This is a genomic window from Enterobacter sp. Bisph1 (assembly GCF_000814905.1).
In the GTDB taxonomy this organism is placed as follows: Bacteria; Pseudomonadota; Gammaproteobacteria; order Enterobacterales; family Enterobacteriaceae; genus Kosakonia.
Genome location: NZ_JXAG01000028.1, coordinates 1 through 57,671 on the forward strand (window position 1 = coordinate 1; position 57,671 = coordinate 57,671).

Here is a 57,671-nt window from a genome sequence, read left to right on the forward strand (position 1 = left end):
AGCGCGGTGGTCCCACCTGACCCCATGCCGAACTCAGAAGTGAAACGCCGTAGCGCCGATGGTAGTGTGGGGTCTCCCCATGCGAGAGTAGGGAACTGCCAGGCATCAAATTAGCAAGAAAAACCGGGGCATTAAACCGGTGGCTGTAAAAGAAATTCGGTGGAGCGGTAGTTCAGTCGGTTAGAATACCTGCCTGTCACGCAGGGGGTCGCGGGTTCGAGTCCCGTCCGTTCCGCCACTTATTTTAAGAACCGCATCTCTTACGAGATGCGGTTTTTTTTCGTCCTCATTTTATAAAGAGGGAGCAAACCCCCTTTATCGCCTGTCACTGCCAACGTTTTAGCAGCAGGCTGGCATTTACGCCGCCAAAGCCAAAACCGTTTGATAGCGCATAACGCATCTCCAGAGATTGCGCTGTCAGAGCCACCAGGTTTAGCCCATCCGCTTCTTCGTCAGGGTTATGAAGATTCAGCGTTGGCGGTACTTTCTGTTCACGCAAAGCCTGAACGGTAAAAATAGCTTCAATTCCCCCGGCAGCACCTAACAGATGGCCCGTCGCCGACTTCGTTGAGGTGATAGCCACCGGTACGTTGCCAAAAAGCGCCTTTATCGCTGCCAGCTCGCCTTTATCACCCACCTGGGTTGACGTAGCGTGGGCGTTAATATGCTGAATATGCGCAGGCGTAATGCCAGCCTGACGAATGGCGGCTTCCATTGCGCGTCGGGCGCCGTTACCATCTTCCGGTCCTGCCGTCAGATGATAGGCATCGGCGCTTGTGCCGTATCCGACCAGTTCCGCCAGCGGTGTAGCGCCGCGTGCCAGCGCATGTTCCAGCGATTCAATAACCAGTAGTCCAGCACCTTCCCCCATCACAAATCCATCACGATCGCTGTCAAACGGGCGGGAAGCCGCAGAAGGATGATCATTAAAACCGCTGGAAAGCGCCCTTGCGGCAGCAAAACCCGCCAGGCTTACCCGATGGATGGCTGCCTCGCTGCCACCACACAGGGCAATGTCGGCTTCCCCGCAGCGGATCATCCGCGCGGCATCGCCGATAGCCTGCGCACCGGCGGCACAGGCAGTCACCGGCGCGCCAATCGGCCCGCGAAAACCATGCGCGATAGAAACATGCCCCGCTGCCAGATTGGCAAGAAAAGAAGGAATAGTGAAAGGGGAGAGTCGCCGTGGCCCACGATCATCCGTGGTGCGTACGGCATTGGCGATTTCGTTAAAGCCACCAATACCGGTAGCAATCACCGTTGCGGTGCGATCTTTCTGCCCTTGATCCTGAGGAAACCAATTCGCCTGTGTCAGCGCTTCATGTGCCGCAACCAATGCAAATTCGATAAAACGGTCCATCTTTTTGCGCTCTTTGGCCGCAATGGCCACCGCAGGATCAAACCCGTGCTGCGGATCCTCTTCGATCGAGGGAACCTGGCCTGCAACCTTGCAGGGAATATCTTCAACAATATCCTCTGCGAGCCGGGTAATACCGGATTTTCCTTGCAGCAAAGATTGCCAGACATGCGATACGCCGCAGCCCAGCGGGCTAACAATGCCCATTCCGGTTACCACGATGCGTTTTGCTAATTCGCTCATACTTATTTCTCCTGAAGAATCACGCTGCCGGTCTCTTTTCATAATGAGAACGTGCAGCGCAGCAAGTTAAAAGCTGACATGACGCGTTAAAACGCCTCTGTGCAGACGCGCTCAGCATTTATGGGTGAGGGTTTTGCTCGCGGCTTAAAAAGAGCAGCGGTGTGAATTTCTGTGTAGTATCACCAGCGTGCTTGCGTTGCAAATAGTCGTGGCGGTAATGAATTACCGGCGCGGCCGCCGGGCCTGGTACCATTGCATATTTCTCGGGGGTAATGGATTCACCGGTTGCTTTGTCGACAAGGACCGTTTCTACCGGGCGTTGGGTGTTGCGTTCCACCAGTTGCATCTGCGCGCCTTCAGGGGAGAAATGGCGATTTCCCCATTCCGCCAGTGCCAGTATCACCGGCCGGAAATCGCGTCCAAGGGCGGTCAAATGATATTCATAGCGCGGCGGTGTGGCACTGTAACTCACTTTCTCGAGTAATCCGTCATCAACTAACTCCTTTAGACGGCGGGAAAGAATATTTGACGCAACGTTGGCGCTTTTCTGGAACTCATCAAAACGTGTAAAACCGGCGAAGGCATCGCGAAGAATTAACATACTCCAGCTGTCACCAATGCGCCCAAGGCTGCGGGCAATGGGGCAGGGGGCGTTATAAAGCGGTTCATTTTTCATCTTCTGGCTCAGGTAGCATCGGACGTTCCGCGCTCACGTTGACATAGTCACTTTCAAAATGCAAGTAACTAGCGGTAGTCATAAACCCGCCAACGAGACATGCCGGGTTGCCAGGGACGAAAAGGGAGAGCTATTGCGCCAGATGTTCGCTAATAAAATCGATAAAAGCGCGAATACGCGTGCTCACCGCGCGGTCGCTGTAATACACCGCGCTAAACGGCATCTCTACCGGCAGACGTTTATCCGCCAGCAAATCGATCAGCTCGCCGCTTGCCAGCTCTTTATCAATCATATAATCAGACAAGCTTGCGATGCCGTTTCCGTTCAGGCAAAGGTGCTTTAATGTCTCTCCGCTATTGGAGGAGATATCCGGAGTGGCTTCAAAGAGTTGGCCATCGGGAGAGGCTATCGGCCAGATATTAAGCGATGTCGGTTCGGTAAAGCCAAGGCACACATGGTTTCGCAAATCCTCTACCGTTTCAGGTGTGCCATATCGGGAGAGGTACGCCGGCGAGGCGATAATCTTACGATAGCTCTTAAAGAGCGGGCGAGCACGCAGGCTCGAGTCGGTGAGTTTACCGACGCGGATGGCGACATCCACCTTACGTTCGATCAAATTAATAAACGTCTCGCTGGATACCAAAGAGAGTTTGATTTCAGGATAACGCTCCCGGAAGGGCTTAATCAATGGCATAAGAAAGTGCAGTACCACCGGCGTTGCCGCATCGATACAGAGCGTACCGCGCGGGGTGGCTTTGGTTTCTATTACCTCCGTTTCCGCCGCCGCCATTTCCTGCAGCACGCTTTGCACACGCCGAAAATAGCGCTCACCCTCTTCGGTTAAACTAAGCTGGCGAGTCGTACGATTAAGCAAATTAACGCCGAGCTTGTTTTCCAGCTTTTTAACCGCACGACTAATCGCGGAATTTGCCTGCCCCAGCCGCTCAGCCGCCCGGCTGAAGCTCCCGCTTTCGACCACAGCCACAAAAATCGCCAGTTCTTCAGAGGTGGTTTTCATTATTGCTCCATTAGCAATATTGCTATGTCATTATTCTTACAGGAGCTATTTAATCACGTTGGAGCCATCGAGGCCATGGCGGCGCTGCGAAGGAGGCATAAAGAAGTGCGCACTTACAAAAAGGGGCAGGTTTTCTACTGATTGTTCGTTGAAACTGTGCGCTAAAGTCCCTATAACTGAATGAGCGCCCGGGATCCGGGGGCGGAAATCAACGAGGTTTTAAGCGGAAAGTGGCAAAAAATACCTATTCCATGCGATATGTTGCCGGTCAGCCAGCGGAGCGAATCTTGCCACCGGTCTCTTTCGCGGGCATCGGTCAGGCGTTGCCCGCAGGGGTACCCCTTAGCAGCGAAGAAAGGATCCGTGTGCTGGTATGGAATATTTTTAAACAGCAGCGCGCAGAGTGGCTATCGGTGCTGCAGAATTTTGGTAAAGACGCCCACCTGGTCTTGCTACAGGAAGCACAAACCACGCCGGAACTGGTGAAATTTGCGACCACCAACTATCTTGCTGCCGATCAGGTTCCCGCCTTTGTTCTACCGCAGCATCCTTCAGGCGTTATGACCCTTTCTTCTGCCCATCCGGTCTACTGTTGCCCTTTGCGCGAGCGTGAGCCCATTTTACGGCTGGCGAAATCGGCGCTGGTAACGGTATATCCACTGCCGGATTTGCGTAATCTGATGGTAGTGAATGTACATGCGGTGAATTTTAGTCTCGGCGTGGACGTCTACAGTAAGCAGTTATTGCCGATTGGCGATCAAATTACGCACCATGTTGGCCCTGTCATCATGGCCGGTGATTTTAATGCCTGGAGTCGTCCGCGCATGAATGCGCTGTTTCGCTTTACCCGCGATATGTCGCTGCGACAGGTGCGCTTTACCGATGACAACCGTCGCCGCGCGTTTGGTCGTCCGCTGGATTTTGTCTTTTATCGCGACTTGAATGTGCAAGAAGCCTCGGTGCTGGTGACGCAGGCATCGGATCATAACCCCTTGCTGGTTGAATTTACTCCCGGTAAAGCGATCAATCGAAAAGGTTAAAAAAGCAAAAAAAAAGCACCGTGGGGAAACGGTGCTTTTTTTATATGGTCGGATCAGGAATCCGGGGTGACATTATTTTTAACAAATAGCGTCAGCTGATCGCCTGGCTGCAGATTTGCGGTATCGTTGTTCCAGCGCATCACATCTTTGATGTTAACGCCGTGACGTTTCGCGATACTCGCTAACGAATCACCTTTGCGAACACGATAGGTAATACTATCGCTGTTGCTGGCGAGACGCTGTGCGCTGCTACCTGCGCCTACCGTCAGGCTCTGTCCGACTTTCAGGTTTGAACCGCGAAGGTTATTCCATTGCTGGATATCCTTACTGCTGACTCCGAGACGCGCCGCGATGGCGGAAAGCGTATCGCCTGAACGAACTTTATAACTCCGGCTCGCCAGCGGCGTGTTATCCGCAAGCAGCGTCGGCTGTACGGCAGCAATTTCGCCAGAGGCCAGGGATTCACGCAGCTGATCTGCATGCTTCTTCGGCACCATAACGTATCGCGGACCCGTTGAACCTAACGTCGAACCTTTTACACCTGCGTTAAAGGTTTTCAGATTGTTCACGGAAATACCGGCCATTTCAGCCAACTGTTCAACCTCAACCGGGCTGTTCAGCCTGACTCGCGCCAGCGCACGGCTTTCGTCTGGTGTTGGCAGACTCACGCCATAACGCTTACTGTTCTTGAGAATATCGCTCAAAGCCAGCATTTTAGGCACGTAAATCTTGGTTTCCTGCGGCAGAGAAAGCGACCAGAAATCGGTGGGTTTACCCTGCGATTTATTGGCTTTTATCGCCTTCAGCACGCGGCCTTCTCCGCTGTTATAGGCGGCAACGGTTAGTAACCAGTCACCGTCAAACATGCGGTTAAGACGCTGCATCATGTCAAGGGCGGCCGTGGTAGAGGCCACTATGTCACGACGCGCATCGTAGCTGCGAGTCTGCTTTAAACCATAATTTCGCCCGGTGCTCGGTATGATCTGCCAAATGCCTGCGGCATTGGCGCCAGACGTCGCGTGTGGGTTAAAAGCGCTCTCCACTATGGGTAGTAGTACCAGTTCCATGGGCATGTTACGTTTTTTAACTTGCCCTGCTATCCAGTACATATACGGCTCTGCCCGTAAAGTTACATCGTGGAGATAGCTCTTGTTGCTTAAATACTTTAATTTTTGTTCGCGAATCCGGGTATTTTCCGGAATTCCCATCTTTAGCTCGTCGCTAATGGAGGTCCACAAGTCACTGTTATCCTGGTCGGCGAATGTTCCATCGTCCATCCACCGTGCCTGACTAGTAAACTTCCCTGCTTCCCCTTGACCAGCTGCAGAAAGGCTCTGTGCGTGCTGTTGGACCGTGCCATCGTGATTAGACGCCTGGCACCCCACTAGCAGGACAGAGGCGAATAAGATCGCTTTTGCCTTCATGTGTGTGTCAATAGTAGTTGCTTAAAAGACGAGCGATAATAACGGCGTCAACTTCAAAAGGCAACCCGCAATGTCAGAAGTTATCTTTCTTTAACCGTAACCATGCGAATCGCTCCTCAGGTTGTTGCAAATTTGTTTCTTTGTTAATTACATCAATTAAATCAGTATCTTCCGTGCGTAAAAATAAATTAATTTTGCGCTCATTTTTCAGCGTGACGGGCAGCGTTTTGTGTTGTTTTGCGCGTAACTCATTAACTTTACGATAATATTCGTTAAGGTCAGGATCCTCGGGCAGGATGGTGAGTGCAAACTTCATATTCCCTAAAGTGTATTCATGTGCGCAACAGATAATCGTATCTTCTGGAAGCGCATTAATTTTACAAAAGGATTGATACATCTGGCTTGCCGTCCCTTCGAACAATCTTCCGCAGCCGCCGGAAAAGAGCGTGTCGCCGCAAAATAGATAAGGGGAGCTGAAGAAACAGATATGTCCTAAAGTGTGACCTGGGGTGGCAAAAACGGAGAAACGACGTCCCAAAACCGAGAAAACGTCGCCTTCCTTAACAACCTGCGTGGTTCCCTTATCCTGGGTTTCCGCCGGTCCGTATACCACCATATTTGGAAACGTCTCCAGCAGTTTCTGTACGCCGCCAACATGATCGTTGTGATGATGAGTGAGTAAAATAGCTTCCGGTCGCCACTCATTTTCTTCTATCGCCTGCAACACCGGTGCGGCGTCACCCGGATCGACAATCAGGCAGCGCCCATCAGCATCGTTAAGCACCCAGATGTAATTGTCCTGGAAAGCCGGAATACTGTTAAGATTCATAAAATACCTCTTAAAGCGTAGCGGAAGGTTGTAATGAAACCGGCAAGGACTCCTCGAACACTCTTAGCACCGGCAAGCTGGAGCGATTTACCAAAAGGCATATATCACCGCGAGGCGCTGGAGGGAGAGTTAAAGCCATGGTTTGCAAAAATGTATGGATTTCATCTGCTTAAAATCGGCAATCTCAGCGCAGAAATCAATGCCGAAAGCTGCGCTATTTCCCATCAGGTCAATGTTTCCCTCAGCGGCGAGCCGGCGCAGGTGAGAGCGGATCCGCTGCACCTGCCTTTTGCCGAGAAATCCGTCGATGCCTGTTTGCTGGCGCACACGCTGCCGTGGTGTACCGATCCCCATCGTTTACTACAAGAAGTCGACCGGGTATTGATCGACGACGGCTGGCTGGTGATGAGCGGTTTCAATCCCATCAGCCTGCTTGGCCTGTGCAAAGCCGTTCCTTTTGCCCGCCGCTCGCCAGCGGTCAAAAACCGGATGTTTACGCTGATGCGCCAGTTTGACTGGCTGGCGTTGCTCAATTTCGAAGTACTCCATTATAGCCGCTTTCGTGTGCTGCCCTGGACGAAACAGGGCGGCAGGCTGCTGAGTACACATTTACCGGCGCTGGGCTGTATGCAGCTTATCGTCGCACGCAAACGTACCGTTCCGCTGACCCTGAACCCGATGAAACAGAGCCGCAGTAAGGCGCACGTTCGCCAGCCCGTGGGCGCAACTCGCCAGTCTTAACTTTCCGGCTGATAACCCACGTCTTCCTGGGTTGGATTCATTGCGGCGTTACGCGCTAATTCATCGCAGCGTTCGTTTTCCGGATGACCGGCGTGGCCTTTAACCCACTCCCAACGGATTTGATGCTGGCTGAGCGCCGCATCCAGCCGCTTCCACAGATCGACATTTTTTACCGGTTTTTTTTCCGCCGTTTTCCAGCCGCGCTTTTTCCAGTTATGGATCCATTGGGTTATCCCCTGGCGCACATATTGGCTGTCGGTACTCAGCACCACTTCGCAATGCTCTTTTAATCCTTCAAGCGCAACAATGGCCGCCATCAGTTCCATGCGGTTATTGGTGGTGAGACGATACCCTTCGCTAAAGGTTCTTTCATGTTGGCGATAGCGTAAAATCGCCCCATAACCGCCCGGACCTGGATTACCAAGACAAGATCCGTCGGTGAAAATTTCTACCTGCTTAAGCATCTCTGGTAGACTTCCTGTGTTTAAAACGACAAGTCTGACATAAATGGCCGCTATGAGCACAGCAATTACACGACAGATCGTCCTCGATACCGAAACCACCGGTATGAACCAGATCGGCGCCCACTATGAAGGGCATAAGATTATTGAAATCGGTGCGGTGGAAGTGATCAACCGCCGCCTGACGGGTAACAACTACCACGTTTACCTCAAGCCTGATCGGCTGGTGGATCCGGAAGCCTTTGGTGTTCACGGTATTGCCGACGAATTCCTGCTAGATAAACCGACCTTTGGCGATATCGCCGATGAGTTTATTGAGTATATTCGCGGTGCGGAGCTGGTCATTCATAACGCGTCGTTTGATATCGGCTTTATGGACTATGAGTTCAGCAAGCTGAACCGGGGCATTCCGAAGACCGACACCTTTTGTAAAGTGACCGATAGCCTGGCGCTGGCGCGTAAAATGTTCCCCGGTAAGCGCAACAGCCTTGATGCGCTCTGCTCGCGTTACGAAATAGACAACAGCAAACGTACTCTGCACGGCGCGTTACTTGACTCCCAAATTCTTGCTGATGTCTATCTAATGATGACCGGCGGCCAGACATCGATGAAATTTTCGATGGAGGGCGAAGGGCAGACGCAAACCGACGGTACAGGGATTCAGCGTGTTGTTCGTCAGGCAAGCCGCCTGCGCGTGGTTTTAGCCAGCGATGAAGAGCTAATGGCCCATGAGTCACGGCTCGATTTAGTGCAGAAAAAGGGCGGAAGCTGCCTGTGGCGTGGGTAATTACCTTCTGTTAACCACAGAAAATAGCGCTATGGGCGATTTTTGCAGCAAACGATTAAAAACGATAGAAAAAGCGTTGACGGCATCAGGCGCAGTCCGTAATATGCGCCTCGTTCCCTAACAGGAACACAACGCGGAGCGGTAGTTCAGTCGGTTAGAATACCTGCCTGTCACGCAGGGGGTCGCGGGTTCGAGTCCCGTCCGTTCCGCCACTATTCAGAAGGCCTGAATCAGCAATGATTCAGGCCTTCGTCGTTTCTATTCTTATGCGTTTAAGTTCAGCAGCGTGGCAAGCAGCCCGCGCCCGCACGGACGATTATTAGCGCGCTAGCCGAAGCTGTTGCAGATTGCCGTCCAGCTGTAACTCCGTCTGCAGACGCGCCACATCGCGGCAGGTAAACGCCATCGCTTTATGGTTTTCCAGTTTCTGTCGCCACTTTTCAGGTACTGCCGGAAGGTTGTCATACAGCGCTTCCAGCGTCGGGAAGAGGTTCAGTAACTGGGTGGCGCTTTTCGCACCAATACCGGCAACGCCCGGTACTTTTGAACTGCCGATCCCCGCCAGCCCCCAGTAATCGGGTAACTGCTCCGGCGTAACGCCATACTCCTGAGCGATAAACGGGGCATCCAGCCAGCGTTTTTGGAAATAGTCGCGGATACGAATATTCGGTGAAAGCAGCTGGCAATAGCCTTTATCCGTGGAAACGATAGTGGCCTGCTGTTCGGCCTGCGCCATTTTCACCGCCAGCGTGGCGGCGAGATCGTCCGCTTCGTTACCGGGCGTGGCCCAGCAGCGTATGCCGCGCTGTTCAAATGCCGCACGTAAGGCCGGCATCTCGGCGTGAAGGGTCTCCGGCATCGGCGGCCGCCCGGCTTTATAATCGGGTAATAACTGATGTCGCCAGCCCTGGCTACGAGCCTCATCGTCAAATACCGCCACGGCGTGCGTCGGCTGGCTATGTACCACCAGCTGATCGAGCGCATGCAGACAGGTGTCCACGCAGGGCGAACCTTGCACCGCGTGAATACGGCGAATCAGATTGAGAGCATCGACAATTAACAGATGAGCCACAGATAACCTCCTTGAAATCATGCGACAAGGGTAACACCGCGTGCGGCGTCAGGCTATAAAGCGGGGGATAATCAGGAAGGTGCCTCGCAAAAACGAGGCATCCTGAAGCGGTTTTAATCGCAGGTGACAATCTTCATCGCCAGCCCGCCGCGAGAGGTTTCGCGGTATTTGGCATTCATGTCTTTGCCGGTTTCGTACATCGTTTCAATCACTTTATCCAGGCACACGCGCGGCTCGCTGGTCCGGCGCAGCGCCATACGTGCAGCGTTCACCGCTTTCACCGAAGCAATCGCGTTACGCTCGATACACGGCACCTGAACCTGCCCGGCAACGGGATCGCAGGTTAAACCGAGGTTGTGCTCCATACCAATTTCCGCCGCGATACAGACCTGCGCCGGACTGGCACCAAGCAGTTCCGCAAGGCCCGCAGCGGCCATCGAACAGGCTACACCGACTTCGCCCTGGCAGCCCACTTCCGCACCGGAGATTGATGCGTTCATTTTATAGAGCGAGCCGATAGCGCTGGCGACCAACAGGTAACGCGCCAGAGAGTTGGCGTTAACCTGGCGGATAAACTTGTCGTAATAAGCCAGCACCGCCGGCACAATTCCGCACGCGCCATTTGTCGGTGCCGTTACCACGCGGCCACCGGCGGCGTTCTCTTCGTTAACCGCCAGCGCGAACATATTGATCCAGTCGACAACCTGCATCGGATCTTTACTGGTGTTATCGCTGCTTACCAGCAGGCGACGCAATGCCGCAGCACGACGCGGAACGCGCAGTTTGCCCGGCAGTACGCCTTCGGTCATGATTCCACGCTCAATGCCGCCGCGCATCACTTCCCAGACGCGCGTGAAGTGCTGTTCCAGCTCCTCTTTGCTGTGCAGTGCCAGTTCGTTCTTCATCATCAGGCCAGAGAGAGAAAGCCCTGTTTCCTGACAATGGCGCTGCAAGTCTGCGGCATATTTGTATGGATAAGGTACGGCGACAGGGTTGTTGCTGGTCTGGCCGAAATGCGCTTCATCGACAATAAAACCGCCGCCGATGGAGTAATAGGTCTGGCTATAGAGAACCGTATCGCCCGCTAAAGCGGTAATGCGCATGCCATTTTCATGCAGCGAAAGGTTATCCGTATGGAAGTTCATGCAGTGATCGACCGGGAACTCGACTTCATGCTGTCCGTTGGCCAGCAGCAAGCGCCCGTGCGTATTAACATCCTGAATAAAGGCCGGGATTGCATCAATATCGACGCTATCGGGTAAATTACCCGCCAGGCCCATAATAATTGCGATATCAGTATGGTGCCCTTTTCCCGTCAGGGAGAGAGAACCGTACACATCTACCACCACGCGGGTGACATCGTACAGCATGCTGCGAGCAATCAGATCGTCAGTAAACTGCTTCCCTGCTTTCATTGGTCCGACGGTATGTGAACTGGAAGGGCCAATGCCGATTTTGAAAATATCGAATACGCTGATCATGACGTATTTCCCCTAACTGTGAGAGGGGCGCCACCCGCAATGGGCGGCGCGCAAGAGATTAGCTGAACAGTGAGTAGAAGATCGCGGAGATAGCGATAAGGCCCATCACAACTACGAAGACGTTGCTGATTTTTCCGCTGTATTTACGCATTGCCGGTACTTTGGCAATCGCATACATCGGCATCAGGAACAGAATCATCGCGATAATCGGGCCGCCCAGCGTTTCGATCATTCCGAGGATGCTCGGGTTCCAGGTTGCCACAGCCCAGGTAGTCAGCAGCATAAACAGCGCGGTAATGCGGTTCAGTTTATTGATTTCGATGCTTTTACCTTTGCTGCGCAACGATTTGATCACCATACCGTTAAAACCTTCACGCGCGCCCAGATAGTGGCCGAGGAAAGATTTTGTAATAGCAATCATCGCGATAATCGGCGCCATCCAGGCAATGATCGGTTTGTTAAAGTGGTTTGCCAGGTAGGAGAGAATTGAAATGTTCTGCTCTTTCGCCGAAGCAAGGTCTGCCGGAGAGAGGCTCAGCACGCAGCTGAACACGAAGAACATTACGGTCAGCACCATCATGATGTGGGCGAAAGCAAGGATGCGGGAACATTTGCGTTCTGCTTCCTGACCGTACTCTTCACGTTTCGCCACGGCAAAAGAGGAGATGATCGGTGAGTGGTTAAAAGAGAACACCATCACCGGAATCGCCAGCCACAAGGTCATCCACAAACCATGACCCGTTGCGGAAGCGCTGCTAAAAGAGAGGGTTTCCAGCACCGCGCCGTTCCATTGCGGAATTAAATAGGCTGCCAGCAGCATCAGCGCAATCACAAACGGGAACACCAGGATGCTCATCGCTTTTACGATCATCTGCTCGCCAAAGCGCACGATGGTCATCATCCCAATAATCAGGATCAGCGAAAGAATAGCGCGCGGCGGCGGCGTGATATGCAGCTGGTGGGTCATAAAGCTGTCGACGGTGTTAGTAATCGCCACGCTGTACACCAGCAGAATCGGGTAAATCGCGAAGAAGTAGAGCAGGGTGATCAGTTTCCCTGCGCCGATACCAAAGTGCTCTTCTACCACTTCGGTGATGTCTTCGCCCGGGTTCTTGCCAGACAGCACAAAGCGCGTCAGACCACGGTGCGCGAAGTAAGTCATTGGGAAAGCGATGATGGCCATAATGATCAGCGGAATTAATCCGCCAACGCCGGCGTTAATCGGCAGGAACAGTACACCAGCGCCGATGGCGGTGCCGTAAAGGCCCAGCATCCACATGGTATCGGTTTTACGCCATGAACTTTGTGTTGTTGGTGAGGCCAGAGTACTGGATTGGGTGGTTTCCATTAAGAATCTCCTGGGAAAAGCAAAATGCTGGCGTGACGGGCGAAAGCAATGCCTGGGACGCCGGCGGTAATATTAAATTCGGTTAAATACGGTTTTTTTATAATTTCTTGCCGTAACTATTTGCGGCGGAAAGATACATTTATGTTATGACTCTATCAGTGATCACGATCGCAATTGCAATAAATGACTCTAACCAGGTGGGTATTTAGTCCATCTCTCTACAAAACGATCTTCAGATGACATTTATGGGCGAAAAGGCTAATAGCCGCCGGATTTGCGATCTGATAAGTTGAGGTCAAAATTTCTGAATGCGCTTCAAAAAGAGCAAATTGCAGTGATTTATCCCTGTTTAAAGCGAATTATATCCAATGAATGCTCTGGAGATATTGATGGAAGTTATGAAAAAAACGGGCGAGATATAAGGGCGACTTATTGATCGCCCTGGAGGATTACGCGCAGATCTCGTAGCAAGGAATATACGCAGAGCCTGGCAGCTTCATACGATGCTGGGCGACGAAGCCCTGCAGCAGATCGTCCATACGGCGCATCATATTGCTATCGCCATGAATTTTATAAGGACCATACGCTTCAATAGCGCGAATGCCGTGCTCTTTGACATTTCCCGCTACAATACCCGAAAACGCCCGGCGCAGATCCGCCGCCAGCGTTTCCACCGGCTGGTCCGGATAGAGTTTTAGATTGGCCATATTTTCATGGGTCGGTTCGAATGGCACCTGCAGATCCGGCGCAATACGGATAGACCAGTTAAAACTATAAGCATCGCCTGTTTCGCGGCGATTCTCTTTCACATGCGGCATCGCTTTCTTCATCTGACGCGCTACTTCTGCGGCATCATTAATGATGATGGTGTAGTGCCGACGCGCGCCTTCGCCCAGCGTGTTAACGATAAACTCGTCGAGCACGCGGAAGTAGTCCGCGCTCTCTTTCGGCCCGGTCAGAATCAGCGGCAATACCTGATTCTGGTTAGCGGGGTTCATCAAAATCCCCAGCAAATAAAGTAACTCTTCTGCCGTGCCCACGCCGCCTGGGAAGATGATTATCCCGTGCGCAATACGGACAAACGCTTCAAGACGTTTCTCAATATCCGGCATGATGATCAGTTCGTTAACCAGCGGGTTTGGCGGTTCAGCGGCAATGATCGACGGTTCCGTCATGCCAATAAAACGCCCCTCTTTAAAGCGCTGCTGGGCATGGCCAACCGCGGCGCCTTTCATTGGCGCTTCCATTGCGCCCGGACCGCAGCCGGTGCAGATATTCAGTTCTCGCAGGCCGAGCTGCGTTCCTACACGGCGAGCGTAGAGATACTCGGTTTCGTTAATCGAGTGGCCGCCCCAGCAAACCACCATGCTCGGCGCTTCGCCCACATGCAGCGCACGGGCGTTACGCAGAATTGAAAAGACCAGGTTGGTAATGTGGATAGAGCTTTCCAGATTTAAATGCTGGACATGCCCGGCGGTGTGAATTTGCCCATTAACGAAGAGAATATCGCGCAGGACGGCAAACAGGTTAGCCTGCAGCGAGCGGATAATTCTTCCGTCGACAAAGGCCTCTTCGGGCGGGTTAATTAATTCCAGCTTTACGCCGCGTTCGCGGCGTAACACGTTGATATCAAAACTTTCGTTACGGGAGAGTAACTCTTTGCTGCTGTCGGTCAGGCTCCCTGAGTTCAAAACCGCGAGCGAGCAGTTGCGAAACAGTTGATACAGGTCGCTGCTGGCCGTGCGTTTAAGCATATCGACTTCCAGCTGCGACAACATATCCATTGAGCCAAGCGGGCTAATATGTGTAATCAAGTGAACTCCTTACGGGACGAAAATTTTATCTTTCCCGTGATTACAATAGCCCTTGCTTATGACGTTTAACAACCTGACGCGTAGGATCTTCCACGCAGGGTAGTAAAAACGGGTGTTTTTACTGACGAACTAACCGGCCCGTGGCGGGGACAAAATCCGTATTGGTACGCCATGGATTAATATCCAGCCCGCCGCGGCGGGTATAGCGCGCGTAAACACTCAGTTTTTCCGGCCGGCAGAAACGCTGGATATCCGTAAAAATGCGCTCGACGCACTGTTCGTGAAACTCATTGTGATGGCGGAAAGAGACCAGGTAACGCAGCAATTTTTCACGATCGATTTGTGCGCCGCGATAGACTATTTGCACCGAGCCCCAATCCGGCTGATGGGTAATCAGACAGTTTGATTTTAAAAGATGGCTGACCAGCGTCTCTTCCACAATTTTGTCGCCTGCCGCATCCGTTAACAAAGCTGCGTCAAAATTGTAGTTATCGATTTCAATATCCTGCTCATCAATGCAGGTACCGTGAAAATGGGCGACCGGCTGCCCTTCCAGTTCATCAATGCGGTACAGCACTACGCTTACTTCTCCTTGCGCGCAGGCACTTAAATCCCGCTGCAGGGTGTCGCGCACCGCTTGCCAGCTGGCAAAACGTGTCTGGTTAAAACTGTTCAAATAGAGCTTGAAGCTTTTTGATTCCACCAGATTAACGCTGGCGTGATCCAATTCAACCTGGCCGACAGCCACCTGCGGCAATCCTTTCTCATTAAGCCAGGAGAGTTCATACAGCGTCCAGATATCCGCGCCACGAAACGGCAGATTGTCGGCCTGCAACCCAAGGGGATCGCGATTCAGAGAACGTGGAACGCCCTGCAACAGACTGGCGTCATAGGTGTCGCGGTAATCGGTACTTTTGCCAAGGGTCAGGCCAGCCAGCGCCTGATGGTTATCATAAGAGGACATGTTTCATCGCCATTTTGCAGGTAAACTATGAGTCAGAGTTTATCCTGGCTTAAGTGAAGAGAGAAATCGGTGGAAAAAGAGACGGCTGAGGCCTTAAAAGCGTTTACGCAGCGGTATTGTGATGCGTGGCACGAACAGCGCGGCAGCTGGCCGCAAAGCGAAGAACTTTACGGTATCCCCTCACCGTGCACTATTTCTTCCACCGACAATTACGTTATTTGGCAGCCTCAACCGTTCTTACCGGCGCGCAACGTAAACGCAATTGAACAGGCGATGGATATTGTGATACAAACGCCGATCCATACTTTTTACACTACCCAGTTTGCCGGTGATATGACCGCACGTTTTGGTGATTTGACGCTGACGCTATTGCAAACCTGGAGTGAAGATGACTTTGTGCGCGTGCAGGAAAACCTGATTGGTCACCTGGTCACGCAGAAGAGATTAAAGTTATCGCCGACGCTGTTTATTGCCACGCTGGATAGCGAACTGGATGTGATTTCGCTGTGTAATCTGAGCGGCGAAGTGATTAAAGAGACGCTGGGCACGCGCCAGCGCACCGTTCTGGCACCGAATCTCGCGGCTTTTCTTGATCAAAGCGAACCCGTTGTGTAATCCACTATACTACACCCCATGTGAGAGATCTCTTACAAGACTGTAAGAGATCGCCAGGTTGTTTTCCGCATTTAAAATGTGCCTTCTCTTTGATATCCTCTATAAAACATAACGTTACTCGAATGCTTCTCTATTATTGCCGCTTCGTTACACAATTAATTTGCGTTAAGTAACCTTGTAAGACGAGGCTTAATCAGTAATTCTATTCCTGTCGACACGGAAATTGACGCAAGAAACGTACATTAGGACGATGTTGTTTCGAGGACCCACCGGGAAGGTGCTGCACGGAGAGGCTTCAGGATGAAGCAAAAGGACATCGCGGGAGTGCGTTAAAGGACACCTCCAGGACGGAGAATGAGAGTCGGTAAGGATGCCCGGCAGATCAGGATGATCCAGGACACGTTTTACGGATGAAGCTATGTCACATCGGGGTGGTGTGAGCATGATGCGCTGTTTAAGGATGAACGGGTCAGGAGACCACAGGAAAAGTTTTCAAGGATGAGCAGGGAGCACAACGAGTAGCTGGACTGCTACGAAACGAACCGGGAGCACTGTTTTTACAGTGCTCCCTTTTTTTATTTCTTCCGCTCTTTGGTATGCTGCGCGCCAGTGTGTTTATTTCGGAGGTTTGTATGACTCAATATCAGCGTGTGCGTGAGCAACTTCATCTTCTCGAAGCGCAGCTGCGCGCACAGAATCTCTGGCAAAACAGCGCGCCTGCGGCAAGCGCCTTTGAAAGCACCCAGCCTTTTTGTATGGATACTCTTGAGCCGTTCGAGTGGCTGCAATGGGTATTAATCCCGCGCATGCACGCATTGCTTGATGGTCAACAGCCGTTGCCACAGGCGTTCGCCATCGCGCCGTATTATGAAATCGCCCTTGAAGCGACGCATCCCTCCCGGGATCTGATGCTGGCGCATTTGCAGCAGCTCGATGCGCTTTTTAGCGGCGAAGGGAAATAATGCTAGAGATTATTTATCAGGACGAATGGCTGGTGGCGGTAAATAAACCTTCCGGCTGGCTGGTGCATCGCAGCTGGTTAGATCGCGATGAAAAAGTGGTGGTGATGCAAACCGTGCGCGATCAAATAGGCCAGCACGTTTTTACCGCCCATCGTCTCGACAGGCCAACGTCCGGCGTACTGTTAATGGGCTTATCCAGCGAGGCCGGTCGGCGCTTATCCCAGCAGTTCGAACAACATCACATTCAAAAACGCTATCACGCCATTGTGCGCGGCTGGTTGATGGACGAAGCGGTGCTTGATTATCCGCTGGTCGAAGAACTGGATAAGGTCGCCGATAAATTTGCCCGTGCGGATAAAGACCCACAGCCCGCCGTCACGCACTATCGCGGTCTTGCGACGGTTGAAATGCCGGTGGCGACCAGTAAATTTCCCACCACGCGCTACGGCCTGGTCGAGCTGGAGCCAAAGACCGGACGCAAACATCAGCTGCGCCGTCATCTGGCGCATCTGCGCCATCCGATTATCGGCGACAGCAAACACGGCGATCTGCGGCAAAATCGTAGCGCGGCGGAACATTTTGGCTGCCACCGTTTAATGCTCCATGCCAGCCGGCTTACCCTGACGCATCCGTTCACCGGCGCGCCGCTCACCCTCCGTGCAGGGCTGGATGCGGTCTGGATGGACGCGCTTGCGCACTTTGGCTGGCGCGGGCTTCTCCCTGAAAATGAAAGGGTTGAGTTATCCGCGTCAAGCAGCCAGGATGAAAGCATTCTGGAATCACACAAGGAGCGATAAGCATGGCGAAGGTTGGAATTTTTGTCGGCACCATCTACGGCAATTCCCTGCTGGTAGCGGAAGAAGCGCAGGAAATCTTAACGTCACAGGGCCATAGCGCAAAGGTGTATGAAGATCCCGAAGCGGCGGACTGGACGAGCAATCAGGGTAATTATGCGCTGATCGTAACCTCTACTACCGGGCAGGGCGATTTACCGGAAAGTATTGCTCCGCTGTTCCACTACCTGCGTGATAGCGTCGGTTATCAGCCGGATTTACGCTACGGCGTGATTGCGTTGGGCGACAGCACTTACAGCCATTTTTGCGGTGGCGGTAAGACGTTTGACGCGTTACTTCAGGAGCAAGGCGCGCAGCGTATTGGCGAAATGCTGCTGATTGACGCCAGTGAAGACCCGGAACCTGAAAGCGTGTCAAACCCGTGGGTTGAACACTGGGCCTCTCTGCTGAAATAATCTTTTCCTCTCCCGCAACGGAGAGGAAAATGCACTTTTCTCCGCGTCAAGCGACGTGTCTCACACTCTGCCATCCCACTCTCTTTTCAGCGCCTCCCGGCCTGTTCCCTTTCCATTTTCGTGAAGTACTCCCCATCCCCCTGGGCTAATGCCAGAAAGGGCAAAGCCTGCCCCGTCGAATGTTGTGTTGATGCACGGTGAGTGTTGAAAAGGCGATTCGTATACTTTTTCTCGCCAGTTAATAAAACGCGGCACGCAGGGCTTATAAGCCCGGCAGGAGCCACAAAAACACACCAACATCATCCTGCCATCCCCTACAGGTTGTGCCGTACAGGATGAGTGTTGCTAAGAACATTTATGCTTCGGGAGTACAACCATGAGTACATTTAGCCAGGCGGCGAGCGGCGCTGAAAAGCGCACCAACGCTCGCTACTGGATAGTGGTGATGCTGTTTATCGTCACATCCTTCAACTATGGCGATCGCGCCACGTTGTCGATTGCCGGTTCGGAGATGGCCAAAGCGATAGGCCTCGATCCGGTCGGTATGGGGTATGTCTTCTCCGCGTTTTCCTGGGCTTATGTGATTGGCCAGATACCGGGCGGCTGGTTGCTTGACCGCTTCGGATCGAAACGCGTCTATTTTTGGTCTATTTTCACCTGGTCGCTGTTTACCTTACTGCAAGGCTTCGTCGATATCTTTAGCGGCTTTGGCATTATTGTTGCGCTCTTCTCCTTACGTTTTATGGTCGGCCTTGCAGAGTCTCCCTCTTTCCCTGGCAACAGCCGTATCGTTGCCGCCTGGTTTCCGGCACAGGAGAGGGGCACAGCGGTAGCAATTTTTAACTCGGCACAGTATTTCGCGACGGTGATTTTTGCACCGATCATGGGCTGGTTGACCCACGAAGTCGGCTGGTCGCACGTCTTTTTCTTTATGGGCGGCCTCGGCATCTTCATCAGTTTGCTGTGGCAGAAAATGATCCACGAGCCGAACCAGCATCCGGGCGTCAATAAAAAAGAGCTGGAGTACATCGCCGAAGGCGGTGCGCTGATCAATATGGATCAGAAGAACAACCAGCAAAATGTCCCGTTCTCCGTCAAGTGGGGGCAAATTAAACAGCTGCTCTGTTCCCGCATGATGATCGGTGTTTATCTGGGCCAATACTGCATCAACGCGCTGACCTACTTCTTTATCACCTGGTTTCCGGTTTATCTGGTGCAGGCACGCGGGATGTCGATTCTGAAAGCAGGTTTTGTCGCCTCAATCCCGGCGATCTGCGGTTTTGTCGGCGGTGTGCTGGGCGGCGTTATCTCCGACTGGTTAATGCGTCGCTACGGTTCGCTGAATATGGCACGTAAAACGCCCATCGTGCTGGGAATGCTGCTCTCAATGAGTATGGTGTTCTGTAACTACACCGACTCAGAAACGCTGATTATCGCCTTTATGGCGCTGGCGTTCTTCGGTAAAGGCATTGGCGCGCTGGGCTGGGCGGTAATGGCAGATACCGCGCCGAAAGAGATCAGCGGCCTGAGCGGCGGTCTGTTTAACATGTTCGGTAATATCTCCGGCATCGTTACGCCCATCGCCATTGGCTACATCGTTGGCACTACCGGCTCCTTCAACGGCGCGCTGATTTATGTCGGCGTCCATGCCCTGGTAGCGGTACTGAGCTATCTGGTACTGGTGGGCGATATCAAACGCATTGTTTTGAAACCTGTGGCGGAACGTGAATGATGAACACACAAGCAAGCCCGATTATCACTGAGATGAAGGTCATTCCGGTGGCCGGACATGACAGTATGCTGATGAATATCGGCGGCGCGCATAACGCGTACTTCACCCGCAATATTGTGGTGCTCAAGGACAGTGCAGGAAACACCGGCGTAGGTGAAGCACCGGGCGGTGAAGTGATTTACAAAACGCTGGTCGATGCCACGCCGCTGGTGGTCGGTCAGGAGATTGCGCGGTTAAACAAAGTGGTACAGCGCGTGCACAAAGGCAACCAGGCGGCGGATTTTGACACCTTCGGCAAAGGTGCCTGGACTTTCGAGTTACGGGTTAACGCCGTGGCGGCGCTGGAAGCCGCACTGCTGGATCTGTTAGGCAAAGCGCTAAACGTGCCGGTGTGCGAGCTGCTGGGCCCCGGTAAACAGCGGGATGCGGTTACCGTGCTCGGCTACCTGTTCTATGTCGGCGATCGGCGCAAAACCGATCTGCCTTATCTGGAAACGACGCCGGGCAACCATGAGTGGTATCACCTGCGTCATCAGGAGGCGATGACCAGCGATGCGGTTGTACGCCTCGCGGAAGCTTCTCAGGATCGCTACGGCTTTAAAGATTTCAAACTCAAAGGTGGCGTCCTGCCGGGTGAAAATGAGATTGAAACCGTTCGCGCCTTGAAAAAACGTTTTCCCGATGCGCGTATCACCGTCGATCCGAACGGTGCATGGCTGCTCGACGAAGCCATTAACCTGTGCAAAGGCCTGAACGACGTGCTGACCTACGCGGAAGATCCCTGCGGTGCGGAGCAGGGTTTTTCCGGGCGTGAAGTGATGACGGAGTTCCGCCGTGCCACGGGTTTGCCGGTGGCGACCAATATGATTGCCACCAATTGGCGTGAAATGGGCCATGCGGTGATGCTAAACGCGGTGGATATTCCGCTGGCGGATCCGCACTTCTGGACTCTTTCCGGCGCAGTGCGCGTGGCGCAGCTGTGCGATGAGTGGGGGTTAACCTGGGGATGCCACTCCAACAACCATTTCGACATTTCACTGGCGATGTTTACCCATGTCGCCGCCGCCGCGCCCGGCACTCCAACCGCCATCGACACCCATTGGATCTGGCAAGAAGGCGATGCACGCCTGACTAAACAGCCGCTGGAGATCCGCGAGGGCAAAATTACCGTTCCCGATGCGCCAGGCCTTGGCGTGGAACTCGACTGGGATCAAATTGAAAAAGCGCACGCGGCCTATAAGACGCTGCCCGGCGGCGCGCGCAATGACGCCGGTCCAATGCAATACCTTATCCCTGGCTGGACGTTTGACAAAAAACGCCCCGTTTTTGGACGTCATTGATTGACCAAAAGGATTAGAAAATGAGTACAAATAGTTCAACCCCCGTTGTCACTTCCATGCAGGTTATTCCGGTCGCCGGTCATGATAGCATGTTGATGAACCTGAGCGGTGCTCATGCTCCGTTCTTCACCCGTAATATCGTGGTGATTAAAGACAACTCGGGTCACACCGGCGTTGGCGAAATTCCCGGTGGCGAGAAGATCCGTAAAACCCTCGAAGAGGCTATTCCGCTGGTGGTCGGCAAGACGCTGGGCGAGTATAAAAACGTCCTTAACGCCGTACGTAACACCTTCGCCGATCGCGATGCCGGCGGCCGCGGCCTGCAAACCTTCGATCTGCGTACCACCATTCACGTCGTCACCGGGATTGAAGCGGCGATGCTCGATCTGCTGGGTCAACATTTGGGCGTCAATGTCGCCTCACTGCTGGGGGAAGGTCAGCAGCGCAGCGAAGTCGAAATGTTGGGCTACCTGTTCTTTATCGGCGACCGCAATAAAACCCCGCTGCCGTATCAGAGCCAGCCCGATGAGAAGTGCGACTGGTATCGCTTACGTCATGAAGAGGCAATGACCCCGGATCGCGTGGTGCGCCTGGCGGAAGCCGCGTACGAAAAATATGGTTTCAACGATTTCAAACTGAAAGGCGGCGTGCTGGCCGGGATGGAAGAGGCTGAAGCTATCTCGGCGCTGGCAAAACGCTTCCCGCAGGCGCGCGTAACCCTCGATCCGAACGGAGCCTGGTCGCTGGACGAAGCGATTAGCATCGGTAAACACCTGAAAGGCGTGCTGGCCTATGCAGAAGATCCTTGCGGAGCCGAACAGGGCTTCTCCGGTCGCGAAGTGATGGCCGAATTCCGCCGCGCTACGGGGCTGCCGACCGCCACGAATATGATCGCCACCGACTGGCGTCAGATGGGCCATACCCTGTCGCTGCAATCCGTCGATATCCCGCTGGCGGATCCGCACTTCTGGACCATGCAGGGCTCCGTGCGCGTGGCGCAGATGTGCCACGAATTTGGTCTGACCTGGGGATCGCACTCCAATAACCATTTCGATATTTCGCTGGCGATGTTCACCCATGTCGCTGCCGCAGCACCTGGCAAGATCACCGCTATCGACACACACTGGATCTGGCAGGAGGGCAATCAACGTCTGACCAAACAGCCGTTTGAAATCAAAGGCGGCAAGGTACAGGTGCCCAATAAACCGGGTCTCGGCGTTGAGCTGGATATCGATCAAGTGATGAAAGCCAACGAGCTGTATCAAAAACATGGCCTTGGTGCGCGTGATGACGCCATGGGAATGCAGTATCTGATCCCCAACTGGACCTTTGATAACAAACGTCCATGCATGGTGCGCTGATGAAATTGCCGCACCTTGCGGGGGGCGGCATTTCCTCATCTTTCCTGGGTGTATGCTTATAGCGGTGAATATGCGTAAGGATGGCTTATGAAAATTGTGATCGCACCTGACTCTTATAAAGAAAGTTTAAGTGCCCAGGATGTGGCGACCGCGATCGAGCGCGGTTTTCGCGAAATTTTCCCCACGGCGGTTTATATCAAAATACCGGTGGCGGACGGTGGCGAAGGGACGGTAGAAGCCATGGTCGCGGCCACCCACGGGCGGATAGTGAACGTTGCGGTGAAAGGCCCACTCGGCGAACACGCCAACGGCTTTTACGGCATTTCCGGCGATGAACAGTCGGCATTTATTGAAATGGCCGCCGCCAGCGGGCTGGAAAAGGTGCCCGCGGCCAAACGTAATCCGCTGATTACCACCTCCTGGGGCACCGGCGAGTTAATCCGCCATGCGCTGGATGCCGGGGTGAAACATATCATTATTGGCATTGGTGGCAGTGCGACCAATGACGGCGGTGCGGGCATGGTACAGGCCCTTGGTGCAAAGCTGCTTGATGAGCACGGCGAGGAGATTGCCGCTGGCGGCGCGGCGCTGGCATCGCTGGCGCGCATTGATATCGCCGGGCTGGATAAACGCCTTGCCGACTGCCGGATTGAAGTGGCCTGCGATGTGACCAATCCGCTGACGGGCAAAGAGGGTGCCTCGGCGGTATTTGGTCCGCAAAAAGGGGCGACGCCGGAAATGATCGCCCAACTGGATAGCGCCCTTGAACATTACGCGCGCATTATTGCCCGCGATCTCGACCTCGATGTGCTGCATCTGGCGGGCGGCGGCGCGGCGGGCGGCATGGGCGCTGCACTATACGCGTTTTGCGGGGCCGAACTGCGCCAGGGAATTGAAATTGTTACCGATGCGCTGGCGCTTGATGAGCAGGTTATTGGCGCGGATCTGGTGATCACCGGCGAAGGGCGTATTGATAGCCAGACGGTGCACGGCAAAGTGCCGGTAGGCGTAGCGAAAGTGGCGAAACGGCACAATATTCCGGTGATCGGCATTGCCGGCAGCCTGACCGCCGATGTTGGCGTGGTGCACAGCCACGGTATCGATGCGGTATTCAGTGTGATTTACACCGTCTGCACGCTGGAAGATGCGCTGGAGAATGCTGCCGAAAACGTCCGCATGACCGCGCGTAATATCGCGGCGGTACTCAAAGCAGGCCAAACGCTGTAACGGCCTCTTGCCCGGTGACGCAGGCTTACCGGGCTTCGGTCCGCGTCTTTCTCCTTGTGCGACCGGATGCGAAAACGCATCCAGCACCTGCCTGATTAGCCCAATAGTTTGTGCGCTTCACGCGTCACGTTGTCCATCTCATCAAGCAGTTCCAGCAGTTCTGGCTCCAGATCTTCTGCCGATACACCGCTGCGCAACTGCTGTTCAATCAGCTGGCAGAGGTTTTTCAGCCGCGGTACGCCGCTATAGCCGCAACTGCCGTGCAGCTTATGGATAGCCTCCGAAAGACCGTGCGGCGCTTCGCCAACCAGCTGCTCTTCAACCATATTGCGGATCTCCGGCAGGAATTCCACCAGCATATGCAGCATATCGCGCGCCAGATCCGTTTTTCCGGCCGCCTGACGTAGCGCCAGCTGCCAGTCGAGGGTGGTGTCATTATCCACCACCCACTCTGCAGGCGGCGTCGGTTGTGCAGGCGTCAGCCATTTGCCGAGATTAGGACCGGGCTTGTAGCGCAGCAGCAGATTACGCAGCTTCTCCTCTTCAATCGGTTTCGCCAGATAATCATTCATCCCGGCGCTAAGCAGTTTCTCTTTCTGCCCGGCCATCGCATGGGCGGTAACGGCAATCACCGGTGTTTGCTGCTGGTGTGGCAACTGGCGGATCAGCTCACAGGCACGAATACCGTCCATATCCGGCATCTGGATATCCATTAAAATCAGATCGAACTGCTGCTGTTTGGCGCGCGCGATGGCCTGCATCCCGCTTTCGCACAATTCGACATGCTGGACCTGGTCCTCCAGCAGCGCGCCGATAAGTTTCAGGTTGGCCGGGTTATCATCTACCGCCATCACCGCGATCGGCAGTTTGCTGTCGTTCACCATCTGAATCTGCGTCAGCTGTGTCGCACGGCAATATTCCGTCAATGCCGGCAGCAGGCGCGTGGTGGTCAGCGGTTTGAGCAGGCAGGCCGCTGCGCCGTCCTGTTTCAGCTCCTCGGCATTCACCTGGGCATGACAGGGCAAGGCTAACAGCAAATAGTCGGTCATCGACGCGGCGCGCGCCAGGCGATCGTGCTGCATATTCAGCGGCTCACGCATCGTCACCGGAATAGCCAGCAGCAGAATGTCATAATGCGCCTGCGGCAGCCCCGATAACGACGGGCTGTAGATCACCTCAAGCGGCGTCTCTTTTAGCAGCTCCAGCGTACTTTGCGCCGCCGTGGCGTTGGGTTCGATATAAGCCAGGCGTTTGCCCGCCAGGCAGCCGGTGGCTGGCCCTTCGCTGATGGCATTAGGATTGAGATCGAGATTGATATGGAACCAGAACGTGGAGCCGTGATTCGGCTGGCTATGGAAGAAGATATCGCCGCCCATCTCATTGACCAGCCGTTGCGTGATAACCAGCCCCAGCCCGGTGCCGCCGTGGCGACGCGAGATACTGGCATCGGCCTGACGAAAAGCCTGGAATAGCCGCGACTGATCGCGCTCGGGAATACCGATGCCCGTGTCGTGGATCTGCATCTCCACTTGTACTTTGTTATTACTGATGGCGCGCTTATCGACGACAATGTCGATATTGCCATGCTCGGTAAATTTGATGGCGTTGCCGACCAGATTGGTGATCACCTGCTGCAGACGCAGCGGATCGCCAATGACGTTATCCGGCACATCGTTTTTGATATTGAGCGTCAGCTCCAGCCCCTTATCATGGGCCGCATGCGCCAGCAGGATAACCACTTCATCAAGGGTATTACGCAGCGGGAAGGGGATGCTCTCGAGGATCAGTTTGCCTGCTTCCAGCTTGGAAAAATCGAGCACGTCATTAATGATAGTCAGCAGGTTGTTGGCGGAACGCTCAATGGTCAACAGATGATCGCGCTGCGTAGGGTTAAGCTCAGATTTCAGCGTCAGCCGGGTAAAGCCGATGACCCCGTTCAGCGGCGTGCGCAGTTCGTGGGACATATTGGCGAGGAACTCTGATTTGATGCGCGCCGCTTCCTGGGCGCGTTTTTTCGCCAGATCCAGTTCGACGTTCTGGATCTCCATCTGCTCCAGGGTTTCACGCAGATCGGAGGTCGACTGGTCGATATTGTGCTGCATCTCTTCATGGTAAGCCGCCAGCGACATCGCCATCGAATTGATGCCGTTTTTAAGCATATCCAGCTCGCCAAGCATAAAGCCTTCGACGCGGCTGTCGAGCTGCCCGCGGCGAATGCGATCGACGGTATTCACCATATTGCGAATCGGGCTGGTCACGTCGCGCATCAGCCGCCAGCCAAAAATCAACGCGATCCCAATACAGAACAAAATCATCAGGCTGGAGATAAAAATCTCTTTGTACTGCTGCAAACGCACGGATTTAAGATCCAGCTCCAGCGCGACATACCCGAGCATATTGCCGGTGATTTTATCCGCCGGCAGCGCCGGGTTGGCAAGGGTATTGCTTTCGGCGAGGATCGGCGTGCGCAGCACCATGACATCGCCACGGCGGGTCACGCTGAGCTTGCGCGGGAAGGGTTGTCCCTCCGCCAGCCGCAATTTGTCAGCTTCAAGCTGAAAATTAGAGGAAACAAACACGTTATTCTGCCCATCATAAACAGAAATTGCCCGCACAATATCGGAATGGCGTCGGTGAAGCACGCTCACCAGCTGACCCATTGCGTCCTTATCCTGCAACGTCATGCTGTATTCGCTCGACACCGCCAGCGGCTCAATAATGCTGGTACCGGCATCTTCCAGTTGACGCTGTAAATCGTTATAGCGGTGAACGACAAAGAAGATGCTGAGCAACACACCGATAAGCACGGTGGGGGCCAGGATCAGAATCATCATGCGTGCGCGCAAGCTGTAGTTGGTCATGGAGTTCCGTTATGGGAGAATTAGGACATTAATCTGTTAATGAGATAAATCCCTGCAATGGCGCAATTCTACTCTGCAAAACGACGTGTGACGACTAGTCAGAAAGTAACCGTAACGGTAACTGATCTTGATCCCTTTGGGCAGGGGGTTGCGCGCCATAACGGGAAAGCGATGTTTATTCCCGGCCTGTTACCTGGTGAAACGGCTGAGGTGATGCTTAAAGAGGATAAGCGCCAGTTTGCCCGCGCTGAGGTAAAGCGGCGGCTGAACGATAGCGCGGAGCGCGTGACGCCGCGGTGTCCGCATTTTGGCGTCTGCGGCGGCTGTCAGCAGCAGCATGCTGATATTGCCCTGCAACAGCGCAGCAAAAGTGCGGCGCTGGGGCGTTTAATGAAGCGCGATGTTGATGAGGTGATTGCCGCTACGCCGTGGGCTTATCGCCGCCGTGCGCGGCTTAGTCTGAGCTGGCAGCCGAAAAGCGAGCGTCTGGAGATGGGCTTTCGTAAAGCGGGCGCTAACGAGATTATTAATGTCACGCGCTGCCCTGTTTTGGTGCCCCGTCTTGAAGCATTGATTATGCCGCTTCATGAGGTGTTAAGCGGATTGCAGGGCGTACACGAGCTTGGCCATGTCGAGCTGGTGGAGGCCGACAACGGCCCGTTAATGGTGTTGCGCCATACCGCCGCACTGAGTGCAGCGGATCGCAAAAAACTGGAACAGTTTTCGCATTCCCAGCAGCTCGCGCTGTATCTGGCACCCCAAAGCGAGATACTGGAACAGGTTACAGGTGAAACTCCCTGCTATAGCTCTGACGGGCTACGCTTAACGTTCAGCCCGCGGGATTTTATTCAGGTTAACGATGGCGTGAACCAGCAGATGGTGGCGCAGGCTATCGAGTGGCTGGATATACAGCCCGCCGATCGGGTGCTGGATCTGTTTTGCGGCATGGGTAATTTCACCTTACCGCTGGCGAAACGCGCAGCAAGCGTCGTTGGCGTGGAAGGGGTTGCGGAACTGGTAGCGAAAGCGCAGGAGAACGCGCAACAGAATGGCTTGCAGAATGTGACATTCTTTCACGAAAATTTAGAGGACGATGTCACCCGCCAGCCCTGGGCGAGCCGCGGGTTTGACAAAATTTTACTCGACCCGGCACGCGCGGGCGCTGCCGGAGTCATGAAACATATTCTAAAATTGTCGCCGGGAAGCGTGGTGTATGTCTCCTGTAATCCCGCCACCCTTGCCCGCGACAGTGACACGCTGTTGAACGCAGGTTACCAGATTCAGCGGCTGGCGATGCTGGACATGTTCCCGCACACTGGTCATCTGGAATCGATGGTGTTGTTTGTGAAACACAAATAATTAATTTTGGCTTGTCGAGTTCGCCAGGCCCGGTCCCTGAAAGGAGAGGACAATGGTTGCGGTACGCAGTGCGCATTTAAACAAAGCGGGTGAATTCGATCCGGTTAAATGGATCGAAAGTCTGGGGATTACCAGTCAGCCGTCATGTGAACGCTTAACCGAAACCTGGGCCTATTGTCTGCGACAAGTACAGGGGCACCCGAACGCGGAAGTGCTGCTGTGGCGCGGCATCGAAATGGTGGAGATCCTGTCGATGCTGAGCATGGATATAGACACCCTGCGCGCGGCGCTGCTGTTCCCGCTGGCCGATGCGGAAGTGGTCAGCGAAGAGGTGATGCGCGAAAGCGTCGGCACGTCGGTTGTCACGCTGATTCACGGCGTGCGCGATATGGCGGCAATCCGCCAGTTAAAAGCCACCCACACCGATTCCGTCTCCTCTGAACAGGTCGATAACGTTCGCCGCATGCTGCTGGCGATGGTGGATGATTTCCGCTGCGTGGTTATTAAACTGGCGGAGCGCATCGCCCACCTGCGCGAAGTGAAAGATGCGCCGGAAGATGAGCGCGTGCTGGCGGCGAAAGAGTGCACCAATATCTATGCCCCGCTGGCGAATCGCCTCGGCATCGGTCAGCTTAAATGGGAGCTGGAAGATTACTGCTTCCGCTATCTGCATCCGGCGGAGTACAAACGCATCGCCAAACTGCTGCACGAGCGCCGTATCGATCGCGAACACTATATCGACGAGTTTGTCGGCCACTTGCGTTCAGAGATGAAAATCGAAGGCGTGAAGGCCGAAGTCTACGGCCGACCAAAACATATCTACAGTATCTGGCGCAAAATGCAGAAAAAGCATCTCGCCTTTGACGAGCTGTTTGATGTGCGTGCCGTGCGCATCGTTGCTGAGCGGCTGCAGGACTGCTACGCCGCGCTGGGGATTGTACACACCCATTACCGCCATCTGCCTGATGAGTTTGACGACTATGTCGCTAACCCGAAGCCGAACGGTTATCAGTCGATCCATACGGTGGTGCTCGGCCCCGGCGGGAAAACCGTGGAAATTCAGATCCGCACCCGGCAGATGCACGAAGACGCTGAGCTTGGCGTTGCCGCGCACTGGAAATACAAAGAGGGTACCGCCACAGTGGGCAGCCCGCGTTCCGCCCACGAAGATCGTATTGCCTGGCTGCGTAAGCTGATCGCCTGGCAGGAAGAGATGGCCGATTCGGGCGAAATGCTCGACGAAGTACGCAGCCAGGTCTTTGACGATCGGGTCTACGTCTTTACGCCAAAAGGCGATGTAGTGGATCTACCTGCCGGGTCGACACCACTTGATTTTGCCTACCATATTCACAGCGATGTCGGACATCGCTGCATCGGCGCGAAAATAGGCGGGCGCATTGTGCCCTTCACCTATCAGCTGCAAATGGGCGATCAGATTGAAATCATCACCCAGAAGCAGCCGAACCCCAGCCGCGATTGGCTAAATCCAAACCTCGGCTATGTCACTACCAGCCGCGGGCGCTCGAAGATTCATGCCTGGTTCCGCAAACAGGATCGTGACAAAAATATCCTCGCGGGCCGACAGATCCTTGACGACGAGCTGGCGCATTTAGGCATTAGCCTGAAAGAGGCGGAAAAATTCCTGCTGCCGCGCTACAACTTTAACGAACTGGACGAGCTGCTGGCGGCGATTGGCGGCGGCGATATCCGTCTCAATCAGATGGTTAACTTCCTGCAGGCGCAGTTCAACAAACCGAGCGCCGAGGAGCAGGACGCCGCCGCGCTGAAACAGCTGCAGCAGAAAACCTTCGCCCCGCAAAACCGCAGCAAAGACAACGGTCGCGTGGTGGTTGAGGGGGTCGGCAACCTGATGCACCATATTGCGCGCTGCTGCCAGCCGATCCCGGGTGATGAGATTGTCGGGTTTATCACCCAGGGGCGCGGGATCTCCATTCACCGCGCCGACTGCGATCAGCTGGAAGAGCTGCGTAATGTCGCGCCGGAGCGCATCGTCGATGCCGTCTGGGGCGAAAGCTACTCGGCGGGTTATTCGCTGGTGGTGCGCGTCAAAGCCAACGATCGCAGCGGCCTGCTGCGCGATATCACCACTATTCTCGCCAATGAGAAAGTGAATGTGCTTGGCGTTGCCAGCCGCAGCGACACTAAAGAGCAGCTGGCGACCATCGATATGAATATCGAGATCTACAATCTGCAAGTGCTGGGCCGCGTGCTTGGCAAACTCAATCAGGTGCCGGACGTCATCGACGCTCGCCGCCTGCACGGTGGCTAATTTTCTCCTCCATGAGCCTCGCCGGTGACTGGCGAGGCCGCAACACGAATTATCAGGGATTTATCATGACTCAAATCGATCGTCTGCTCGGGATAATGCAACGCCTGCGCGATCCGCAGACCGGCTGCCCGTGGGATAAAGAGCAAACCTACGCCACTATTGCCCCTTATACGCTGGAAGAGACTTACGAAGTGCTGGACGCTATCGCGCGGGAAGATTTTGACGATCTGCGTGGTGAACTGGGCGATCTGCTGTTTCAGGTGGTGTTCTACGCGCAGATGGCGCAGGAAGAAGGGCGCTTTGATTTCAACGATATTTGCGCCGCCATCAGCGACAAGCTGGAACGCCGCCATCCACATATCTTCGGTGACGCGCAGGCGGGAAACAGCACCGAAGTGCTGGCGCGCTGGGAGCAGATCAAAAGCGAAGAGCGCGCCGAAAAGTCTCAGCACTCGGCGCTGGATGACATTCCCCACAGCCTGCCCGCGCTGATGCGCGCGCATAAAATTCAGAAGCGCTGCGCCACCGTCGGCTTTGACTGGACGACCATCGGCCCGGTGCTCGACAAAGTGTACGAAGAGATCGATGAAGTGATGGACGAAGCCAAACAGGCGGTGGTCGATGAAGCGAGAGTGGAAGAAGAGGTCGGCGATCTGCTTTTTGCTACGGTCAACCTTTCGCGCCATCTTGGCGTCAAAGCGGAAGTGGCCCTGCAAAAAGCGAACCTGAAATTTGAGCGTCGTTTCCGCGAAGTTGAGCGGCTGGTGGCCGAGCGCGGTCTGGAAATGACCGGCGTAGATTTGGAAACAATGGAAAATATCTGGCAGCAGGTCAAACGCCAGGAACATGATCTTTAAGACATTTGTTCCAGTAAGTGCGATTTGTGTCATTTTCTAAATGACAAGCGCTTGATTTACGTCAAAAACATTTAGCCAAAAGTGGCTATTTTCACACTCCTTAAGTTTATTGAACCGCTTTAAGAAGCCCTTGTTCACCTCGTTCGGGGCTTCGTTGGCGGTAACCGCGTGAATTCACAGACGTGAGAAGTCCAACGCGTCCGGGGTAAGCGACGGAAACCAATGCAGATGCGGCCTGAAGAACGCCAGGAGAGGGATAATGAAAGTTTGTGGCGCAGGCCATAGTCGGGTATACTGCTTTCCCGTCCTGGTTATTCCATCGTTTCACCCTAACTTCTCAGGTTCAGCATGACAACGAACTATATTTTTGTGACCGGCGGGGTCGTATCCTCTCTGGGTAAAGGCATTGCCGCAGCCTCCCTCGCAGCCATTCTTGAAGCCCGTGGCCTCAATGTGACCATGATGAAACTGGATCCGTATATCAACGTCGATCCGGGCACCATGAGCCCAATCCAACACGGGGAAGTGTTCGTTACTGAAGACGGCGCCGAAACCGACCTGGACCTGGGTCACTATGAGCGTTTTATCCGCACTAAGATGACGCGCCGCAACAACTTCACTACCGGCCGAATTTACTCCGACGTTCTGCGTAAAGAGCGCCGTGGCGACTATCTGGGCGCAACCGTTCAGGTTATTCCGCATATCACCAATGCCATTAAAGAGCGCATTATCGCCGGTGCCGAAGGCCACGACGTGGTGCTGGTTGAAATCGGCGGTACGGTCGGTGATATCGAATCCCTGCCGTTCCTCGAAGCGATTCGCCAGCTGGCGGTTGATATCGGTCGTGAGCACGCGCTGTTTATGCACCTGACGCTGGTGCCGTACATGGCGGCGGCCGGTGAAGTCAAAACCAAACCGACGCAGCACTCTGTAAAAGAGCTGCTCTCAATTGGTATTCAGCCAGACATCCTCGTTTGCCGTTCCGATCGCGCCGTTCCGGCCAACGAAAGGGCGAAAATTGCATTGTTCTGTAACGTGCCGGAAAAAGCCGTTATTTCAATGAAAGATGTCGATTCCATTTATAAAATTCCGGGCCTGTTGAAATCTCAGGGGCTGGACGATTATATTTGTAAACGATTCAGCTTGAACTGTCCGGACGCAAACCTGTCAGAATGGGAACAGGTGATTTACGAAGAAGCGAATCCGTCAGGCGAAGTCACCATTGGTATGGTCGGTAAGTACATTGAACTTCCTGACGCGTACAAATCGGTTATTGAAGCATTAAAACACGGTGGTCTGAAAAACCGCGTCACCGTCAACATCAAGCTGATTGATTCGCAGGATGTTGAAACCCGTGGCGTAGAGATCCTGAAAGGTCTTGATGCCATTCTTATCCCAGGCGGCTTCGGCTACCGCGGTGTAGAGGGCAAGATCGCCACCGCACGCTATGCGCGTGAAAATAATATTCCTTACCTGGGGATTTGCCTGGGTATGCAGGTTGCGTTGATTGAGTTTGCCCGTAACGTCGTCGGGATGGATAACGCCAACTCCACGGAATTTGTGCCAGACTGTAAATACCCGGTTGTGGCGCTGATTACCGAATGGCGTGATGAAGACGGCAACGTCGAACAGCGTTCGGAGAAGAGCGATCTCGGCGGCACCATGCGCCTTGGCGCACAGCAGTGCCAGCTGGGTGATGATAGCCTGGTTCGCCAGCTGTACGGCGCGCCAACCATTGTTGAGCGCCATCGCCATCGTTACGAAGTCAACAACATGCTGTTGAAACAAATTGAAGCTGCGGGTCTGCGCGTTGCGGGCCGTTCCGGGGATGATCAGTTGGTCGAGATCATCGAAGTGCCGAACCACCCGTGGTTCGTGGCATGTCAGTTCCACCCGGAATTTACTTCTACGCCGCGTGATGGACATCCGCTGTTTGCTGGCTTTGTAAAAGCCGCAAGCGAGTACCAGAAGCGTCAGGCGAAGTAAAAAGTTACAACGGCAGTGCACCCAAGCGGGTGCACTGTTTGTCTGGAGTTTTAGTTTAACTTGTACTGAGGAAAACCTAATGTCCAAAATCGTTAAAGTCATCGGTCGTGAAATCATCGACTCCCGTGGTAACCCGACTGTTGAAGCCGAAGTACACCTGGAAGGTGGTTTCGTAGGTCTGGCTGCTGCGCCGTCAGGTGCTTCTACGGGTTCCCGCGAAGCGCTGGAACTGCGCGATGGCGACAAATCCCGTTTCCTGGGTAAAGGCGTAACCAAAGCCGTTGGCGCGGTTAACGGCCCGATCGCTCAGGCACTGCTGGGTAAAGACGCGAAAGACCAGGCCGGTATCGACAAAATCATGATCGATCTGGATGGCACCGAAAACAAATCCAACTTCGGCGCGAACGCAATTCTGGCGGTTTCCCTGGCAGCGGCTAAAGCAGCTGCAGCCTCTAAAGGCCTGCCGCTGTATGCTCACATCGCTGAACTGAACGGCACCCCGGGTAAATACTCTATGCCGGTTCCGATGATGAACATCATCAACGGCGGCGAGCACGCTGACAACAACGTCGACATCCAGGAATTCATGATTCAGCCGGTTGGCGCGAAAACTGTAAAAGAAGCCATCCGTATGGGTTCTGAAGTTTTCCATCACCTGGCAAAAGTGCTGAAAAGCAAAGGCATGAACACCGCTGTGGGTGACGAAGGCGGCTACGCGCCGAACCTGGGTTCCAACGCCGAAGCGCTGGCGGTTATCGCTGAAGCGGTAAAAGCAGCGGGCTACGAACTGGGCAAAGACATCACTCTGGCGATGGACTGCGCAGCTTCCGAGTTCTACAAAGACGGTAAATACGTTCTGGCTGGCGAAGGCAACAAAGCGTTCACCTCTGAAGAATTTACTCACTTCCTGGAAGAGCTGACCAAACAGTATCCGATCGTCTCCATCGAAGATGGTCTGGACGAATCTGACTGGGATGGCTTCGCATACCAGACCAAAGTACTGGGCGACAAAATCCAGCTGGTGGGCGACGATCTGTTCGTTACCAACACCAAGATCCTGAAAGAAGGCATCGAGAAAGGCATCGCTAACTCCATCCTGATCAAATTCAACCAGATCGGTTCTCTGACCGAAACCCTGGCTGCAATCAAGATGGCGAAAGACGCTGGCTACACGGCTGTCATCTCTCACCGCTCTGGCGAAACTGAAGATGCTACCATCGCCGACCTGGCTGTTGGTACCGCTGCAGGCCAGATCAAAACCGGTTCTATGAGCCGTTCTGACCGCGTTGCTAAATACAACCAGCTGATTCGTATCGAAGAAGCGCTGGGTGCACAAGCTCCGTTCAACGGTCTGAAAGAGATCAAAGGCCAGGCGTAAGTCTAAGCCTCGATCAAAAATGCCAGTCAATCGACTGGCATTTTTTTTGCCCTTTTAGGGCCTATTTAAAATCGACTTCCATCTGCTGCGGTATCGTCAAACCACGCGTGGTCTGCACGCAGCGGGCGATATAATCGGTAAAACGCGGCGGTTTCGGCATCCCCATGCTGAGCAGCTTATCATTGCTAAAACGCACGTTCAGCGTGGCAAACGCCCCGTACAGGCGCATCGCTTTTAGCATCAGGCGTTCATTGCACGGGCCAAAAATATCCTTCAGCTCGCGACGCATTTTCACCAGCGTCTCATAGCTGACCTGGGCATATTTATCGCCCACCGGCGCTTTCTCCAGCGCGAGCGCCATCGCGCTATCGATATCCGCAAAACGCACGCTGTTCTCTTCGCCAGCGGAGATATGCACCACTTCTCCTTGAGCCATTGGGCTTTCAAGCAGCATCAGCAGCGCGTCGGCGCAGTAATCGACCGGGATCACATCCACACGGTCTTCCAGCGAACACATGAATTTTTGCAGCATCAGCCCCATGCTGAATACCCAAAAAATACTGGTGGAAGGCGTGCAGCCGTGGCTGGTATGGCCAACCACAATCGACGGACGGGCGATGGCCAGCGGCAGCTGCGGACACTCTTTACGCATCAACTGCTCAATCGTGGATTTTGAGTGGGTATAGGCCACCAGATGTTCGGCGTTCTCGCGAAACTCGGCGCTCTCAGCAACCAGTGAATCCGGCTCTGGCGTGCAGGACATCGCGGTGCCCACGTGAAGGAAACGCTGCAATCCGGCGACCTTTTCCATGCGGCGGGCAAAGCTCAGCGTGCCTTCCACATTCACTTTCCACACCAGTGGGTTATTACCGAACGAAGCAACCGCCGCGCAATTCAGTACGTGCGTCACGCTTTCAAGGCGCGAATCGTCGGTAAACCCTTCCGGTTCGCCGAGATCCCCCAGCAGGATCTGCGCCGTTGAAAGCGTGCTCAAAGCTTCATCGCTGACGTTGAATTTGCGCATATTGCGTTTCACACGCTCAAGTCCGGCGTCGCTATTTTCAGCGCGCACCAGCAGCAGCAAATTGATAGGCGATTTATTGTTAAGAATCTTTTCTAATACCGCCCCGCCAAGAAAACCCGTCACGCCCGTAATCAATAATGTATTCATGAAAACTATCTCACCATAGTAATATCGGCGGATTGTAGGCATTGAATGTTAAACGTCATATCAATAAAACGACGTAGAAATGGCGGCTTTTCTGGCGCTAGCTTTCAGGAACGTCCTGCGAGGCATTTATCTACGACAACGGGTAAAAGAAAAAGATTCCTTGCTCAATAAGTTAATTTTTTAGCTGATACTTTTCATACATTTAAATTATGCTTTTGCACAATGTATTTTTCAGGTAAATAATTTCGACGCTGAATGTATTTACATATTCTTACAATTTTGTTGGACTGCTTCAGGCTTCACCAGTCTCCCGATGAACCGCCGCCATCGCTAGAACCCCCACCGCCATCGCTTGATCCGCCGCTATCAGAACTGTGACTGCTGCTAAAGCTTGAATGCTCGTGGCTGGTATACACCGTTGCCGCGCCGACAGTGGCCGCAGCGGCGAGTTTTTACCCGGCTTGCGCTGGCTGCGCGGGCCAAACAGGGCGGCACAAATAATGACAATCACAATAAACGCTGGCACAGCGGCGAAGAAGAGGGCAAAAGGGATCAGTAAGGGCTTCTGCAAACTGCTAATGGCAATAATCAACGCCAGCGGGCTGCCAATCATAAAAAGTACCGTCAGGATGCCGATGTTACCGTTCAGCGCCAGCGCCACAAGCACCACTGCTAATACGCTTAGGCTTATCTTTAACGAGAACCAACCGGTCACTTTTTCAATCAACGAGAGCGGTTGCGCATTGGGCAGCGGCTGGCTGGCAAGTACGGTGCTGATGCCCTCTATACCGCGTATCAGACCGCGGTTTAAATCATCCTCTTTAAACGCCGGGATCATATACTGGTCAATAATTTTTTTAGCCAGCGCATGGGTTAACATCGCTTCCAGACCGATGCCCACTTCGATGCGCACGCGTCTGTCCTGCCAGGCGACCAGTAACAAAATCCCATCATTACGCTGCGCATCGCCCAGTCGCCAACGGTTAAAGGTCTGGCGGGCATAATCCTCAATGGTTGCGCCATCCGTGGTACGCACCACCAGCACGGCGGTTTGTGCTCCGGTGTGTTTGTTAAGCTGGCTGAGCTGGTCGTTCAGCGCTTCGCGTTGCCAGTAGTTAAGCAGCCTGGCCGGATCGTTGACCACATCATGAGTTGCAGGCACCGGTTCGGCCAGCACCGCGAAGGTAAACATCACTAACATCAGTACCAACAGGCGTGCCATGTTCATCATCCTTAAAGAGCCGCAAAAAACGGCCACAGCATAGCGGTTGCGCGCAAAAGAAAACAATCCACCTTTTTTGGAATTTTTAGCAGGCAGATTCAATGCCTCAGCGCACGCGGCGCAAATGGCACATGATCGCCTGCTTGTTATCTGCAATAATGATTTTTTTCGCCACTAAAAAGAGCAACGATGCAGTACCCGATTAACGAGATGTTCCAGACCTTGCAAGGCGAGGGTTACTTCACCGGCGTTCCCGCCATTTTTATTCGTTTACAGGGATGCCCGGTTGGTTGCGCCTGGTGCGATACCAAACATACCTGGGATAAGCTTGAGGATCGGGAGGTTTCGCTCTACAGCATCCTCGCCAAAACCAAAGAGAGCGACAAATGGGGCGCAGCGAACAGTGAAGATCTGCTCGCGATTATCCAGCGTCAGGGCTGGACCGCGCGCCATGTCGTGATAACCGGCGGCGAACCCTGCATTCACGATCTTATCCCGTTGACCCATCTTCTGGAGAAGAACGGCTTTAGCTGCCAGATTGAAACCAGCGGCACCCACGAAGTTCGCACTTCCCATTCCACCTGGGTAACCGTTTCGCCGAAGGTTAATATGCGCGGCGGCTATGACGTGCTGCAGCAGGCGCTGGAGCGTGCCGACGAGATCAAGCACCCGGTAGGCCGCGTACGCGATATTGAAGCGCTGGATGAGCTGCTGGAGCAGCTACATGATGAAAAGCAGCGGGTGATCGCCCTGCAGCCGATTAGCCAAAAAGAGGACGCGACACGCTTGTGTATTGATACCTGTATCGCCCGCAACTGGCGGCTGTCGATGCAAACCCACAAGTATCTCAATATCGCCTGATATCTCCTTTCCCGTTTCTGTCAAAGCCAGGCCCGCGTATTCACACGCGGGTCTGTTTTATTGCGCGGCTGCCTACGTTTTTAGTCGCTAGAATGCCGTGGATGTCAGACGCTCTGCCCGACAGGAGAGGAAATGTATTTCGCGATACGCTAACTGCCCGTTTCGTACGGCGGCGAGAATGTCATCGATAGTGATAATGTCCAGCGGGAAGATCGCATCGCAGTGGCCGCCATGGCGCGGGATACAGACTTTCATCAGCGTATCTTCCGGTCTTAAGGTGTAATTTTTTACGATCTCACGCGTGGAATAATCTTTTACCGGGGTGGGTAATTCGTTGCGGTGCAGCCGTTCATATAATCCCATGATTTGATGGTTAGTAATGGTTTCACCGTGCCGGACATACCAGTTAATCCTAACCCCCAATGGGACAGACGCTGCGATTTTAATACTGCTGGTTACCGCTCGCAAAGGCACAAACCTTCCGTGACTTATTACTGCAACACGATGAGCGGGGGTTGAATTACAGTGGCGAACTACGATACGGCTTCTGTTAATGACGCGGATAAATTCCACTGTTCTCATCCTTACAGGCTGTTTTCGTCAGCAACGCTTTTACCGTCCTGGCTGTTAAAAAGCGTCAGCCAGGTGGGTAAAGGCGGTTGCACCTGTAACCTGGTGGCGAAGTCCACCAATAGTTACAACATACTTAAGAGGGAAATCAGGTTCTCTGCGCTGACTCGGCAGCACAACGTTTTATCCGCTGGTGGAAAGCTATCAATGGCATTAATACCTGACAGCGTAAGGCGCACACTGCCAGGAAAGGTTATCCGTCAACTCACCGGCTTATCCAGCGTGCTGGTTGACGGACAGCAGTCATTATTCGCCGCGATATACGCAGCCCGCCGTGCAGGTCTCTTTGATCATCACCGCGCTTAACAGCGGAATCACCGGTTTCATCTGATCCCAAATCCACTTCGCCAGCACTTCACTGGTGGGGTTCTCAAGGCCTGGGATCTCATTGAGATAGTAGTGATCAAGGCGGTTATAGAGCGGTTTAAAGGCGGCTTTAAGATCGGCAAAGTCCATAACCCAACCGGTATAAGGATCCACCTCGCCGGTTATCTCCAGGCGCACCCTAAAGGAGTGACCATGCAGACGGCCGCATTTGTGCCCTTCGGGTACATGCGGTAGATGATGAGCGGCTTCGAAAGTGAAATCTTTAAATAATGTGGTCGACATAATGAACTCTTGGCTGACAAAAAAACGCCGCATGGTAGCGGATATGACCTTTTTTAGCATTAATTAAAATCACTAAAAGTGTTTATCGCCAGGGCTAAATGGCGCAACACTGATAATAGATAGCAATTTCAATAATTTAATTAACCTGTTTTACTGTTAACAAGTATAACTAAAACAGGTTAGTCCATTTGGTTATTTATTATTTCCAACCTTTCTTTAATTGTTATTATCCCCACCGTTAACCTTAGTTTCACTTCACTTATTAAAATGATATCCCAATGAATTTCGCGGTCCTGACGCGTGTGCAGGCTGTGCGAAAGACCCAGGGGAATTTGCTACTGGAACAATACGACGCATGACGACCCAGGTCCCACCTTCCGCGTTGCTCCCGTTAAATCCGGAGCAGCTGGCGCGCCTTCAGGCGGCCACGACTGATTTAACACCGACCCAGCTTGCCTGGGTTTCCGGCTATTTCTGGGGCGTACTCAATCAGCAGCCTGCAGGCGCAACGGTTGCAGCAGCGCCGATTGCTGAAGCGTCCGCCATTACGCTGATTTCCGCCTCGCAGACCGGCAACGCCCGCCGCGTGGCTGAAGCCCTGCGCGACGATCTGCTGGCGGCAAAACTCAACGTCACGCTGGTCAACGCGGGCGACTACAAATTCAAACAGATCGCTAACGAAAAGCTGCTGGTGATTGTCGCTTCCACCCAGGGGGAAGGGGATGCGCCGGAAGAAGCCGTTGCGCTGCATAAATTCCTGTTCTCGAAAAAAGCCCCCAAACTGAATGGCACCGCCTTTGCGGTCTTCGGCCTCGGCGATACCTCTTATGAATTCTTCTGCCAGGTGGGGAAAGATTTCGACAGCAAACTCGCGGAACTGGGCGCGGAGCGCCTGCTGGATCGCGTTGACGCCGATGTTGAATACCAGTCGGCAGCCGCCGAATGGCGCGCCCGTGTGGTTGAGGTGTTGAAAGCCCGCGCCCCGGCCTCTACGCCGGCCCAGGTCGCTACTGCCGCCAGCGGCGCGGTAAATGATATTGTCACCAGCCCCTACAGCAAAGAAGCGCCTTTAAACGCCACGTTGTCGGTTAATCAAAAAATTACCGGGCGCAGCTCCGAAAAAGATGTCCGTCATATTGAAATCGATTTGGGCGACTCCGGTCTGCGCTACCAGCCTGGCGACGCGCTGGGCGTGTGGTATCAAAACGATCCGGCGTTAGTCAAAGAGCTGCTGGAACTGCTGTGGCTTAAAGGTGACGAACCGGTCACCGTTGACGGCAAAACGCTGCCGCTGGCCGAGGCGTTACAGTGGCATTTCGAATTGACCGTTAATACCGTCAATATCGTGGAAAATTACGCCACCCTCACGCGCAGTGAATCCCTGTTGCCGCTGGTGGGCGATAAAGCGCAGCTACAGCATTACGCAGCGACGACGCCGATTGTCGATATGGTGCGCTTCTCTCCGGCACAGCTGGATGCGGAGAATCTTATCAACCTGCTGCGCCCGCTGACGCCGCGTCTCTACTCCATTGCCTCTTCGCAGGCGGAAGTGGAAAGCGAAGTCCATGTCACCGTGGGCGTTGTCCGTTACGAGGTGGAAGGCCGCGCGCGCGCGGGCGGCGCGTCAAGCTTCCTCGCCGATCGCGTGGAAGAAGAGGGCGAAGTCCGGGTATTTATCGAACACAACGATAACTTCCGTCTGCCTGCTAACCCACAAACACCGGTGATTATGATTGGCCCCGGTACCGGCATTGCGCCGTTCCGCGCCTTTATGCAACAGCGTGCGGCGGACGACGCGCCGGGCAAAAACTGGCTGTTCTTCGGCAACCCGCATTTCACTGAAGATTTCCTCTATCAGGTGGAGTGGCAGCGTTACGTCAAAGAGGGCGTATTAAGCCGCATCGATCTGGCCTGGTCGCGCGACCAGAAAGAAAAAGTCTACGTACAAGATAAACTGCGCCAGCAAGGCGCGGAGCTGTGGCGCTGGATCAACGATGGCGCGCACATTTATGTCTGCGGCGACGCCAATCGCATGGCGAAAGACGTTGAGCAGGCTTTACTGGATGTTATCGCCGAATTCGGCGGTATGGACGCCGAAGCGGCGGATGAGTTTTTAAGTGAGCTGCGCGTTGAGCGCCGTTATCAGCGAGATGTCTACTAATGAGCGAAAAACACCCGGGCCCACTGGTGGTCGAAGGCAAACTGTCCGATGCCGAGCGCATGAAACGCGAGAGCAACTTCCTGCGCGGCACCATTGCGGAAGATTTAAATGACGGTCTGACCGGCGGCTTTAGAGGCGACAACTTTCTGCTGATCCGTTTTCACGGGATGTATCAGCAAGACGATCGCGATATCCGCGCCGAGCGTGCTGAACAGAAGCTGGAGCCGCGCCATGCGATGCTGCTGCGCTGCCGTCTGCCGGGCGGTGTGATCACCACCCAACAGTGGCAGGCGATTGATAAATTCGCCCATGACAACACCATTTATGGCAGCATTCGCCTGACTAACCGGCAGACCTTCCAGTTTCACGGCATTCTGAAAAAACACGTGAAACCGGCGCACCAGATGCTGCATTCCGTTGGGCTGGACGCGCTGGCGACCGCCAACGACATGAACCGTAACGTGCTGTGCACCTCAAACCCTTATGAGTCTGAGCTGCACGCCGAAGCCTACGAATGGGCGAAAAAGATCTCTGAACATCTGCTGCCGCGCACACGCGCCTACGCCGAGATCTGGCTCGATCAGGAAAAAGTCGCCACCACCGACGTCGAACCGATCCTCGGTGAGACCTATCTGCCGCGTAAGTTCAAAACTACCGTCGTGATCCCGCCGCAGAACGATATCGATCTGCATGCTAACGATATGAACTTTGTAGCGATTGCCGAGAACGGCAAACTGGTTGGTTTTAACCTGCTGGTGGGCGGCGGTCTCTCCATCGAACACGGCAATAAGAAAACCTATGCCCGCACCGCCAGCGAGTTTGGTTATCTGCCGCTGGAGCATACGCTGGCGGTGGCGGAAGCGGTCGTTACTACCCAGCGTGACTGGGGCAACCGTACCGACCGTAAAAACGCCAAAACCAAATATACCCTCGAACGCGTCGGCGTTGAGACCTTTAAAGCGGAAGTCGAACGCCGCGCAGGGATCAAATTCGAGCCGGTTCGTCCGTATGAATTTACCGGCCGCGGCGATCGTATCGGCTGGGTGAAAGGCATCGACAATAAATGGCACCTGACGCTGTTTATTGAGAACGGCCGCATTCTCGATTACCCCGGACGCCCGCTGAAAACCGGTTTGCTGGAAATTGCTAAAATTCATCAGGGCGAATTCCGCATTACCGCCAATCAGAATCTGATTATCGCTGGTGTGCCGGAAAGCCAAAAAGCGGAGATCGAAAAACTGGCGCGCAGCCACGGGTTAATGGACGCGGTCAAACCGCAGCGTGAAAACTCGATGGCCTGCGTCTCCTTCCCCACCTGCCCGCTGGCGATGGCGGAAGCGGAACGTTTTCTGCCAACATTCGTCGATAAAGTTGAAGCGCTGATGGCGAAACACGGCGTGGGTGATGAGCACATCGTACTGCGCGTAACCGGTTGTCCAAACGGCTGTGGTCGCGCGATGCTGGCGGAAATCGGCCTGGTGGGTAAAGCGCCGGGACGCTATAACGTGCATATCGGCGGTAACCGCAGCGGCACGCGCATTCCGCGGATGTACCGCGAAAATATTACGGAAGCAGAGATTCTCGCCGTTATCGACGAACTGGTCGCCCGTTGGGCACAGGAACGAGAAGAGGGTGAAGGTTTTGGCGACTTCACTATTCGTGCCGGAATTATCCGTCCGGTACTCGATCCGGCCCGTGATTTTTGGGAATAACGCCCGCCCCCTTTCTCCTGAGAAGGGGAGAAAGGGGCGATAAGAGAGGTCAATATGTCTGAACTCGATCTGCATGCGCTCAACGAAATGCCAAAAGTTGACCGTATCCTTCAGCTTGCTGAAACCAACGTCCGGCTGGAGAAACTCAGCGCCGAAGAGCGTGTCGCCTGGGCGCTGGAAAACCTGCCGGGCGAATATGTGCTCTCTTCCAGCTTTGGTATTCAGGCGGCGGTGAGCCTGCATCTGGTAAATCAGGTGCGCCCGGATATCCCGGTGATCATCACGGATACCGGCTATCTGTTCCCGGAAACCTATCAGTTTATCGATGAGCTGACGGACAAGCTGAAGCTGAACCTGAAAGTCTACCGCGCCGAACAGAGCCCGGCCTGGCAGGAAGCGCGCTACGGCAAGCTGTGGGAGCAGGGCGTTGAAGGGATTGAAAAATACAATCACATCAATAAAGTCGAGCCGATGAACCGCGCGCTGGCCGAGCTGAAGGCACAAACCTGGTTTGCCGGTCTGCGCCGCGAGCAATCCGGCAGCCGCGCGACCTTACCGGTGCTGGCGATCCAGCGCGGTGTGTTTAAAGTGTTGCCGATTATTGACTGGGATAACCGCACGGTTTACCAGTACCTGCAAAAACACGGGCTTAACTACCATCCGCTGTGGGATCAGGGTTATTTATCAGTGGGCGATACGCACACCACGCGTAAATGGGAACCGGGCATGGCGGAAGAAGAGACGCGCTTCTTCGGTCTGAAACGTGAATGCGGCCTGCACGAAGGTTAAATTCTCCGCTCCCTCAAGGAAGAGGGAGCATTATCCCGTCAACCCCTCCTGTGCTGACCCTCCGCTATGCATGAGCCACCATCAGGTACAACAGGTGCCCTAAATTTGTCCCTTAGTCTGCGCCAGCACGAACGTTAACAGCGTTTGCAGGCCACAAAGCGAGCCTGCTGCGGTTAAACTCCCCTTTTATCCTTGCAGACGTTCGGGCAAACATCACCGGAACAGGTATCATGCATAACGGATGACAATGCGCCAGGGCGCAATGTGGCGTTACTTTGAGGGTTGCTTGTGACTGATTACAACGCCTTGCCTGAGCAGAGGCAGGGGATTATCCAGAAAATGCTGAAAGAAACCGGGCGGGTTATCGGCGTGGATATGGCGCGCCAGCTTGGCGTATCAGAACACACCATCCGCCGGGATTTACAAGTTCTGGCGCGTAAAGGCGTATGCAAGAAAGTCTACGGCGGCGCGGTCAGCGAGCTGAAACAGTCCGCCAGTTTTGCGGTTCGCCAGGGGCAAAATAGTGCGGAAAAAGAGCGAATCGCGCGCCATTGTGCGCAAATGATCGGTGCCGATAGCTGCATTTTTATCGATGCCGGTTCCACTTACCTGGCGATGGCGGATTTTATTCCCGCTGGGATGGAGCTCACCATCGTGACCAATTCGCCGCAAATTGCCGCCGCGCTGAGTGGCCGCAAAAGCGGAGAGTTAATCCTGCTGGGCGGGAAAGTGAATCCGCAAACCGGCAGCACGCTGGGTTCAGATACGGTTAATCAGATCCGCAATATGCTGTTCGACCAGGCGTTTATTGGCGTCTGCGGGCTGGATCCGCAGGCCGGTCTGACGGCGGTTTACTACGACGATGCCTGTTTTAAAAAAGAAGTGATTGCGCAAAGTAATGAAACGATCGCAGCGGCAACGGCGGATAAAATGTCTCAGGTCGCGCGCTATAAAGTCGCCTCCTGTGAAGAACTGGATGTGGTCGTGGTGAGTAACGAGACGCCAACGGAAAATTTCCGTCATACCTCTTTGCGTATTGATACGGTTGCTTAAACCTCTCGCCACCCGGAGAAGGGCGATTACCCCAGCGTAAAGGGATCCGCATCCTGCCATGCCGGAAACGTCTTGCGATACTCCTGCAGGGCGCTTAAGGAGAGCTCGGCATCAATACGCGTGGCCTGGTGCGGCTCGGCGGTAGCGATAACTTCGCCCTGTGGGCTGATAACCCGACTGTCGCCGCGATAGTGATGCCCGTTGCCGTCGGTACCGACGCGGTTGCAGCCCGCCACCCAGGCGAGATTTTCAATCGCGCGGGCCACCAGCAACGCTTGCCAGTGCAGGGATCGCGGCGCAGGCCAGTTGGCGACATACAGCAGCAGATCGTAATCATTGCGGTTGCGCGACCACACCGGAAAGCGCAGGTCGTAACATACCAGCGGTAAAATGCGCCAGCCGCGCCACTCAAAGACCACACGTTCCTGACCCGCTTGATAATGGTGATGCTCATCGGCCATGCGGAACAGGTGACGTTTATCGTAGAAATGCACATCCCCGTCCGGTTCGACCAGTAAAAAACGGTTCACCGGCCCGCGCTCGGACTGCAGCGCCGCACTGCCTGCAATCAGCGCATTGGTCTGGCGGGCTTTGTTCTGCATCCAGGCGACCACCTGATCTTGCGGCATCGACTGTTGCGCCGCTTCCATAGCAAAACCGGTCGTAAACATCTCCGGCAGCACAATGATATCGCGCCCGCTGACCTCTTCGAGATGCACATCAAAATGGCGCAGATTGGCGGGTCCATCCATCCAGACTAAAGGTTGTTGTAATAGCGTAATTTTTAATCCAGGCACGATAGCGACCCCGCGTAAACCAGCATCAACACTGTAGTATGAGGATAAATGAAAAAAACCGCAGGGGGAAAGTGAAGCGCGAATATTGCAGGGTCAAGTGGGCTTTGAACAGAGGCGAAGCCGATGGGTTACTGTATGAGGCTACCCCGGCTTTAAATTTCATTCGTTGAAAGGGGATAAACAAAACCTTTTCGCTATTACCGTTCGCGCCAACTGGCGAATCACCTTTGAATTCAGAGACGGTGACGCCTACATACTTAACTTAGAGGACTATCATTAATGATCATGCTCAACCCCCCACATCCAGGGGTCTTGATCGCGGAATATCTGGAGGATTACGGCGTCAGCCTGCGAGCATTGGCTCGCGATCTCGACGTTTCTCCCTCGGCCCTGAGTAAGGTTACAGCAGGTAAAACCGCGATCAGTCCCGAAATGGCCCTCCGGCTTGAAGCCGGTTTAGGGATTGCAGCTCGCTTATTGCTGGCTATGCAGGCGACATACGATCTTAGCCGCGCCCGCGAAACTGTCGATCTGACGCACGTAATACCATCGCAACACTCCCGCAGCGAGACCGCCCGTTAAGCCAGAATGCCCGTGTTTATGCGGGCGTCTTTTATAGCTTTAAAAAGTTGACTGCGCGGTTTAAATCAAATAATTGTTCCAATAACCACTTTATCAATAATGTCACCAGGAGGGTTTATGGCGTTACAAGGAACGTTAATATTGAACGGAGCGGATTACGTACCTTTCAATTTATTTGGTGTGGGTGTGTTTATGGCACATTCAGGGTTAGGGGCCTACAGAAATAATTTTAATTGCGGGGCTATTCCACAAATTGGTCCGTTACCGCCAGGGAAATATTGGATTGTAGATCGTAAGGAAGGTAATTGGTTCTCTCAAAAGAAGGCGGAAATTCATGACTCAGCTAACAGGCTTTTTGGGAGACGAGAGTTTGGCAAAACCCATTGGTTTGCGCTATGGCGCGATGATTTGGGGATAGATGATTACACCTGGATTGAAAGCGTCAAGCGAGGTAATTTCCGGCTGCACCCTGGTACAATTTCAAAAGGATGCATAACCATAGCCCATAATTCTGACTATCAAATGATCCACAATGCGCTTATGAACACAACGCTGATTGAGGTTCCTTGTCGACACGCGCTAATGGCGCGAGGATGGGTGGAGGTTGTCGCCGGTGGCTATCAAAACACTTGCCCTTAAACTCAGTAAAATAACCTATTTTATTATTTTATTATTTGGTATTGGTCATCTGCTTCCAGAGCCTGAAAGATATATCAATTATGAAATTGCCACCAAAGTTTCACTCTTTCTTTATGATGATGAAAGCCCAGAAGCAATGTACAACGCTTATTCCTGTATAGACGGGTTGATCATGCTGATTATCATCACTCCGCTTTATATTTTTACCGTGAAATTATTGATGAGAAAAATGAAAAGTTGATAACCGGCGCAAAGAGCAAGAAAAGCAGGCTGCGTCGGTTAAAACAAAACAAGACTTGTCGAATATTATTCATTTTTACCCAAAACTAAAAAGCCTGAGTCGGTTAACTATCCGAACTCAGGCTTTTATTCTACTTACACCATCTTTGTGCTGAACGCGGTTTTATCAGGCCGCTTCAGGTTTACGCATCTTTTCCGGCGTGGTGACCACCGGCTGTGTTGCCAGCGCCTCCGGTTCGAAGTCGTCAACGTTGATACTGCGCAGACGGCTGATTTCCGCTTTGTTCAGCAGCGCGGCCTCTTCCTGATTAATCAGGCCGCTTGCCAGCGCCTGCTGCGCCAGCACATCCAGACGGGTGAACGGCAGGTTTTTACCCAGCGATTTACAGATGCGCTGGTGAATCGGATCGGCCGCCATCACATCAACCAGCGCCTCTTCCAGCAGACCAATCGGGTTATGCTCGCTCGGCGTCAGATACTGACCGCGGCCAATACGTGAACGCGTGGCGCTCGGGGTTTGCAGGATCTTCGCTACCTTATGATCAAGCTTGTCGGACGGGGCGCGATAGTGGCGACCGGTCGGGAAAATCACCAGGCTTAACGCGCCTGCAACAAAGCGGTTCGGGAAGTTCTCCAGCAGATCGTGCATCGCCTGTTCCGCCTGATAGAGCGCATCCTGCACGCCCCAGTGCACCAGCGGTAGATCCGCTTCCTGGCGACCTTCATCGTCATAGCGTTTTAGCACCGACGAAGCGAGATAGAGCTGGCTTAAAATATCCCCCAGACGCGCGGAGATTCGCTCACGACGTTTCAGGCTACCGCCCAGCACCGCCATCGACACATCCGACAGCAGCGCAAGGTTGGCGCTCAAACGGTTCAGATGCTGGTAGTAACGTTTGGTGGCATCGCGGGTCGGCGTGGCGCTGGTTAAACCGCGCGTCAGGCCAAGCCACAGGCTGCGCATCTCATTACTGCCCACATGGCCGATATGTTTAAACAGCAGTTTATCGAAAGCGTCGACATCGTTATTCTGCGCGGCGGCCATCTCTTCCAGCACATACGGATGGCAGCGAATAGCGCCCTGACCAAAGATCATCATGCTGCGGGTCAGAATGTTAGCCCCTTCCACGGTGATGGCGATCGGCGCGCCCTGGTAAGCACGGGCCAGGAAGTTGCCTTCGCCGAGCATAATGCCTTTACCGCCGGCAATATCCATCGCGTCAATGATTGCCCGCTGACCACGGTGGGTACAGTGATATTTAACGATCGCGGAGAGCACCGCCGGTTTTTCACCGAGCATAATGCCGTAGGTGACCAGCGACGCCGCCGCATCCATCGCGTAAGCGTTACCGGCAATACGTGCCAGCGGCTCTTCAATGCCTTCCATTTTACCAATCGACACTTTGAACTGACGGCGGATATGAGCGTAAGCGCCAATCCCCATCGCCACGGATTTTACGCCGCCGGTCGAGTTGGAGGGCAGGGTGATACCGCGGCCTACCGACAGACATTCCACCAGCATACGCCAGCCCTGACCGGCCATTTTCGGCCCGCCAATAATGTAATCAATCGGGACAAAGATATCGTCGCCGCGGGTCGGACCGTTCTGGAACGGCACGTTCAGCGGGAAGTGACGGCGGCCAATTTCCACGCCCGGCGTTGACGTTGGGATCAGCGCACAGGTAATACCAAGTTCTTCATCGCCACCGAGCAGTCTGTCCGGGTCGGAGAGCTTAAACGCCAGCCCCAGTACGGTGGCGATCGGCGCCAGCGTAATATAGCGTTTGTTCCAGGTCAGGCGCATACCGAGCACCTGCTGGCCCTGCCAGTCACCCATGCAGACGACACCGGTATCGGGAATCGCACCGGCATCAGAACCCGCTTCCGGGCTGGTCAGCGCAAAGCAGGGAATTTCCAGACCGCGTGCCAGACGCGGCAGATAGTGATCTTTTTGCTCTTGCGTACCGTAATGTTGCAACAGTTCGCCCGGGCCTAAAGAGTTAGGCACGCCGACGGTGATCGCCAGAATACCGGAGACGCCAGAGAGTTTTTGCAGTACGCGGGATTGGGCATACGCCGAGAATTCCAGCCCGCCGTACTCTTTTTTAATGATCATCGCAAAGAAGCGGTGCTCTTTTAAGTACGCCCACAGTTCCGGCGGCAGATCCGCCATTTCGTGGGTGATTTGGAAGTCATTTGCCATGCGGCAGGCTTCTTCCACCGGACCATCAATAAACGCCTGTTCTTCAGCGGTCAAACGCGGTTGCGGGTAGTTGTGCAGCTTTTTCCAGTCTGGATTACCGCGAAACAGATCCCCTTCCCACCAGGTTGTCCCGGCATCGATAGCTTCTTTCTCGGTGCGTGACATCGGCGGCATTACTTTACGGAAACCGCGAAACACCGGTGCCGAAATCAGCGCTTTACGCATCGGCGGCAGGTTTAACGGCACCAGGATAATCGCCAGCGGCAGCAGCACCCAGATAGACCACACGCCAGAAAGGCCCAGTGCGGCGGTCCACGCCAGAAGAATAACGCTGCTCAGCAGCAGGTTCACGCGGTGGTAAAACAGCGCGCTGACCAGTACAACCGTTGCGAGAATACTCAAAATCATCATAAAGAAAAGCTCCCTTGCTTGTAGGAGGTCTGACCACTTGTGATGTATTGTTTGTAGTGGATGTCATTTCTTTTATCAATGTGTTTACAAAATAATTACAACCTGGTTCACAATGTTGAGGGCTTTTCATTCAGCGAAAATGAAAACAGCGGGGCGCTACGGCTTTAGCTTCTCGCCTGAAATGCTATCCGGTACACTGCGCAGTGTTATTTACATTTATGCTGAAGGATATCCTCATGTACCAGGATCTTATTCGTAACGAACTGAACGAAGCGGCGGAAACGCTGGCGAATTTCTTGAAAGATGATGCCAATATTCACGCTATTCAGCGCGCGGCGGTATTGCTGGCCGACAGCTTCAAAGCCGGCGGCAAAGTGTTGTCCTGTGGTAACGGCGGCTCGCACTGCGATGCGATGCATTTTGCCGAAGAGTTAACCGGGCGCTATCGTGAAAACCGCCCCGGCTATCCGGCAATCGCTATCTCTGACGTGAGCCATATTTCCTGCGTCAGCAACGACTTCGGTTACGATTATATCTTCTCCCGTTATGTCGAAGCGGTTGGTCGCGAAGGCGATGTGCTATTAGGGATCTCCACGTCCGGTAACTCCGGTAACGTCATCAAAGCTATTGCGGCCGCGCGTGAGAAGGGGATGAAAGTGATCACTCTGACGGGTAAAGACGGCGGCAAAATGGCCGGCTCGGCGGATATCGAAATTCGTGTGCCGCATTTTGGCTATGCCGATCGTATTCAGGAGATTCACATTAAGGTGATTCACATCCTGATTCAGCTTATCGAAAAAGAGATGGTCAAAGCGTAACACGTTTTAAGCCGGGCAGCGCGAAGCTCATCATCTTGCTGCCCGGGCATTACTGCGGTCACTCTTCGCCTTTTGTGGTCAGGCGCTGTGGAGGGAAATATGTGCGAACTGCTCGGCATGAGCGCCAATGTACCAACGGATATCTGTTTTAGTTTTACCGGTCTCGTCCAGCGCGGCGGTGGCACCGGGCCGCATAAAGATGGCTGGGGTATTACCTTCTACGAAGGCAAAGGCTGTCGCACTTTCAAAGATCCGCAACCCAGCTATAACTCTCCCATCGCTAAACTGGTGCAGGATTACCCCATTAAATCCTGTTCGGTGATTGCTCATATTCGCCAGGCCAACCGTGGCGAAGTGGCGCTGGAAAATACCCATCCTTTTACCCGCGAACTGTGGGGACGCAACTGGACCTACGCCCATAACGGGCAGCTGACGGGTTATAAAGGGCTGGAAACGGGGAATTTTCGCCCGATAGGCGAAACCGACAGCGAGAAAGCCTTCTGCTGGCTGCTCTACAAGCTGACCGAGCGCTATCCACGCACGCCGGGCAATATGCAGGCGGTGTTCAAATACATTGCGTCACTCGCCAGCGAGCTGCGCCAGAAGGGGGTATTTAATATGCTGCTTTCTGACGGGCGCTACGTAATGGCGTTCTGCTCGACCAATCTGTTTTGGATCACGCGTCGTGCGCCGTTTGGCGTAGCAAAGCTGCTGGATCAGGATGTGGAGATTGATTTTCAGCGGGAAACCACACCGAACGATGTGGTTACCGTGATTGCCACTCAGCCGTTAACCGGCAATGAAGCCTGGCAAAAGATTATGCCAGGCGAGTCGGCCTTATTTTGTCTGGGGGAGCGTGTAGTTTGACGCCAGCTGCGGCTGCACCGAAGTATTGATCGGCTTGCTCACCACATAGCGACCATCCACCACCGAAACAACCGGCGGCTGGTGGGTGGAAGCGAAGTAGTCATAACCCGGCTTCAACTGCTGCCAGAAATCCGCATAGGTTGAATATTTATGACGCTGCATATTGGCATCGGTCATGCGGAACGGATAAATGCTCACCTGCACGTTCGGCTGCCCAAAGACCAGCGCGGCGGTGACGAACTGGAAGATCTCATCAATACCGGAATCCGTCATCGCGTAGCAGCCAATCGACACGCAAGCGCCGTGAATCATCAGGTATTTGCCTTCGTAGCCGTGGGCGCGGTCATAGTTGTTTGGAAAACCAATATTAATCGCTTTATAGAAACGGCTATCCGGCTTGAGCTGGCTGCGCTGCACGGAGTAAAAACCCTCCGGGCTTTTAAAATCACCCTGGCGCTGCTTAGGGCCTAACCCGCCGGAGTAATTACAAATTTTATAGCTGTCGAGCAGCTGGTATTGCTCGCCCATTTTGACGTAAAGATCCAGGGTGCGCTCTTCTTTGAAGATCTGGATGTAAATCGGCGAACCCATCAACTGTTGCTTAAATTCTTTGCTCACCGGCGCGGTTGAACTCTTGCTGCTGACCAGGCCAGCAAACGAGACGCACGGAAGCAAAAGCATCGCAATAAACAATGCGATTTTGCGCATACTGCTTGTTTCCTTGATAAAGACATTACCACATTGCCAGGACGGCAAAGGAAGCCCAAAATTCAGACGATTCTGTTTCGGTGCGCCCACATTAGCATTACGGTAATTTTTCGCAAGCCCGAAAATAGGGGGATTTTTCAGGCCGCTTCTTTATTAACGCGCGCGTTACAAAGTGCTGTCGCCGTGAAAGATTAGCAATCAATTACCTGGCTTTGTGCGGGTTAAAAATCGTCGCTTAAAACGGCAGAATTACCGCTTTACTTGCTCTCTAATCAGTGGATTTACGCGCTGGCTTCTCAATCGCTCCAGTTGTGCTGTATACTTATCCAGTGTTCTGTGAGGGCTGGCGTATGCGCAAAATCATACATGTCGATATGGACTGCTTTTTCGCGGCGGTAGAGATGCGCGATAATCCGGCCCTGCGCGACATCCCGATAGCCATTGGCGGCAGCCGGGTAAAACGCGGCGTCATCAGCACCGCCAACTATCCGGCGCGTAAATTTGGCGTACGCAGCGCGATGCCCACGGCGATGGCACTTAAGCTTTGCCCGCATCTCACTTTATTACCCGGCCGTTTCGACGCTTATAAAGAAGCCTCGCAGCAGATCCGCGAAATCTTCTCCCGCTACACCTCGCTTATCGAACCCCTTTCCCTTGATGAAGCCTATCTGGATGTCACCAACAGCCCGCACTGCCACGGTTCGGCCACTTTAATGGCGCAGGAAATCCGCCAGATTATCCTTAATGAAACCGGGCTCACCGCGTCGGCGGGCATCGCGCCGGTGAAATTCCTTGCCAAAATTGCCTCGGATCTTAATAAGCCCAACGGTCAGTATGTGATTACCCCGGCCGATGTCCCGGCGTTTTTACGCACGCTGCCGCTGAGTAAAATCCCCGGCGTGGGGAAAGTGTCGGCAGCAAAGCTCGAAACCCTTGGCTTGCGCACCTGTGAAGATGTGCAAAGAAGCGATCTGGCGATGCTGCTTAAACGCTTTGGCAAATTCGGCCGGGTTTTATGGGAGCGCAGCCAGGGGATTGACGAGCGGGAGATTAGCAGCGAGCGGCTGCGTAAATCCGTCGGCGTTGAGAGGACGCTGGCGGAAGATATTCACCACTGGGAAGAGTGCGAAGCGATCATCGAGCAGCTCTACCCGGAACTGGAGCGGCGCTTAGCCAAGGTGAAACCGGATCTGTTAATTGCCCGCCAGGGCGTTAAGCTTAAGTTTAATGATTTTCAGCTCACCACGCAGGAACATGTCTGGCCGCGCTTAAATAAAGAAGATCTGCTGGCGACGGCGCAAAACACCTGGAACGAGCGCCGGAGCGGGCGCGGCGTTCGCCTTGTCGGCCTGCACGTGACGCTACTCGATCCGCAGCTGGAGCGACAGCTGGTGCTAGGGATATAAAACGGTCGGAAAGGGCAGAAGTAGAGAGAAAAGTCCGCGCCGGGCGGCGCGGACCTGAGGCTTATTTCGCCGGAATCGCTTTTAGCAACTCGGTCAGCAGGGTCCAGTAATGGCCCACGCTTTCGATATGCACTTGTTCATCCGGTGAGTGCGGACCGGTAATGGTTGGCCCAATAGAAACCATATCCATATCCGGGTACGGTTTTTTGAACAGACCGCACTCAAGACCCGCGTGGATAATCTGAATGTTCGGGGTTTTATTGAACAGACGCTGATAGGTTTCACGCACCAGCGCCATCACCGGCGAATTCGCGTCCGGCTGCCAGCCCGGATAACCGCCTTTCGGCGCGGTTTTCGCACCGGCCAGCGCACCCAGCGATTCCAGCATGCTCACCACGTAATCTTTGCCGCTGTCCACCAGCGAGCGGATCAGGCAGACGATTTCGGCGCTGTCGTCCGCGAGCGTCACCACACCGACGTTCAGCGAGGTTTCCACCACGCCTTTCGCCACGTCTGAGTTACGAATCACGCCGTTCGGCGTGGCGTTCAGCAGGCGCACAAAGGTATCGCGCGATTCGCTAGTCAGCGCGGCTTTATCGCTCGCAACGCTATCCAGCAGCACCACCAGGTTTTTCTCTTTTGCTTCCAGCTCGTTTTTCAGGATTGCCTGATAGGTGCTGGCGAGGGTTTTCAGCTGTGCGGCTTTATCTGCCGGAACGGCGACAATGGCAAAGGCTTCACGCGGAATGGCGTTACGCAGCGTACCGCCGGTGAAATCCAGCAGACGCAGATCCAGTTCGGCAGCGTGGCCGGCGAGGAAGCGCACCAGCAGTTTATTGGCGTTACCTAAGCCAACATGGATCTCCGCGCCAGAGTGGCCGCCTTTCAGCCCTTTCAGCGTCAGCTTAAAGGTTTCATACCCGGCCGGAACCGCTTCGCGAGTGAGGGGCAGGGTGGTAATAAAATCGATACCGCCTGCGCAACCCATGTAGATTTCACCCTCTTCTTCAGAGTCGGTGTTAATCAGAATATCCGCCTGCAGCCAGTTCGCCTGCAGACCAAATGCGCCGTCCATGCCCGCTTCTTCGGTCATCGTCAACAGCACTTCCAGCGGGCCATGCTCAACGCGGTCATCCGCCAGCACCGCCAGCGCGGAGGCCATACCGATGCCGTTATCCGCGCCAAGTGTGGTGCCGCGCGCTTTAACCCATTCACCGTCAACATACGGGCGAATCGGATCGGTGGTGAAATCGTGTACCGTGTCGTTATTTTTCTGCGGCACCATATCAAGGTGCGCCTGCAGAACTACCGGCTTGCGGTTTTCCATACCGGCGGTCGCCGGTTTACGAATAAGAATGTTACCAACCTGGTCGCGCTCCGCGTGAAGCCCTTTTTCTTTCGCCCAGCCCATAATGTGTTCGGCGAGTTGTTCTTCATGGTAGGACGGGTGCGGGATAGAACAGATTTTGGCAAAAATATCCCACAGCGGCTGTGGCGATAGTTGAGACAGTTCAGACACGGTGAGTCTCCTTACGAAGAGCCTGCGAAACTTACCTTGCAGGTCAGGGGGTTAAATAAACGAATATCGCAAGCATAGTGCTTGCGAGATTGTCCTGAGAATACCACTCTTTTGCGGCGCTGCGACTATTGGTGCATGGAAAAAGCGCCGTTCGTGCCGGGTAACACTGGTTTTTAGCGCGTCAGATCTCTATAATCTCGCGCAACCTATTTCCCCCTCGAATAATTTTTAAGCCGTAAAATACAGGCTGGGACCCAACTCATGAGCGAAAAATACGTCGTCACCTGGGACATGTTGCAGATTCACGCCCGCAAACTTGCCGCCCGTTTAATGCCTTCAGAACAGTGGAAAGGCATTATCGCCGTTAGCCGCGGCGGCCTGGTGCCGGGCGCGCTGCTGGCGCGTGAGCTGGGAATTCGTCATGTTGATACCGTGTGTATCTCCAGCTATGACCACGATAACCAGCGCGAGCTGAAAGTGCTGAAGCGCGCCGAAGGCGACGGTGAAGGCTTTATCGTGATTGACGATTTAGTGGATACCGGCGGTACCGCCGTGGCTATTCGTGACATGTATCCAAAAGCGCACTTCGTGACCATTTTCGCCAAACCGGCCGGCCGTCCGCTGGTTGATGATTATGTCGTTGATATTCCGCAGGATACTTGGATTGAACAGCCGTGGGATATGGGCGTGGTATTTGTTCCGCCTATTAGCAGTCGTTAATTCCGTTCTGCAATCTCTGCTTACGCCCGGTTTTACCGGGCGTTGTTCTTTTTAGCGCGCAACAGGTTACAATAACTATCGGTGATAGATATACGGAGCCTGTGCGCGATGTCCCAGCCCAATCTTAGCGAAACGCTGTTCAAACCCCGCTTTAACTACCCTGAAACCTCGACGCTGGTACGTCGGTTTAACCGGGGAACGCAACCGCCTGTGCAATCAACACTGGATGGCAAAAATGTGCCGCACTGGTACCGCATGGTTAACCGGCTGATGTGGGTCTGGCGCGGCGTCGATGCGCGCGAAATCCTCGAAGTGCAGGCGCGTATCGCCATGTGTCAGGCGGAACATACCGACCCGGAACTGTATGACACGGTTGTCGGTTATCGTAACGGCAACTGGGTCTATGAATGGTCCGCGCAGGCAATGCTCTGGCAGCAAAAAGCGTTGCAGGAGCAAATCGCGGATATCAGTGGGCATCACTGGCTGCACGCCTGTAGCCTGTTTAGCATCGCGGCGTATCCGCATATTAAGGGCGATATGCTGGCCGAACAGGCGCAAGCGCTGGCCAATCGCGCCTATGAAGAGGCGGCGCGGCGACTGCCGGGGGAGATCAAAGAGCTGGAGTTCGCCATTCCCGGCGGTGCGCCGGTCACCGGCTTTCTGCATATGCCCCCCGGCGACGGTCCGTTTCCGACGGTATTAATGTGCGGCGGGCTGGATAGCCTGCAAAGTGACTATTACACCCTGTATGAGCGCTATTTCGCGCCGCAAGGCATGGCGATGCTGACGCTGGATATGCCATCGGTGGGCTTCTCGTCGAAGTGGAAGTTGACCCAGGATTCCAGCCTGTTGCATCAGCATGTACTGCAGGCGCTGCCCTCTATTCCATGGGTCGATCACACCCGGGTCACCGCCTTTGGTTTTCGCTTTGGTGCAAATGTGGCGGTACGCCTGGCGTACCTTGAATCGCCGCGTCTGAAAGCGGTCGCCTGTCTGGGACCGGTCGTGCACACGCTGTTGAGCGATCCGCAGCGCCAGGGGCGTGTACCGGAGATGTATCTGGATGTGCTCGCCAGCCGCCTCGGCATGCACGACGCGTCCGACGAGGCGCTGCGCGTTGAGCTTAATCGCTACTCGTTAAAAACCCAGGGGCTTCTTGGCAGACGCTGCCCCACGCCGATGCTCTCCGGCTTCTGGCAAAACGATCCCTTTAGCCCGGAAGAGGAGTCCCGTTTGATCACCTCGTCATCGGGCAATGGCAAACTGCTGGAGATCCCGTTTAATCCGGTGTACCGCAATTTTGATAACGCGCTGCAACAAATAACCGGATGGATGAATCATCATCTTCGTTAATAGATTGATAATTTCCATTGATTTGGTAAAACAGTTGCTTCACAAAAGGAGATCGCAATGACGTTACCAAGTGGACATCCGAGAAGCAGGTTGATTAAAAAGTTTACTGCGCTGGGGCCTTATATCCGCGAAGAGCAGTGCGAAGATAACCGTTTTTTCTTCGATTGCCTGGCAGTTTGCGTGAATGTTAAACCCGCACCGGAAAAACGTGAATTCTGGGGCTGGTGGATGGAAATGGAAGCACACGAGAAGCGTTTCACTTTTCGTTATCAGTTCGGCCTTTTTGATAAAGAAGGGCAATGGAAGCCAATGGCGATAAAAGACAAAGAAGTGACCGATCGTTTAGAGCAGACGCTGCGCGATTTTCATGAACGCGCGAAAACGCTGCTGGCCTCACTTGAACTGAAGCTGGAGCCTGCCGAGAACTTTAAAGAGCAGTTGAAACTCCCCGCGTAAATTCCCCGCATAAAAAAATGCCCGATAGCGTGTGCTTATCGGGCATGGCCATATTTTCCGGCCTTGCAACGTTATCCGTTTAAAATAATGCCCTCCTGGGAGGGCATTCAATATAACGAGGGTGATAACAGTCTCGGTAACTTAGAACTGGTACGTCACGCCAACGGCAACCACGTCGTCATCGGCCAGGCCCAGTTTGTTATCGTCTTTGATCTGGTTAATTTTGTAGTCAACCATTGCCGAGAAGTTCTTGTTGAAGTAGTAGGTCGCGC

The 57,671-nt window shown here is 53.9% G+C and carries 51 protein-coding genes, 2 tRNA genes, 1 rRNA gene and 1 pseudogene (1 of these 55 running past the window's edge); 34 read left to right on the plus strand and 21 right to left on the minus strand.

The window, feature by feature from the left end; all coding sequences use genetic code 11:
• Positions 1-104 (plus strand): 5S ribosomal RNA (gene rrf / locus RW65_RS04040); the annotation flags it as partial.
• 57 nt (positions 105-161) lie between these two features.
• Positions 162-238: transfer RNA gene (locus tag RW65_RS04045), tRNA-Asp, on the plus strand.
• A gap of 87 nt (positions 239-325) precedes the next feature.
• On the opposite strand, the gene fabF is transcribed toward RW65_RS04045, so the two are convergent.
• From fabF to yafC, 3 genes are all read right to left on the minus strand, one after another.
• A complete protein-coding gene (gene fabF / locus RW65_RS04050; protein WP_039055386.1) occupies positions 326-1,600 on the minus strand; it encodes a beta-ketoacyl-ACP synthase II in 1,275 nt (424 codons plus the stop codon).
• 118 nt (positions 1,601-1,718) lie between these two features.
• Positions 1,719-2,276, minus strand: a complete 558-nt coding sequence (locus RW65_RS04055) for a winged helix-turn-helix transcriptional regulator (protein ID WP_039055387.1) — start codon at positions 2,274-2,276, stop codon at positions 1,719-1,721.
• A gap of 130 nt (positions 2,277-2,406) precedes the next feature.
• Positions 2,407-3,294 (minus strand): DNA-binding transcriptional regulator YafC, encoded by an 888-nt coding sequence (gene yafC, locus RW65_RS04060; protein WP_039055388.1) that lies wholly within the window; start codon positions 3,292-3,294, stop codon positions 2,407-2,409.
• Positions 3,295-3,524: 230 nt separating this feature from the next.
• Between yafC and RW65_RS04065 the strand changes: the two genes are divergently transcribed.
• Positions 3,525-4,334 carry an endonuclease/exonuclease/phosphatase family protein gene (locus RW65_RS04065; RefSeq protein ID WP_072037697.1) on the plus strand — a complete coding sequence of 270 codons (810 nt, stop codon included), beginning with the start codon at positions 3,525-3,527 and terminating at the stop codon, positions 4,332-4,334.
• A 53-nt stretch (positions 4,335-4,387) separates the two neighbouring features.
• On the opposite strand, the gene mltD is transcribed toward RW65_RS04065, so the two are convergent.
• Positions 4,388-5,758, minus strand: a complete 1,371-nt coding sequence (gene mltD / locus RW65_RS04070; protein ID WP_039055390.1) for a murein transglycosylase D — start codon at positions 5,756-5,758, stop codon at positions 4,388-4,390.
• 73 nt (positions 5,759-5,831) lie between these two features.
• On the minus strand, positions 5,832-6,587 hold the full coding sequence (gene gloB, locus RW65_RS04075) for a hydroxyacylglutathione hydrolase (protein WP_039055391.1): 756 nt from the start codon (positions 6,585-6,587) through the stop codon (positions 5,832-5,834).
• A 33-nt stretch (positions 6,588-6,620) separates the two neighbouring features.
• On the opposite strand from gloB, the gene RW65_RS04080 reads away from it, so the two are divergent.
• Positions 6,621-7,328 (plus strand): class I SAM-dependent methyltransferase, encoded by a 708-nt coding sequence (locus tag RW65_RS04080; protein ID WP_039055392.1) that lies wholly within the window; start codon positions 6,621-6,623, stop codon positions 7,326-7,328.
• Here the strand turns inward: RW65_RS04080 and rnhA are convergent.
• Entirely contained in the window at positions 7,325-7,792 is a 468-nt protein-coding gene (gene rnhA, locus RW65_RS04085) for a ribonuclease HI (RefSeq protein WP_039055393.1), read from the minus strand. The genes RW65_RS04080 and rnhA overlap by 4 nt on opposite strands.
• A gap of 52 nt (positions 7,793-7,844) precedes the next feature.
• Here rnhA and dnaQ point away from each other — a divergent pair, with 52 nt between their 5' ends.
• Entirely contained in the window at positions 7,845-8,576 is a 732-nt protein-coding gene (gene dnaQ / locus RW65_RS04090) for a DNA polymerase III subunit epsilon (protein ID WP_082022402.1), read from the plus strand.
• A gap of 135 nt (positions 8,577-8,711) precedes the next feature.
• Positions 8,712-8,788 (plus strand) — tRNA-Asp (locus RW65_RS04095).
• A gap of 107 nt (positions 8,789-8,895) precedes the next feature.
• On the opposite strand, the gene xni is transcribed toward RW65_RS04095, so the two are convergent.
• From xni to queF, 5 genes are all read right to left on the minus strand, one after another.
• Entirely contained in the window at positions 8,896-9,648 is a 753-nt protein-coding gene (gene xni, locus RW65_RS04100; protein WP_231564355.1) for a flap endonuclease Xni, read from the minus strand.
• Positions 9,649-9,761: 113 nt separating this feature from the next.
• Positions 9,762-11,129, minus strand: coding sequence for an L-serine ammonia-lyase (locus RW65_RS04105; protein ID WP_039055397.1), 1,368 nt, complete (start codon positions 11,127-11,129; stop codon positions 9,762-9,764).
• 58 nt (positions 11,130-11,187) lie between these two features.
• Complete coding sequence (locus tag RW65_RS04110; RefSeq protein WP_039055398.1) at positions 11,188-12,477, minus strand: HAAAP family serine/threonine permease; 1,290 nt, start codon at positions 12,475-12,477, stop codon at positions 11,188-11,190.
• Positions 12,478-12,926: 449 nt separating this feature from the next.
• Positions 12,927-14,291: a nucleotide 5'-monophosphate nucleosidase PpnN gene (gene ppnN / locus RW65_RS04115; RefSeq protein ID WP_039055399.1), complete on the minus strand. Its 1,365-nt coding sequence runs from the start codon at positions 14,289-14,291 to the stop codon at positions 12,927-12,929.
• Positions 14,292-14,409: 118 nt separating this feature from the next.
• On the minus strand, positions 14,410-15,255 hold the full coding sequence (gene queF / locus RW65_RS04120; protein ID WP_039055400.1) for an NADPH-dependent 7-cyano-7-deazaguanine reductase QueF: 846 nt from the start codon (positions 15,253-15,255) through the stop codon (positions 14,410-14,412).
• Positions 15,256-15,324: 69 nt separating this feature from the next.
• On the opposite strand from queF, the gene syd reads away from it, so the two are divergent.
• From syd to RW65_RS04160, 8 genes are all read left to right on the plus strand, one after another.
• Positions 15,325-15,870, plus strand: coding sequence for a SecY-interacting protein (syd, locus tag RW65_RS04125; protein ID WP_039055401.1), 546 nt, complete (start codon positions 15,325-15,327; stop codon positions 15,868-15,870).
• A gap of 632 nt (positions 15,871-16,502) precedes the next feature.
• Positions 16,503-16,832, plus strand: a complete 330-nt coding sequence (locus RW65_RS04130) for a YqcC family protein (protein ID WP_039055402.1) — start codon at positions 16,503-16,505, stop codon at positions 16,830-16,832.
• A complete protein-coding gene (gene truC / locus RW65_RS04135; RefSeq protein WP_039055403.1) occupies positions 16,832-17,629 on the plus strand; it encodes a tRNA pseudouridine(65) synthase TruC in 798 nt (265 codons plus the stop codon). Before RW65_RS04130 ends, truC begins: the two co-directional genes overlap by 1 nt.
• Positions 17,630-17,631: 2 nt before the next feature.
• Positions 17,632-18,081 (plus strand): flavodoxin, encoded by a 450-nt coding sequence (locus RW65_RS04140; RefSeq protein WP_039055404.1) that lies wholly within the window; start codon positions 17,632-17,634, stop codon positions 18,079-18,081.
• Between the two features lie 376 nt (positions 18,082-18,457).
• A complete protein-coding gene (locus RW65_RS04145) occupies positions 18,458-19,813 on the plus strand; it encodes an MFS transporter (RefSeq protein ID WP_039055405.1) in 1,356 nt (451 codons plus the stop codon).
• Complete coding sequence (locus RW65_RS04150; RefSeq protein ID WP_039055494.1) at positions 19,813-21,153, plus strand: enolase C-terminal domain-like protein; 1,341 nt, start codon at positions 19,813-19,815, stop codon at positions 21,151-21,153. Before RW65_RS04145 ends, RW65_RS04150 begins: the two co-directional genes overlap by 1 nt.
• 20 nt (positions 21,154-21,173) lie before the next feature.
• Entirely contained in the window at positions 21,174-22,514 is a 1,341-nt protein-coding gene (gene gudD, locus RW65_RS04155; protein WP_039055406.1) for a glucarate dehydratase, read from the plus strand.
• Between the two features lie 87 nt (positions 22,515-22,601).
• Entirely contained in the window at positions 22,602-23,741 is a 1,140-nt protein-coding gene (locus tag RW65_RS04160; RefSeq protein ID WP_039055407.1) for a glycerate kinase, read from the plus strand.
• Positions 23,742-23,836: 95 nt separating this feature from the next.
• Here the strand turns inward: RW65_RS04160 and barA are convergent, their stop codons facing one another.
• Positions 23,837-26,602: a two-component sensor histidine kinase BarA gene (barA, locus tag RW65_RS04165; protein WP_039055408.1), complete on the minus strand. Its 2,766-nt coding sequence runs from the start codon at positions 26,600-26,602 to the stop codon at positions 23,837-23,839.
• 57 nt (positions 26,603-26,659) lie between these two features.
• Here barA and rlmD point away from each other — a divergent pair, with 57 nt between their 5' ends.
• From rlmD to eno, 5 genes are all read left to right on the plus strand, one after another.
• A complete protein-coding gene (rlmD, locus tag RW65_RS04170) occupies positions 26,660-27,961 on the plus strand; it encodes a 23S rRNA (uracil(1939)-C(5))-methyltransferase RlmD (protein WP_039055409.1) in 1,302 nt (433 codons plus the stop codon).
• 52 nt (positions 27,962-28,013) lie between these two features.
• Positions 28,014-30,251, plus strand: coding sequence for a GTP diphosphokinase (gene relA, locus RW65_RS04175; RefSeq protein WP_039055410.1), 2,238 nt, complete (start codon positions 28,014-28,016; stop codon positions 30,249-30,251).
• Positions 30,252-30,316: 65 nt separating this feature from the next.
• The gene (gene mazG, locus RW65_RS04180) at positions 30,317-31,108 is read left to right on the plus strand and encodes a nucleoside triphosphate pyrophosphohydrolase (protein ID WP_039055411.1); all 792 of its coding nucleotides are present in this window, start codon (positions 30,317-30,319) and stop codon (positions 31,106-31,108) included.
• A 348-nt stretch (positions 31,109-31,456) separates the two neighbouring features.
• Positions 31,457-33,094 carry a glutamine hydrolyzing CTP synthase gene (gene pyrG / locus RW65_RS04185; protein ID WP_039055412.1) on the plus strand — a complete coding sequence of 546 codons (1,638 nt, stop codon included), beginning with the start codon at positions 31,457-31,459 and terminating at the stop codon, positions 33,092-33,094.
• A 79-nt stretch (positions 33,095-33,173) separates the two neighbouring features.
• Positions 33,174-34,472 carry a phosphopyruvate hydratase gene (eno, locus tag RW65_RS04190; RefSeq protein WP_039055413.1) on the plus strand — a complete coding sequence of 433 codons (1,299 nt, stop codon included), beginning with the start codon at positions 33,174-33,176 and terminating at the stop codon, positions 34,470-34,472.
• A gap of 61 nt (positions 34,473-34,533) precedes the next feature.
• Here eno and RW65_RS04195 read toward each other — a convergent pair whose 3' ends face one another.
• Entirely contained in the window at positions 34,534-35,643 is a 1,110-nt protein-coding gene (locus RW65_RS04195; protein ID WP_039055414.1) for an SDR family oxidoreductase, read from the minus strand.
• Between the two features lie 292 nt (positions 35,644-35,935).
• Positions 35,936-36,865, minus strand: a complete 930-nt coding sequence (locus RW65_RS04200) for a TPM domain-containing protein (RefSeq protein ID WP_052250269.1) — start codon at positions 36,863-36,865, stop codon at positions 35,936-35,938.
• A gap of 189 nt (positions 36,866-37,054) precedes the next feature.
• Here RW65_RS04200 and queE point away from each other — a divergent pair, with 189 nt between their 5' ends.
• Entirely contained in the window at positions 37,055-37,726 is a 672-nt protein-coding gene (queE, locus tag RW65_RS04205; RefSeq protein WP_039055415.1) for a 7-carboxy-7-deazaguanine synthase QueE, read from the plus strand.
• 87 nt (positions 37,727-37,813) lie between these two features.
• Here the strand turns inward: queE and RW65_RS23200 are convergent, their stop codons facing one another.
• Together RW65_RS23200 and queD are read right to left on the minus strand one after the other, a co-directional pair.
• The gene (locus RW65_RS23200; RefSeq protein WP_353598696.1) at positions 37,814-38,308 is read right to left on the minus strand and encodes a putative adhesin; all 495 of its coding nucleotides are present in this window, start codon (positions 38,306-38,308) and stop codon (positions 37,814-37,816) included.
• 294 nt (positions 38,309-38,602) lie between these two features.
• Positions 38,603-38,965 carry a 6-carboxytetrahydropterin synthase QueD gene (queD, locus tag RW65_RS04215; protein WP_039055495.1) on the minus strand — a complete coding sequence of 121 codons (363 nt, stop codon included), beginning with the start codon at positions 38,963-38,965 and terminating at the stop codon, positions 38,603-38,605.
• A 355-nt stretch (positions 38,966-39,320) separates the two neighbouring features.
• Between queD and cysJ the strand changes: the two genes are divergently transcribed.
• From cysJ to RW65_RS04235, 4 genes are all read left to right on the plus strand, one after another.
• A complete protein-coding gene (gene cysJ, locus RW65_RS04220; protein ID WP_039055417.1) occupies positions 39,321-41,126 on the plus strand; it encodes an NADPH-dependent assimilatory sulfite reductase flavoprotein subunit in 1,806 nt (601 codons plus the stop codon).
• Positions 41,126-42,838, plus strand: a complete 1,713-nt coding sequence (gene cysI / locus RW65_RS04225) for an assimilatory sulfite reductase (NADPH) hemoprotein subunit (protein WP_039055418.1) — start codon at positions 41,126-41,128, stop codon at positions 42,836-42,838. The genes cysJ and cysI overlap by 1 nt, the downstream gene beginning before the upstream one ends.
• Positions 42,839-42,892: 54 nt before the next feature.
• Complete coding sequence (gene cysH, locus RW65_RS04230; protein WP_039055419.1) at positions 42,893-43,627, plus strand: phosphoadenosine phosphosulfate reductase; 735 nt, start codon at positions 42,893-42,895, stop codon at positions 43,625-43,627.
• A gap of 288 nt (positions 43,628-43,915) precedes the next feature.
• The gene (locus tag RW65_RS04235; RefSeq protein ID WP_039055420.1) at positions 43,916-44,680 is read left to right on the plus strand and encodes a DeoR/GlpR family DNA-binding transcription regulator; all 765 of its coding nucleotides are present in this window, start codon (positions 43,916-43,918) and stop codon (positions 44,678-44,680) included.
• Between the two features lie 26 nt (positions 44,681-44,706).
• Here the strand turns inward: RW65_RS04235 and RW65_RS04240 are convergent, their stop codons facing one another.
• Complete coding sequence (locus RW65_RS04240) at positions 44,707-45,477, minus strand: amidohydrolase (protein WP_039055422.1); 771 nt, start codon at positions 45,475-45,477, stop codon at positions 44,707-44,709.
• Positions 45,478-45,622: 145 nt separating this feature from the next.
• Between RW65_RS04240 and RW65_RS21610 the strand changes: the two are divergent.
• The 4 genes and pseudogenes from RW65_RS21610 to RW65_RS04255 all read left to right on the plus strand — a co-directional run.
• A pseudogene (locus tag RW65_RS21610) lies at positions 45,623-45,757 on the plus strand (type II toxin-antitoxin system RelE/ParE family toxin); the annotation flags it as partial.
• A complete protein-coding gene (locus RW65_RS04245) occupies positions 45,757-46,059 on the plus strand; it encodes a HigA family addiction module antitoxin (protein ID WP_039055423.1) in 303 nt (100 codons plus the stop codon). The pseudogene RW65_RS21610 and the gene RW65_RS04245, both read left to right, overlap by 1 nt.
• Before the next feature lie 117 nt (positions 46,060-46,176).
• Positions 46,177-46,698 (plus strand): DUF2778 domain-containing protein, encoded by a 522-nt coding sequence (locus RW65_RS04250; RefSeq protein WP_039055424.1) that lies wholly within the window; start codon positions 46,177-46,179, stop codon positions 46,696-46,698.
• Positions 46,673-46,939, plus strand: a complete 267-nt coding sequence (locus tag RW65_RS04255; protein ID WP_039055425.1) for a hypothetical protein — start codon at positions 46,673-46,675, stop codon at positions 46,937-46,939. The genes RW65_RS04250 and RW65_RS04255 overlap by 26 nt, the downstream gene beginning before the upstream one ends.
• 165 nt (positions 46,940-47,104) lie before the next feature.
• On the opposite strand, the gene fadE is transcribed toward RW65_RS04255, so the two are convergent.
• Complete coding sequence (gene fadE, locus RW65_RS04260) at positions 47,105-49,552, minus strand: acyl-CoA dehydrogenase FadE (RefSeq protein WP_039055426.1); 2,448 nt, start codon at positions 49,550-49,552, stop codon at positions 47,105-47,107.
• A gap of 236 nt (positions 49,553-49,788) precedes the next feature.
• Here fadE and lpcA point away from each other — a divergent pair, with 236 nt between their 5' ends.
• Together lpcA and RW65_RS04270 are read left to right on the plus strand one after the other, a co-directional pair.
• Entirely contained in the window at positions 49,789-50,370 is a 582-nt protein-coding gene (lpcA, locus tag RW65_RS04265) for a D-sedoheptulose 7-phosphate isomerase (RefSeq protein ID WP_039055427.1), read from the plus strand.
• A 99-nt stretch (positions 50,371-50,469) separates the two neighbouring features.
• On the plus strand, positions 50,470-51,237 hold the full coding sequence (locus RW65_RS04270) for a class II glutamine amidotransferase (RefSeq protein ID WP_039055428.1): 768 nt from the start codon (positions 50,470-50,472) through the stop codon (positions 51,235-51,237).
• Here RW65_RS04270 and dpaA read toward each other — a convergent pair.
• The gene (dpaA, locus tag RW65_RS04275; protein WP_039055429.1) at positions 51,208-51,945 is read right to left on the minus strand and encodes a peptidoglycan meso-diaminopimelic acid protein amidase; all 738 of its coding nucleotides are present in this window, start codon (positions 51,943-51,945) and stop codon (positions 51,208-51,210) included. The genes RW65_RS04270 and dpaA overlap by 30 nt on opposite strands.
• A 350-nt stretch (positions 51,946-52,295) precedes the next feature.
• Between dpaA and dinB the strand changes: the two genes are divergently transcribed.
• A complete protein-coding gene (gene dinB / locus RW65_RS04280; RefSeq protein ID WP_039055430.1) occupies positions 52,296-53,351 on the plus strand; it encodes a DNA polymerase IV in 1,056 nt (351 codons plus the stop codon).
• 61 nt (positions 53,352-53,412) lie between these two features.
• Here the strand turns inward: dinB and pepD are convergent, their stop codons facing one another.
• On the minus strand, positions 53,413-54,870 hold the full coding sequence (pepD, locus tag RW65_RS04285) for a cytosol nonspecific dipeptidase (RefSeq protein ID WP_039055431.1): 1,458 nt from the start codon (positions 54,868-54,870) through the stop codon (positions 53,413-53,415).
• A gap of 261 nt (positions 54,871-55,131) precedes the next feature.
• On the opposite strand from pepD, the gene gpt reads away from it, so the two are divergent.
• The 3 genes from gpt (at position 55,132) to crl (ending at position 57,399) form a co-directional block, all read left to right on the plus strand.
• Positions 55,132-55,590: a xanthine phosphoribosyltransferase gene (gene gpt / locus RW65_RS04290; protein WP_039055432.1), complete on the plus strand. Its 459-nt coding sequence runs from the start codon at positions 55,132-55,134 to the stop codon at positions 55,588-55,590.
• Between the two features lie 108 nt (positions 55,591-55,698).
• Positions 55,699-56,943, plus strand: coding sequence for an esterase FrsA (frsA, locus tag RW65_RS04295; RefSeq protein WP_039055433.1), 1,245 nt, complete (start codon positions 55,699-55,701; stop codon positions 56,941-56,943).
• Positions 56,944-57,000: 57 nt separating this feature from the next.
• A complete protein-coding gene (gene crl, locus RW65_RS04300; RefSeq protein ID WP_039055434.1) occupies positions 57,001-57,399 on the plus strand; it encodes a sigma factor-binding protein Crl in 399 nt (132 codons plus the stop codon).
• Between the two features lie 141 nt (positions 57,400-57,540).
• On the opposite strand, the gene phoE is transcribed toward crl, so the two are convergent.
• A protein-coding gene (gene phoE / locus RW65_RS04305) for a phosphoporin PhoE (protein WP_039055435.1) crosses the window boundary here: on the minus strand, positions 57,541-57,671 show its end. 976 nt of this gene lie beyond the right edge of the window; the window shows 131 of its 1,107 coding nt (coding positions 977-1,107); its start codon lies beyond the right edge, outside the window — the gene reads right to left on this strand; the stop codon is at positions 57,541-57,543.

What these genes read in the sequence shown, in the direction of transcription:
- fabF (WP_039055386.1), bottom strand. Translation starts at nt 1,600, where the DNA reads ATGAGCGAATTAGCAAAACGCATCGTGGTAACCGGAATGGGCATTGTT.
- RW65_RS04055 (WP_039055387.1), bottom strand. Translation starts at nt 2,276, where the DNA reads ATGAAAAATGAACCGCTTTATAACGCCCCCTGCCCCATTGCCCGCAGC.
- yafC (WP_039055388.1), bottom strand. Translation starts at nt 3,294, where the DNA reads ATGAAAACCACCTCTGAAGAACTGGCGATTTTTGTGGCTGTGGTCGAA.
- mltD (WP_039055390.1), bottom strand. Translation starts at nt 5,758, where the DNA reads ATGAAGGCAAAAGCGATCTTATTCGCCTCTGTCCTGCTAGTGGGGTGC.
- gloB (WP_039055391.1), bottom strand. Translation starts at nt 6,587, where the DNA reads ATGAATCTTAACAGTATTCCGGCTTTCCAGGACAATTACATCTGGGTG.
- RW65_RS04080 (WP_039055392.1), top strand. Translation starts at nt 6,621, where the DNA reads ATGAAACCGGCAAGGACTCCTCGAACACTCTTAGCACCGGCAAGCTGG.
- rnhA (WP_039055393.1), bottom strand. Translation starts at nt 7,792, where the DNA reads ATGCTTAAGCAGGTAGAAATTTTCACCGACGGATCTTGTCTTGGTAAT.
- dnaQ (WP_082022402.1), top strand. Translation starts at nt 7,845, where the DNA reads ATGAGCACAGCAATTACACGACAGATCGTCCTCGATACCGAAACCACC.
- RW65_RS04105 (WP_039055397.1), bottom strand. Translation starts at nt 11,129, where the DNA reads ATGATCAGCGTATTCGATATTTTCAAAATCGGCATTGGCCCTTCCAGT.
- RW65_RS04110 (WP_039055398.1), bottom strand. Translation starts at nt 12,477, where the DNA reads ATGGAAACCACCCAATCCAGTACTCTGGCCTCACCAACAACACAAAGT.
- queF (WP_039055400.1), bottom strand. Translation starts at nt 15,255, where the DNA reads ATGTCCTCTTATGATAACCATCAGGCGCTGGCTGGCCTGACCCTTGGC.
- RW65_RS04130 (WP_039055402.1), top strand. Translation starts at nt 16,503, where the DNA reads ATGACTCAATATCAGCGTGTGCGTGAGCAACTTCATCTTCTCGAAGCG.
- truC (WP_039055403.1), top strand. Translation starts at nt 16,832, where the DNA reads ATGCTAGAGATTATTTATCAGGACGAATGGCTGGTGGCGGTAAATAAA.
- RW65_RS04140 (WP_039055404.1), top strand. Translation starts at nt 17,632, where the DNA reads ATGGCGAAGGTTGGAATTTTTGTCGGCACCATCTACGGCAATTCCCTG.
- RW65_RS04145 (WP_039055405.1), top strand. Translation starts at nt 18,458, where the DNA reads ATGAGTACATTTAGCCAGGCGGCGAGCGGCGCTGAAAAGCGCACCAAC.
- RW65_RS04150 (WP_039055494.1), top strand. Translation starts at nt 19,813, where the DNA reads ATGAACACACAAGCAAGCCCGATTATCACTGAGATGAAGGTCATTCCG.
- gudD (WP_039055406.1), top strand. Translation starts at nt 21,174, where the DNA reads ATGAGTACAAATAGTTCAACCCCCGTTGTCACTTCCATGCAGGTTATT.
- RW65_RS04160 (WP_039055407.1), top strand. Translation starts at nt 22,602, where the DNA reads ATGAAAATTGTGATCGCACCTGACTCTTATAAAGAAAGTTTAAGTGCC.
- barA (WP_039055408.1), bottom strand. Translation starts at nt 26,602, where the DNA reads ATGACCAACTACAGCTTGCGCGCACGCATGATGATTCTGATCCTGGCC.
- rlmD (WP_039055409.1), top strand. Translation starts at nt 26,660, where the DNA reads ATGGCGCAATTCTACTCTGCAAAACGACGTGTGACGACTAGTCAGAAA.
- relA (WP_039055410.1), top strand. Translation starts at nt 28,014, where the DNA reads ATGGTTGCGGTACGCAGTGCGCATTTAAACAAAGCGGGTGAATTCGAT.
- mazG (WP_039055411.1), top strand. Translation starts at nt 30,317, where the DNA reads ATGACTCAAATCGATCGTCTGCTCGGGATAATGCAACGCCTGCGCGAT.
- pyrG (WP_039055412.1), top strand. Translation starts at nt 31,457, where the DNA reads ATGACAACGAACTATATTTTTGTGACCGGCGGGGTCGTATCCTCTCTG.
- eno (WP_039055413.1), top strand. Translation starts at nt 33,174, where the DNA reads ATGTCCAAAATCGTTAAAGTCATCGGTCGTGAAATCATCGACTCCCGT.
- RW65_RS04195 (WP_039055414.1), bottom strand. Translation starts at nt 35,643, where the DNA reads ATGAATACATTATTGATTACGGGCGTGACGGGTTTTCTTGGCGGGGCG.
- RW65_RS04200 (WP_052250269.1), bottom strand. Translation starts at nt 36,865, where the DNA reads ATGGCACGCCTGTTGGTACTGATGTTAGTGATGTTTACCTTCGCGGTG.
- queE (WP_039055415.1), top strand. Translation starts at nt 37,055, where the DNA reads ATGCAGTACCCGATTAACGAGATGTTCCAGACCTTGCAAGGCGAGGGT.
- RW65_RS23200 (WP_353598696.1), bottom strand. Translation starts at nt 38,308, where the DNA reads ATGAGAACAGTGGAATTTATCCGCGTCATTAACAGAAGCCGTATCGTA.
- queD (WP_039055495.1), bottom strand. Translation starts at nt 38,965, where the DNA reads ATGTCGACCACATTATTTAAAGATTTCACTTTCGAAGCCGCTCATCAT.
- cysJ (WP_039055417.1), top strand. Translation starts at nt 39,321, where the DNA reads ATGACGACCCAGGTCCCACCTTCCGCGTTGCTCCCGTTAAATCCGGAG.
- cysI (WP_039055418.1), top strand. Translation starts at nt 41,126, where the DNA reads ATGAGCGAAAAACACCCGGGCCCACTGGTGGTCGAAGGCAAACTGTCC.
- cysH (WP_039055419.1), top strand. Translation starts at nt 42,893, where the DNA reads ATGTCTGAACTCGATCTGCATGCGCTCAACGAAATGCCAAAAGTTGAC.
- RW65_RS04245 (WP_039055423.1), top strand. Translation starts at nt 45,757, where the DNA reads ATGATCATGCTCAACCCCCCACATCCAGGGGTCTTGATCGCGGAATAT.
- RW65_RS04250 (WP_039055424.1), top strand. Translation starts at nt 46,177, where the DNA reads ATGGCGTTACAAGGAACGTTAATATTGAACGGAGCGGATTACGTACCT.
- fadE (WP_039055426.1), bottom strand. Translation starts at nt 49,552, where the DNA reads ATGATGATTTTGAGTATTCTCGCAACGGTTGTACTGGTCAGCGCGCTG.
- lpcA (WP_039055427.1), top strand. Translation starts at nt 49,789, where the DNA reads ATGTACCAGGATCTTATTCGTAACGAACTGAACGAAGCGGCGGAAACG.
- RW65_RS04270 (WP_039055428.1), top strand. Translation starts at nt 50,470, where the DNA reads ATGTGCGAACTGCTCGGCATGAGCGCCAATGTACCAACGGATATCTGT.
- dpaA (WP_039055429.1), bottom strand. Translation starts at nt 51,945, where the DNA reads ATGCGCAAAATCGCATTGTTTATTGCGATGCTTTTGCTTCCGTGCGTC.
- dinB (WP_039055430.1), top strand. Translation starts at nt 52,296, where the DNA reads ATGCGCAAAATCATACATGTCGATATGGACTGCTTTTTCGCGGCGGTA.
- gpt (WP_039055432.1), top strand. Translation starts at nt 55,132, where the DNA reads ATGAGCGAAAAATACGTCGTCACCTGGGACATGTTGCAGATTCACGCC.
- frsA (WP_039055433.1), top strand. Translation starts at nt 55,699, where the DNA reads ATGTCCCAGCCCAATCTTAGCGAAACGCTGTTCAAACCCCGCTTTAAC.
- crl (WP_039055434.1), top strand. Translation starts at nt 57,001, where the DNA reads ATGACGTTACCAAGTGGACATCCGAGAAGCAGGTTGATTAAAAAGTTT.